The sequence below is a fragment of the Dethiosulfatibacter aminovorans DSM 17477 genome (assembly GCF_900142005.1).
Lineage (GTDB): Bacteria > Bacillota > Clostridia > Tissierellales > Dethiosulfatibacteraceae > Dethiosulfatibacter > Dethiosulfatibacter aminovorans.
Genome location: NZ_FQZL01000008.1, coordinates 115,343 through 173,013 on the forward strand (window position 1 = coordinate 115,343; position 57,671 = coordinate 173,013).

The 57,671-nt window shown below is 41.4% G+C and carries 45 protein-coding genes and 1 tRNA gene (1 of these 46 cut by a window edge); 40 read left to right on the top strand and 6 right to left on the bottom strand.

The genetic code is table 11. The features are described from left to right. The first annotated feature begins 320 nt into the window (after nucleotides 1-320). The 7 genes from uvrB (at nucleotide 321) to BUB05_RS06895 (ending at nucleotide 14,084) form a co-directional block, all read left to right on the top strand. Nucleotides 321-2,321, top strand: a complete 2,001-nt coding sequence (gene uvrB / locus BUB05_RS06865) for an excinuclease ABC subunit UvrB (RefSeq protein ID WP_073048853.1) — start codon at nucleotides 321-323, stop codon at nucleotides 2,319-2,321. Between the two features lie 108 nt (nucleotides 2,322-2,429). Next, nucleotides 2,430-5,243: an excinuclease ABC subunit UvrA gene (uvrA, locus tag BUB05_RS06870; protein ID WP_073048854.1), complete on the top strand. Its 2,814-nt coding sequence runs from the start codon at nucleotides 2,430-2,432 to the stop codon at nucleotides 5,241-5,243. A 51-nt stretch (nucleotides 5,244-5,294) separates the two neighbouring features. Continuing rightward, nucleotides 5,295-6,215, top strand: coding sequence for a GGDEF domain-containing protein (locus BUB05_RS06875; RefSeq protein ID WP_073048855.1), 921 nt, complete (start codon nucleotides 5,295-5,297; stop codon nucleotides 6,213-6,215). Between the two features lie 148 nt (nucleotides 6,216-6,363). Then, on the top strand, nucleotides 6,364-8,220 hold the full coding sequence (uvrC, locus tag BUB05_RS06880) for an excinuclease ABC subunit UvrC (protein WP_073048856.1): 1,857 nt from the start codon (nucleotides 6,364-6,366) through the stop codon (nucleotides 8,218-8,220). Then, nucleotides 8,217-9,140, top strand: a complete 924-nt coding sequence (hprK, locus tag BUB05_RS06885) for an HPr(Ser) kinase/phosphatase (RefSeq protein WP_073048857.1) — start codon at nucleotides 8,217-8,219, stop codon at nucleotides 9,138-9,140. Before uvrC ends, hprK begins: the two co-directional genes overlap by 4 nt. Before the next feature lie 514 nt (nucleotides 9,141-9,654). After that, nucleotides 9,655-13,194 (top strand): pyruvate:ferredoxin (flavodoxin) oxidoreductase, encoded by a 3,540-nt coding sequence (nifJ, locus tag BUB05_RS06890; protein ID WP_073048858.1) that lies wholly within the window; start codon nucleotides 9,655-9,657, stop codon nucleotides 13,192-13,194. Between the two features lie 131 nt (nucleotides 13,195-13,325). After that, a complete protein-coding gene (locus tag BUB05_RS06895) occupies nucleotides 13,326-14,084 on the top strand; it encodes an IclR family transcriptional regulator (RefSeq protein WP_073048859.1) in 759 nt (252 codons plus the stop codon). A gap of 61 nt (nucleotides 14,085-14,145) precedes the next feature. Here BUB05_RS06895 and ndk read toward each other — a convergent pair whose 3' ends face one another. From ndk to BUB05_RS06910, 3 genes are all read right to left on the bottom strand, one after another. Next, nucleotides 14,146-14,547: a nucleoside-diphosphate kinase gene (ndk, locus tag BUB05_RS06900; RefSeq protein WP_073048860.1), complete on the bottom strand. Its 402-nt coding sequence runs from the start codon at nucleotides 14,545-14,547 to the stop codon at nucleotides 14,146-14,148. Between the two features lie 197 nt (nucleotides 14,548-14,744). Further along, nucleotides 14,745-16,151 carry a M28 family metallopeptidase gene (locus BUB05_RS06905; RefSeq protein ID WP_073048861.1) on the bottom strand — a complete coding sequence of 469 codons (1,407 nt, stop codon included), beginning with the start codon at nucleotides 16,149-16,151 and terminating at the stop codon, nucleotides 14,745-14,747. A 108-nt stretch (nucleotides 16,152-16,259) separates the two neighbouring features. After that, a tRNA-Arg gene (locus tag BUB05_RS06910) sits at nucleotides 16,260-16,336 on the bottom strand. Nucleotides 16,337-16,496: 160 nt separating this feature from the next. Here BUB05_RS06910 and BUB05_RS06915 point away from each other — a divergent pair. The 16 genes from BUB05_RS06915 (at nucleotide 16,497) to BUB05_RS06990 (ending at nucleotide 36,928) form a co-directional block, all read left to right on the top strand. Beyond that, nucleotides 16,497-17,714 (top strand): S41 family peptidase, encoded by a 1,218-nt coding sequence (locus BUB05_RS06915; protein WP_073048862.1) that lies wholly within the window; start codon nucleotides 16,497-16,499, stop codon nucleotides 17,712-17,714. Between the two features lie 186 nt (nucleotides 17,715-17,900). Continuing rightward, complete coding sequence (locus tag BUB05_RS06920) at nucleotides 17,901-18,359, top strand: CtsR family transcriptional regulator (RefSeq protein WP_073048863.1); 459 nt, start codon at nucleotides 17,901-17,903, stop codon at nucleotides 18,357-18,359. Nucleotides 18,360-18,371: 12 nt separating this feature from the next. Beyond that, the gene (locus BUB05_RS06925) at nucleotides 18,372-18,854 is read left to right on the top strand and encodes a UvrB/UvrC motif-containing protein (protein WP_073048864.1); all 483 of its coding nucleotides are present in this window, start codon (nucleotides 18,372-18,374) and stop codon (nucleotides 18,852-18,854) included. Between the two features lies 1 nt (nucleotide 18,855). Beyond that, on the top strand, nucleotides 18,856-19,860 hold the full coding sequence (locus BUB05_RS06930) for a protein arginine kinase (protein ID WP_073048865.1): 1,005 nt from the start codon (nucleotides 18,856-18,858) through the stop codon (nucleotides 19,858-19,860). Nucleotides 19,861-19,867: 7 nt separating this feature from the next. Then, on the top strand, nucleotides 19,868-22,336 hold the full coding sequence (locus BUB05_RS06935) for an ATP-dependent Clp protease ATP-binding subunit (protein ID WP_073048866.1): 2,469 nt from the start codon (nucleotides 19,868-19,870) through the stop codon (nucleotides 22,334-22,336). A 198-nt stretch (nucleotides 22,337-22,534) separates the two neighbouring features. After that, nucleotides 22,535-24,580: a sigma 54-interacting transcriptional regulator gene (locus BUB05_RS06940; protein WP_073048867.1), complete on the top strand. Its 2,046-nt coding sequence runs from the start codon at nucleotides 22,535-22,537 to the stop codon at nucleotides 24,578-24,580. A gap of 273 nt (nucleotides 24,581-24,853) precedes the next feature. Beyond that, the gene (locus tag BUB05_RS06945; RefSeq protein ID WP_073048868.1) at nucleotides 24,854-26,560 is read left to right on the top strand and encodes an ABC transporter substrate-binding protein; all 1,707 of its coding nucleotides are present in this window, start codon (nucleotides 24,854-24,856) and stop codon (nucleotides 26,558-26,560) included. 83 nt (nucleotides 26,561-26,643) lie between these two features. After that, entirely contained in the window at nucleotides 26,644-27,621 is a 978-nt protein-coding gene (locus BUB05_RS06950) for an ABC transporter permease (RefSeq protein WP_073048869.1), read from the top strand. 11 nt (nucleotides 27,622-27,632) lie between these two features. Then, nucleotides 27,633-28,484 (top strand): ABC transporter permease, encoded by an 852-nt coding sequence (locus BUB05_RS06955; protein ID WP_073048870.1) that lies wholly within the window; start codon nucleotides 27,633-27,635, stop codon nucleotides 28,482-28,484. Nucleotides 28,485-28,487: 3 nt separating this feature from the next. Then, nucleotides 28,488-29,492 (top strand): ABC transporter ATP-binding protein, encoded by a 1,005-nt coding sequence (locus BUB05_RS06960; RefSeq protein ID WP_073048871.1) that lies wholly within the window; start codon nucleotides 28,488-28,490, stop codon nucleotides 29,490-29,492. Between the two features lie 15 nt (nucleotides 29,493-29,507). Beyond that, the gene (locus tag BUB05_RS06965; RefSeq protein ID WP_073048872.1) at nucleotides 29,508-30,512 is read left to right on the top strand and encodes an ABC transporter ATP-binding protein; all 1,005 of its coding nucleotides are present in this window, start codon (nucleotides 29,508-29,510) and stop codon (nucleotides 30,510-30,512) included. A 14-nt stretch (nucleotides 30,513-30,526) separates the two neighbouring features. Further along, the gene (locus BUB05_RS06970; protein WP_073048873.1) at nucleotides 30,527-31,282 is read left to right on the top strand and encodes a creatininase family protein; all 756 of its coding nucleotides are present in this window, start codon (nucleotides 30,527-30,529) and stop codon (nucleotides 31,280-31,282) included. Nucleotides 31,283-31,319: 37 nt separating this feature from the next. After that, nucleotides 31,320-32,957, top strand: a complete 1,638-nt coding sequence (ggt, locus tag BUB05_RS06975) for a gamma-glutamyltransferase (RefSeq protein ID WP_073048874.1) — start codon at nucleotides 31,320-31,322, stop codon at nucleotides 32,955-32,957. A gap of 20 nt (nucleotides 32,958-32,977) precedes the next feature. After that, on the top strand, nucleotides 32,978-34,582 hold the full coding sequence (gene ggt, locus BUB05_RS06980) for a gamma-glutamyltransferase (protein ID WP_175548525.1): 1,605 nt from the start codon (nucleotides 32,978-32,980) through the stop codon (nucleotides 34,580-34,582). 12 nt (nucleotides 34,583-34,594) lie between these two features. Next, complete coding sequence (gene alr, locus BUB05_RS06985; protein ID WP_245819777.1) at nucleotides 34,595-35,749, top strand: alanine racemase; 1,155 nt, start codon at nucleotides 34,595-34,597, stop codon at nucleotides 35,747-35,749. Nucleotides 35,750-35,752: 3 nt separating this feature from the next. Next, complete coding sequence (locus BUB05_RS06990; protein WP_073048877.1) at nucleotides 35,753-36,928, top strand: M20 metallopeptidase family protein; 1,176 nt, start codon at nucleotides 35,753-35,755, stop codon at nucleotides 36,926-36,928. Nucleotides 36,929-37,154: 226 nt separating this feature from the next. On the opposite strand, the gene BUB05_RS06995 is transcribed toward BUB05_RS06990, so the two are convergent. The 3 genes from BUB05_RS06995 to BUB05_RS07005 form a co-directional block, all read right to left on the bottom strand. Next, a complete protein-coding gene (locus BUB05_RS06995) occupies nucleotides 37,155-38,888 on the bottom strand; it encodes an ABC transporter ATP-binding protein (protein WP_245819779.1) in 1,734 nt (577 codons plus the stop codon). A gap of 114 nt (nucleotides 38,889-39,002) precedes the next feature. Next, a complete protein-coding gene (locus BUB05_RS07000; protein ID WP_073048878.1) occupies nucleotides 39,003-39,770 on the bottom strand; it encodes a type III pantothenate kinase in 768 nt (255 codons plus the stop codon). A gap of 13 nt (nucleotides 39,771-39,783) precedes the next feature. Next, complete coding sequence (locus BUB05_RS07005) at nucleotides 39,784-40,365, bottom strand: ECF transporter S component (protein WP_073048879.1); 582 nt, start codon at nucleotides 40,363-40,365, stop codon at nucleotides 39,784-39,786. A 265-nt stretch (nucleotides 40,366-40,630) separates the two neighbouring features. On the opposite strand from BUB05_RS07005, the gene BUB05_RS07010 reads away from it, so the two are divergent. From BUB05_RS07010 to BUB05_RS07090, 17 genes are all read left to right on the top strand, one after another. Continuing rightward, nucleotides 40,631-42,271: a hypothetical protein gene (locus tag BUB05_RS07010; RefSeq protein ID WP_073048880.1), complete on the top strand. Its 1,641-nt coding sequence runs from the start codon at nucleotides 40,631-40,633 to the stop codon at nucleotides 42,269-42,271. 215 nt (nucleotides 42,272-42,486) lie between these two features. After that, nucleotides 42,487-42,714, top strand: a complete 228-nt coding sequence (locus BUB05_RS07015; protein ID WP_073048881.1) for a putative Se/S carrier protein — start codon at nucleotides 42,487-42,489, stop codon at nucleotides 42,712-42,714. A gap of 105 nt (nucleotides 42,715-42,819) precedes the next feature. Then, nucleotides 42,820-43,839, top strand: a complete 1,020-nt coding sequence (locus BUB05_RS07020) for a branched-chain amino acid aminotransferase (protein WP_073048882.1) — start codon at nucleotides 42,820-42,822, stop codon at nucleotides 43,837-43,839. Nucleotides 43,840-43,935: 96 nt separating this feature from the next. After that, nucleotides 43,936-44,703 (top strand): sulfite exporter TauE/SafE family protein, encoded by a 768-nt coding sequence (locus BUB05_RS07025; protein WP_073048883.1) that lies wholly within the window; start codon nucleotides 43,936-43,938, stop codon nucleotides 44,701-44,703. 247 nt (nucleotides 44,704-44,950) lie between these two features. Beyond that, a complete protein-coding gene (locus BUB05_RS07030; protein WP_073048884.1) occupies nucleotides 44,951-45,250 on the top strand; it encodes an ArsR/SmtB family transcription factor in 300 nt (99 codons plus the stop codon). 9 nt (nucleotides 45,251-45,259) lie between these two features. Continuing rightward, entirely contained in the window at nucleotides 45,260-46,228 is a 969-nt protein-coding gene (locus tag BUB05_RS07035; RefSeq protein WP_073048885.1) for a permease, read from the top strand. Nucleotides 46,229-46,630: 402 nt separating this feature from the next. After that, entirely contained in the window at nucleotides 46,631-46,873 is a 243-nt protein-coding gene (locus BUB05_RS07040) for a thioredoxin family protein (RefSeq protein WP_073048886.1), read from the top strand. Nucleotides 46,874-47,025: 152 nt separating this feature from the next. Beyond that, on the top strand, nucleotides 47,026-48,129 hold the full coding sequence (locus BUB05_RS07045; protein ID WP_073048887.1) for a metallophosphoesterase family protein: 1,104 nt from the start codon (nucleotides 47,026-47,028) through the stop codon (nucleotides 48,127-48,129). Then, nucleotides 48,119-50,833 carry an ATP-binding protein gene (locus BUB05_RS07050; RefSeq protein WP_073048888.1) on the top strand — a complete coding sequence of 905 codons (2,715 nt, stop codon included), beginning with the start codon at nucleotides 48,119-48,121 and terminating at the stop codon, nucleotides 50,831-50,833. The genes BUB05_RS07045 and BUB05_RS07050 overlap by 11 nt, the downstream gene beginning before the upstream one ends. An 11-nt stretch (nucleotides 50,834-50,844) precedes the next feature. Then, nucleotides 50,845-51,543 (top strand): metallophosphoesterase, encoded by a 699-nt coding sequence (locus BUB05_RS07055; RefSeq protein WP_073048889.1) that lies wholly within the window; start codon nucleotides 50,845-50,847, stop codon nucleotides 51,541-51,543. A 3-nt stretch (nucleotides 51,544-51,546) separates the two neighbouring features. Continuing rightward, nucleotides 51,547-52,092, top strand: coding sequence for a class IV adenylate cyclase (locus BUB05_RS07060; RefSeq protein WP_073048890.1), 546 nt, complete (start codon nucleotides 51,547-51,549; stop codon nucleotides 52,090-52,092). A 313-nt stretch (nucleotides 52,093-52,405) separates the two neighbouring features. Then, nucleotides 52,406-53,635, top strand: a complete 1,230-nt coding sequence (gene tyrS, locus BUB05_RS07065) for a tyrosine--tRNA ligase (RefSeq protein ID WP_073048891.1) — start codon at nucleotides 52,406-52,408, stop codon at nucleotides 53,633-53,635. A gap of 11 nt (nucleotides 53,636-53,646) precedes the next feature. Then, nucleotides 53,647-54,789: a THUMP domain-containing class I SAM-dependent RNA methyltransferase gene (locus BUB05_RS07070; protein WP_073048892.1), complete on the top strand. Its 1,143-nt coding sequence runs from the start codon at nucleotides 53,647-53,649 to the stop codon at nucleotides 54,787-54,789. A 150-nt stretch (nucleotides 54,790-54,939) separates the two neighbouring features. Further along, the gene (locus tag BUB05_RS07075) at nucleotides 54,940-55,287 is read left to right on the top strand and encodes a cupin domain-containing protein (protein ID WP_073048893.1); all 348 of its coding nucleotides are present in this window, start codon (nucleotides 54,940-54,942) and stop codon (nucleotides 55,285-55,287) included. Continuing rightward, complete coding sequence (locus tag BUB05_RS07080) at nucleotides 55,288-56,352, top strand: 4Fe-4S dicluster domain-containing protein (protein ID WP_073048894.1); 1,065 nt, start codon at nucleotides 55,288-55,290, stop codon at nucleotides 56,350-56,352. 151 nt (nucleotides 56,353-56,503) lie between these two features. Beyond that, nucleotides 56,504-57,463, top strand: a complete 960-nt coding sequence (locus tag BUB05_RS07085; protein ID WP_073048895.1) for a PP2C family protein-serine/threonine phosphatase — start codon at nucleotides 56,504-56,506, stop codon at nucleotides 57,461-57,463. A 20-nt stretch (nucleotides 57,464-57,483) separates the two neighbouring features. Continuing rightward, nucleotides 57,484-57,671, top strand: partial view of an LCP family protein gene (locus BUB05_RS07090; RefSeq protein WP_073048896.1) — the start only. The gene runs 772 nt beyond the window's last position; only the first 188 of its 960 coding nucleotides appear in the window; the start codon lies at nucleotides 57,484-57,486; its stop codon lies beyond the right edge, outside the window.

Genomic DNA, 57,671 nt, shown 5'->3' on the forward strand with positions numbered 1-57,671 from the left:
AATTGTAATACTTGTTTGGTGATTTGTAAAACGGGCTAATGACAGTAATGAAGTGAGGGTTTTTACTTAATATTAACTTTAATTATTGTTGTATCGGTGATAGGCTTGACTTATGGATGAATTGCAAGTAGAATAGAAACACACCCGAACAAAAGTTCGGCAGACTCTTTGGTGGATGACTGCACCATAATGCTTGATATTATTTGGATGACAGTCTGCAATAGAGTATAATAATAAGTAATCAAGTTATATCATTTTTTGATATCGAGACTGACTTGAATTAAATGAAGAAGCTATTATGTTGAATCAAGAGGTAGTTTATGGAAAAAACAGGAACATTTAAAATAAAATCCGAGTACAAGCCCACGGGAGACCAGCCCCAGGCTGTTGAGAAGCTGGCAAATGGAATAATGGGAAACAAGAAGTTCCAGACACTTCTGGGAGTTACGGGATCAGGAAAGACCTTCACCATGGCAAACATCATAGAGAAGGTCCAAAGACCAACCCTTGTAATAGCTCACAACAAGACTCTTGCGGCACAGCTGTGCTCCGAGTTGAAGGAATACTTCCCCGACAATGCAGTGGAGTACTTCGTAAGCTACTACGACTACTATCAGCCGGAAGCCTATGTACCTTCATCGGACACATATATAGAAAAGGATTCGTCAGTCAATGATGAAATAGACAAGCTGAGGCACTCGGCTACTGCGGCCCTGTTTGAAAGAAGGGATGTAATAATAGTAGCCTCAGTATCATGCATATATGGACTTGGCAGTCCCGTTGACTATGAAGATCTCGTCATATCCCTGAGGCCTGGAATGGTAAGGGACAGGGATGATATAATCACCAAGCTTATTGAGATACAGTACAAGAGAAACGATATAAACTTCACCCGTGGGACTTTCAGGGTCAGGGGTGACGTACTTGAAATATTCCCCGCATCTTCTTCAGAGGAGGCTGTGAGGATTGAGTTTTTCGGCGACGAGGTTGAAAGGATAACGGAAGTGAATTCCGTAACAGGGGAGATTCTCGGCAGAAGGAAGCATATCTCCATCTATCCTGCATCCCACTACGCAACTACTGAGGAAAACATACAGAGAGCCGTAGGGAGCATAGGAGAGGAGCTGGTTGTGAGGCTGAAGGAATTCAGGGACGAGAACAAGCTTGTGGAAGCCCAGCGCCTTGAACAGAGGACAAAATACGACATAGAGATGCTCAGGGAAATGGGATTCTGCAGCGGAATAGAAAACTATTCAAGACATATAAACAATCTTCCTCCTGGAACCAGGCCGTACACACTTATAGACTATTTTCCAGATGACTTCCTTATGATAATAGACGAGTCACATGTCACGGTACCCCAGGTAAGGGGAATGTTCAACGGTGACAGGGCCAGAAAGCAGACTTTGGTGGATTTTGGTTTCAGGCTGCCGTCGGCACTCGACAACAGGCCCCTGCAGTTTTCCGAGTTTGAGAACAAGATAAACACTGTCGTGTTCGTCAGTGCCACTCCCGGACCTTACGAGTACGAACATTCCGAAAATACCGCCGAACAGATTATAAGGCCTACGGGACTCATAGATCCTGAAATAACTGTCAAGCCTGTTGATGGTCAAATAGACGACCTGATAAATGAAATAAGAAAAACAGTGGAGAAGGACCAGAGGGTTCTTGTAACAACCCTTACCAAGAGGATGTCGGAAGACCTTACCTTCTATTTCAAGGATGTGGGCATTAATGTAAGGTATCTCCACTCCGACATAGATACCATCGAGCGGATGGAGATTCTAAGGGATCTGAGACTCGGTAAGTTTGACGTACTCATAGGTATAAACCTCCTAAGGGAGGGTCTTGACCTGCCTGAGGTTTCTCTTGTTGCCATTCTCGACGCGGACAAGGAGGGTCTCTTCAGGTCGGAGACCTCACTGATACAGACCATAGGAAGGGCAGCAAGGAATATTGACGGCCGTGTCATAATGTACGCCGACAGCATTACGCGGTCCATGGACAGGGCCATATCCGAGACCAACAGAAGAAGAAGAATACAGGAGGAGTACAATAAAGAGCACGGTATAACTCCCCAGTCAATAGTTAAAAATGTAAGAGAAGTAATAGAGGCAACTACGGCAGCCGAGGAGGAAGAGGAATATATCGTTGACGGCAAGCCTGTTGAGATACACAGCGAGAAGGACCTTCTGAAGCTTATAGACAAGCTCAACGAGGAAATGATGGAAGCGGCCAGGAACCTCGAATTCGAAAAAGCCGCAACAATCAGGGACGAAATCAAGAAGATGAAGAAACTGAGCAAAATAATGATGTAAAATTAGTGTAGCTTCATTAGATTTGATGTAGGTGATTTTGCATCGTAACATTAATTTAGAACATAATAAGTATAATTAAATATAAAATAAGTAGAAAAACGAGGAAATATGGAAAACAAAATTGTAGTTAAAGGTGCCAAAGAGCACAACCTTAAAAACATAGATGTGGAGATTCCACGAGACAAGATGATAGTATTCACGGGACTAAGCGGATCGGGAAAGTCTTCTCTTGCATTTGACACCATATATGCAGAGGGTCAGAGAAGATATGTGGAGAGTCTGTCTTCCTATGCCAGGCAGTTTCTGGGGCAGATGGAAAAGCCGGATGTTGAGTATATTGAAGGACTTTCTCCAGCCATATCCATCGACCAGAAGACGACAAACAGAAATCCAAGGTCGACTGTGGGCACTGTAACGGAAATCCACGACTACCTTAGACTTCTTTATGCTAGGGTTGGAGTGCCTCATTGTCCCAACTGCGGAAGGGAAGTGTCATCCCAGTCAATAGACCAGATAATTGATGCTGTCATGGAATATCCGGAAAGGACAAGAATTCAGATAATGGCTCCAGTTGTAAGAGGACAGAAGGGCACCCATGCCAAGCTTCTTGCAGCCATGAAAAAGGAAGGCTATGTAAGGGTAAGGATAGACGGAGAAGCACATGAGCTGGAAGATGAAATAAAACTGGACAAGAACATCAAGCACGATATAGAAATAGTCATAGACAGGATAATCATCAAGGAAGGTATAGGAAAGAGACTGACGGACTCCGTGGAAAGCGCACTTGAGCTGGCGGAAGGGCTGGTCTATGTAGATGTGATAGACGGCGAGGGCATGCTCTACAGTACGGAGTTTGCATGCACACACTGCAACATGAACATAGGGGAAATAACACCAAGGATATTTTCCTTCAACAGCCCCTTCGGAATGTGCAATGCATGCAACGGCCTCGGAGTGAACAAGGAGATAAGTGTTGACCTTGTACTTCCCAACATGGACCTTTCAATACCTGAAAGGGCAGTTGCCCCTTTTGGAGCGGACAAGAACGGCTACTATTTTCAGATATTCAAGGCAATTGCGGACCACCACGGATTTGACATAGACAAGCCATTGAAGGAAGCGCCCAAGGAGTTCATAGATGAGCTGCTTTATGGAACGGGCAGAAGGAAGATAACAGTAGATTTTGAAAGCAAGTTCAATGGAAGAAGGGTTTTTACAAAAGAGTTCGAAGGTGTTGTGAACAATCTTGAAAGAAGATATTCGGAAACAAGGTCCCACGACATGAGAGAATGGATTGAAAGCTATATGGTTGAGAAGCCATGCCATGTCTGTGAAGGGGCAAGGCTGAATCCAAACGCCTTGGCGGTCACCATTGATGGAGTGAACATACACGAGCTTTCATCAATGGCCATAGGAAAGATACTGGATTTTCTTTCAAAACTTAAGCTTGACGACAGAAGGGCATTCATAGCGGAGCAGATACTGAAGGAAATAAATGAAAGGCTTGGTTTTCTGGTCAATGTCGGACTTGATTACCTTACCCTGAGCAGAAATGCAGGAACGTTGTCGGGAGGCGAATCCCAGCGTATAAGACTTGCTACCCAGATTGGATCGAGTCTGGTTGGAGTGCTTTACGTACTTGACGAGCCAAGCATAGGTCTTCACCAGAGGGACAACGGCAGGCTAATAGAAACATTGAGGGGACTTACGGATATAGGAAACACACTTATAATCGTGGAACATGACGAGGAAACAATACATGCTGCGGACCATGTGCTTGACATAGGACCAGGAGCTGGAATACACGGCGGTGAAATAGTGGCCCAGGGTACTGTTGAGGAAATAATAAGCAACAAGGAATCGATTACGGGACAGTACCTGAGCGGGGAGAAAAAAATCGAGGTTCCTTCCTCCAGAAGGAAGGGCAATGGCAGCAGCATAACGGTAAAGGGGGCCGCCCAGAACAACCTGAAGGACATAGATGCGGAAATACCGCTTGGAACCTTTACATGCATAACAGGAGTTTCTGGTTCAGGAAAGAGTTCCCTCATTAACGAGATACTTTACAAGGGAATATACAGGAAGTTCCACAAGAGCAGGGTAGTTCCCGGAAAGCATGACGAAATACTGGGAATTGAAAACATAGACAAGATAATAAATATAGACCAGTCACCAATCGGAAGAACTCCAAGGTCCAATCCGGCAACCTATACCAAGGTATTCGACCAGATCAGGGATCTTTTCGCCATGACTCTTGAAGCCAAGACAAGAGGGTATAAGAAGGGGAGGTTCTCCTTCAATGTCAAGGGTGGAAGATGTGAGTCCTGCAAGGGAGATGGAATCATAAAGATAGAGATGCACTTCCTTCCCGATGTCTATGTCCCCTGCGAAGTCTGCAAGGGTAAAAGGTACAACAGGGAAACGCTGGAGGTCAAGTACAAGGGCAAGAACATAAACGAGGTCCTTGATATGTCAGTTGAGGAAGCGCTGGAGTTTTTCGACAGCATACCAGGCATAATGAACAAGCTTAAGACCATGAATGATGTAGGGCTCGGATACATAAAGCTTGGGCAGCCGTCTACACAACTGTCCGGTGGAGAGGCTCAGAGAATCAAGCTGGCGTCGGAATTGAGCAAGAGGAGTACCGGCAAGACATTGTATATTCTTGACGAACCTACTACAGGACTTCACATGGCTGATGTTCACAAGCTTATACAGGTTCTCAACAGGCTTGTTGAAAGCGGCAATACGGTGGTTGTAATAGAGCACAACCTTGATGTGATCAAGACTGCAGACTATATTCTTGATCTTGGGCCTGAAGGTGGAGACAAGGGAGGGCTTATAATCGCCAGGGGAACTCCTGAGGAGCTGGTCAAGGTGAAAGGTTCATATACGGGGGAATACCTCAAAAAAATCTTATAATTGTTGAATATTGAATACCAAAGTTGTATAATTTTATCAGTGGGTGATAGGATGGATAATACAGAATTGTTGAGTCTTCCACAGGCCGTAATAGATGTGCTGCCTGTAGGCATAGTGCAATGCGGCCTTGTTTTGGATGATGATTCAAATATAAAAGACATAAGAATATTAAAAGCCAACAAAGGCATAAAGGAAATTACAGGATACAACAACTATGAGCTTTACAACAAGACAATGAAGGAGCTTTTTCCTTCAATAAGTGAATCCGTATACGACTGGATTAAAATACTTGGTGAAGCTGCACTTTATGTTGGAAAAAAACATATTGAACAGTACATGAACATGTTTGATAAGTATCTTAGCATTGATGTAGTAAGCATAGAGAAGAACAGCTTCTATTTGGTGATGGATGATATTACGGACAAGAAGGAATTCAACAGGAATATTCTTGAAAAGGACAGCGAAATCAACTATATCAACGAAGAACTTAGAAAGAAGGCAAATCTTGACAATATGACACTTGCATACAATTACCAGTTCATAATGAAGCTTCTTAAGGAAGAGGCTGCTGCCGCAAATGAGGGAATAAAAAAATTCACTGTCGCCCTTTTGGATATTGACGGATTTACTGAAATAAACAGGAATCACGGGATTGAAATTGGAGACAGGGTTCTTGAGGAAACATCGGAAGCCTTGAAGAACAGTATGAGGAAAATCGACTCTCTTGCAAGAACAGGAGGGGATGAGTTCCTTCTGCTCCTTACAAATGTAGATATAAACATAGCAAAGATAGTCATAGAAAGGATGAGAACCCAGCTTGATCTGGATGTTCGAGCCATTGAAGGTGAAAATATAACACTAAGCGGAGCCGTTCTTGAATATGAAGGCGGAGGCTGTGAAGCATTTTACCACAAGCTGAGGGACAAGCTGGCAAAGGCAAAATCCCTTGGATACAACACAATCATTTTTTAAGGCGCGTGGAAAGTTTACTTTAAACAAAACACCAATGCTTCAAGGCGTTTTGATATTTCAACTTTCCTAAGCTGCGAGAATTAGCTGCAAAAGTTAGTACTAAAGCTCCATATAAATCATATGGAGCTTTTTCTTACCGGGAGAAAGAATGTTTGATATAAAGGAAGAGCTTAAGAAGATTCCTGACAATCCTGGAATCTACCTTATGAAGGACAAGAAGGATGAAGTAATATACATTGGGAAGGCAAAGAACCTGAAGAAGAGGGTTAAGCAGTATTTTCAGTCGAGGAACCATGCGGGCAAGATACAGCAGATGATATCCAATATTGATTCCTTCGAATATATTATTACGGATTCCGAACTTGAAGCATTGATGCTTGAAGCCAATTTCATAAAGAAATACAGGCCCAAATACAATACCATGCTTATGGATGACAAGCAATATCCATATATAAAGGTTACAGTCAGCGAAAAATTTCCAAGGGTCATGAAGGTAAGACAGATTAAAAAGGACGGAAGCAAGTATTTCGGACCCTATACCAGTGCCTACGCCGTCAAGCAGACCATAGAAAGCATAAGGAATATATTCAAGATAAGAAACTGCAGTCTTAAGATAGTGACGGGGAAGGAAAATTCGAGACCATGCCTGAACTACTATATAGACAGGTGCAAGGGACCCTGTATAGGCAAGGTTGACAGTGACGAGTACAGGAAAGGAATCGATGAAGTTCTACAGCTGCTTAATGGAAGGGAAGACAGACTTATAGATATTCTTGAAGAAAGGATGCTGGAGGCTTCTGAAAATCTGCAGTTTGAACATGCTGCAGAATACAGGGACAGGATAGCAGCTATAAGAAATCTCACCGACAAGCAGAAGATTACCAATACCAACCTTAAGGACATGGATGTCATAGGGCTGGCCATTGGAGAAAGTGATGCCATAGTCCAGATATTCTTCATAAGAGGAGGAAAAGTAGTCGGAAAGGAAGACTATCTTATGACAAGAAACCTGGAGGACGATGCTTCGGACCTTGTATCCTCTTTTGTCAAACAGTACTATTCGGGTACTGTATACATTCCGAAGGAAATATATATTGAAACTGAAATTACGGACCAGGACCTTGTATCCCAATGGCTTGGAGAAAAAAGAGGAAACAAGGTGGAGCTTAAGATTCCTGTAAAGGGTGAGAAAAGCATGCTCATGAAGATGGTCAAGAAGAATGCTGAAGAAAAGCTTCAAAAGGATATAGAGAAGATAAAGGTAAGAAGGAAAGAAAACCATGACGCCCTTGAGGAGCTTTCGGAACTTATTGGACTGGAGCATATTCCATTGAGGGTTGAGGGTTACGACATATCCAACATACAGGGCGTGGAAAATGTTGGCTCCATGGTTGTGCTGGAGGAAGGCGAGTTCAAGAAGAGCAGCTACAGAAGATTCAGAATCAAGGAAGTAATGGGTCAGGATGACTATGGCTCCATGGAAGAGATGCTTGAGAGAAGAATTAACAGGGGTTTAAGGGAGAGCAGCCTGACAGAGGAAAAGAAAGGCTTTGGAAAGTTGCCGGACCTTATACTGGTAGACGGAGGCAAGGGTCATGTCAATATAGCAGAGGAAGTGCTGAAGGATCATGGTCTAAGGATTCCAGTTGCTGGGATGGTAAAAGACGACAAGCATGCCACCAGGGGACTTATTTATGAGAACAAGGAAATAATGCTGTTAAGAAACACCAAACTCTATCGTCTCATAAGCTCCATGCAGAATGAGGTTCACAGGTTTGCAATAAGCTACCACAGAAATCTTCGAAAGAAGAACACCTTCAAAACTGTTTTGGACAATATAGAAGGAATTGGTGAAAAGAGGAAGCTTGAACTCATTAAGCATTTTGGCTCCGTAGAAGGAGTAAAGAAGGCATCTCTTGATGAACTTGAGAATGCACCTCGGATGAACAGCAAGGCGGCAAAAAATGTATTTGAATTCTTTAACAAGGAAGGTAATGTCAAATGAAATTGATTTCAATCAGGGAAATTGTGGAGGGTCTGGACCTGGAAGTGATATTTATGCCGGAGGGCAGGGAAGCCCATGTGCAAAATGCGGACCTTATCAGGCCGGGACTGCAGCTGGCCGGGTATTTTGACATGTTCAGCTACGAAAGGATACAGGTAATTGGAAAGACGGAATCGAATTATATCAGCACCCTAAGCGGTGGAATAAAGATCAACAGGCTCAATAAGATTTTTGCCTACCCCATACCAGCGGTAATAGTGGGAAATGGGATGGAGGTTGATCCCACCATGGTTTATTGTGCAAAGAAACATGGAAGAGCTCTTCTTAGGAGCCCTGAAAGAACCACCAAGCTTATCAGGGACCTTGGAATCTTTATAGAGGACAAGCTTGCCCCCGAAAAAACCATACACGGAGTCTTAATGGAGGTGTATGGAGTGGGTGTACTCATCAGAGGACAAAGCGGCATAGGGAAAAGTGAGACGGCCCTTGAACTCATCAAGAAGGGACACCGACTTATAGCGGATGATGCCGTAATAATGAGAATGATAGACAACAGCATAGAATGCACATCTCCTCCCCTTACCAGGCACCTTCTTGAAATAAGGGGAGTTGGGATAATCGACATCAAATACATGTACGGAGTAGGATCTGTAAAGATAAAGCAGAAGCTTGGACTCATCCTTGACCTTGAGGAATGGGACCAGAAGCAGATTTATGACAGGCTTGGCTTCGACAGTGAATACGAGAATATTTTCGGAGTTGACATTCCAAAATCGAGAATTCCGGTAAGAATAGGAAGAAATACATCCATGATAGTGGAGGTTGCAGCCATGAATCTGAGACAGAAGCTCCTGGGATACTCAATAGAAGAGGAATACAACAAAAGATTTATGGACAATATAAACAGCGGTAATATGTAAGAGTTATCCGAAATAAATTATTTAAGTAGTTTTGTGTCGGAAATCATAAATTGTCCTTGAAAATATATGGATTGTATTTTAAAAGTGAACATAGTACTTCTTGAAATAGACATATGACATAGGGATTGAATCCATGAAAACAGCAAATGTTGAAAAAGAGGTTGCTTTGAAAGTGGATTTGTGTTCCTTGCATGACACATATATGACTGGGAAAATCGTTTCAATGCCTAATTAATTTAAAACGCGATTTTCGGTTTTAAATAAATAAAACATCAAAAAAACTTAATTTTTCTTTCAAAAAACAATTTTAACCAATGGAAGTTAGGAAAACATATTGCAGGGAAAAAACTTTTGACTTGCTAAAATAGGTTTTTTTATGCCTGGCTAAATAAATAAAGGAGGAAAATGCGAAAAACATTATGTTTCCCTATTGACGATTGGAACTGCACATATTATACTTAATTGTAACTGTTCTGCATATTGTATACAAGATAACCAAGGAGGTTAGTTTTAAATGGCAAAATCAATGAGAAGTATGGATGGAAATACGGCAGCAGCTTATGTTTCCTATGCTTTCACAGACGTAGCGGCTATCTACCCAATAACTCCGTCATCACCAATGGCTGAGCACGTAGATGAGTGGGCTGCAAAAGGTCAGAAAAACATTTTTGGCCAAGAAGTAAAGGTGACTGAATTACAGTCAGAGGGTGGAGCTTCAGGAGCCGTTCACGGTTCGCTGGCTACAGGAGCCCTAACAACAACATTTACAGCATCACAGGGATTATTGCTTATGATTCCAAACATGTACAAGATAGCTGGTGAATTACTGCCGGGTGTTTTCCATGTTAGTGCAAGAGCTGTAGCAAGTCATGCATTGTCAATATTCGGAGACCACTCTGATGTTATGGCTGCAAGACAAACAGGATTTGCAATGCTGGCATCAGGAAGTGTTCAGGAAGTTATGGACCTTGCAGGTGTTGCGCATCTTACTGCAATCAAGTCAAGAGTACCTTTTGTACATTTCTTTGACGGATTCAGAACTTCACACGAAATTCAAAAAATAGAAGTAATTGATTACAGTGAATTTGAAAAGCTTGTTGACTTTGAAGCTGTTCAGGCATTCAGAGACAGAGCATTGAACCCAGAGCATCCTGTAACTAGAGGTACTGCTCAAAACCCTGACATCTTCTTCCAGGCGAAAGAAGCTTCAAACAGCTTCTACGACAATCTTCCGGAAACTGTAGCAGCTTACATGGAAGACATAAGCAAGGTGACAGGAAGAACTTACAAGCCGTTCAACTACTATGGAGCGCCAGATGCCGACAAAGTAATAATTGCAATGGGATCTGTAACAGAAACAATTGAAGAGACAATTGACTACCTTGTAGATCAGGGAGAAAAAGTCGGTGTTGTTAAAGTACACCTTTACAGACCTTTCTCAGAAAAATATTTCTTCGATGTACTTCCTGAGACAGTTAAGAAAATTGCTGTTCTTGATAGAACTAAAGAGCCTGGTTCACTTGGCGAGCCTCTTTACCTTGACATCAAGTCAATGTTCTATGACAAGGAAGAAAAACCATTAATAGTTGGTGGAATATACGGACTTGGATCAAAGGATACACTTCCTTCTCACATAAAATCCGTATTTGACAATCTTGCTGCTGACGAACCTAAAGACAGATTCACAGTTGGTATAGTTGATGATGTAACATTCAGGTCTCTTCCAATTGGAGAGTCTATAAGTGTTGCTTCAAAAGGAACTATAAGCTGTAAGTTCTGGGGACTTGGTTCAGACGGTACAGTTGGAGCAAATAAAAATGCAATAAAGATAATCGGTGACAATACTGACAAGTATGCACAAGGTTATTTCTCATATGACTCTAAAAAATCTGGTGGTGTAACTGCATCTCACTTGAGATTCGGTGACAATCCAATAAGATCGACATACCTTATCAACAAGGCTGATTTCATTTCTTGTGCACAGCAGTCTTACGTTGACAAGTATGACCTTCTTAAAGGCATCAAAAAAGGTGGAACTTTCCTTCTCAACACTCTTTGGAATGCTGAAGAGCTGGAAGCAAATCTTCCGGGAGAACTTAAGAAGGCCATCGCCGACAATGATGTTCAGTTCTATACAATAAACGCAACTAAGATTGCTGCTGAAATCGGTCTTGGAAACAGGACAAACATGGTAATGCAGTCTGCATTCTTCAAGCTTGCAGAAGTTATACCTGTTGATGAAGCTGTTGGATACCTCAACAAGGCTATCGAGAAATCATACGGTAAAAAAGGTGAGAAGGTAGTCAACATGAACGTTGAGGCTGTTAAGCAGGGTATATCCGGACTTGTAAAAGTTGAAGTTCCTGCTTCATGGGCATCTGCTGAAGCTACTGCTGCAGTTGTGGACACAAACAAGCCTGAGTTCATCAAGGAAATACTTGAGCCTGTAAATGCGCAAGAAGGAGACTCTATTCCTGTAAGCAAGTTTGTAGGAAGAGAAGACGGTACATTCCCTCAGGGAACTGCTGCTTACGAGAAGAGAGGTATAGCTGTAAACGTGCCTGAATGGCAGGTTGCAGACTGTATCCAGTGTAACCAGTGTGCATTTGTTTGTCCTCACGCTGCTATCAGACCTTTCCTTCTAAACGAAGAAGAAAAAGCCAACGCACCTGAAACTTTCGAAACAAAGAAAGCAATGGGTAAAGGCTTCGAAGGACTTGAGTACAGAATACAGGTATCTGCACTTGACTGTACAGGATGTGGAAACTGTGTTGACATCTGTCCTTCAAAGAACAAGGCAATCGTAATGAAGCCAATCGGAACTCAAACTGAGAAAGAAGTTCCAAACTGGGATTACGCTATAGAAAATGTAACAGTTAAAGATGATCTTATGGACAAGAAATCTGTTAAGGGAAGCCAGTTCGCATTCCCATACCTTGAGTTCTCAGGAGCTTGTGCAGGATGTGGAGAGACTCCGTATGCAAAAGCAGTAACTCAACTTTACGGAGACAGAATGATCATCGCAAACGCTACAGGATGTTCTTCAATCTGGGGTGGATCTGCTCCTTCTACAGTTTATACTACAGATGCAAAGGGCAAAGGTCCTGCATGGGCAAACTCACTGTTTGAAGACAATGCCGAGTACGGATACGGAATGGCAATGGGCGTCAAGCAAATGAGAGAAAACATCAAGGTGAACATGGAAGCTCTTATAGCCAAGGATGAATTCAGTGCTGAAATCAAGGAAGCATTCAAGGCTTGGATTGACACAATGAATGATGGAGAAGCTTCTAAAGAAGCATCTGCAACAGTTCTTGACCTTCTTACTAAGCTTTCACCATGTGAAGACTGCAAGAAAGAGGTTCAAAATATCCTCGACAGAAAAGATTACCTGATCAAGAAATCCGTATGGATACTTGGTGGAGACGGATGGTCATACGATATAGGTTACGGCGGACTTGACCACGTGCTTGCAAGTGGAGAAGATGTGAACGTACTTGTATTCGATACAGAGGTTTACTCAAACACTGGTGGACAGTCTTCAAAGGCTACACCAACAGCTGCAACTGCCAAGTTTGCTGCAGCAGGAAAGAATGTTAAGAAGAAAGACCTTGGTATGATCGCTGCAACGTACGGTTACGTATATGTAGCTCAGGTTGCAATGGGAGCAAACAAGAACCAGTTCATGAAGGCATTGGTTGAAGCAGAAAGCTACAACGGACCATCATTGATCATGGCTTACGCTCCATGTGTAAACCACGGAATAAAAGCTGGTATGGGCAAGACTCAGACCAAAGAGAAAGATGCTGTTGAAGCAGGATACTGGCACCTGTACAGGTTCAATCCTCTTCTTAGAGAAGAAGGAAAGAATCCTTTCGTTCTTGATTCTAAAGAGCCTACTGCATCATTCAGAGAATTCCTTGAAAGCGAAGTAAGATACACTTCACTTCAAATGCAGTTCCCTGACATAGCTGAAGAACTTTTTGCCAAGGCTGAAGCTGACGCAAAGGAAAGATACGAAAGCTACAGGAGAATGGCGGAAATGCAGTACTAGGAAATAAATGGAAATCCCGGCCGAGGCCGGGATTTTTTATTGTTAAATCCTTTGACTTGATTTGTAGAGTCTACTGTGTTATTATATACGTACCATAATATGGAATAATTCGTTATAATATAGGAGAGGATATGGGTAAGGAAGGAAATACAATTCAGTCTGTAGACAGAGCTATAGAAATATTGAGAAGCTTTGAACATAATGAGGAGCTGGGCGTCACAGAAATAAGCAAGCTTACAAATCTTCATAAGAGCACCGCTTTCAACCTTATTTCAACACTTGAGAAGGCAGGGCTTTTGTCCAAGGATGCAAATTCGGGAAGGTACAGGCTGGGAATGGAACTTTTCAGATTGGGAACAATGGTGAATTCCAATATTAGAAAAATCTGCGAGCCATATCTGCAGATGCTTGTAGATGAATTTTCAGAGACTGTAAACCTTGTTGCCAGGAATGACCTTCTAGTTATATATCTGGACAAGAAGGACAGCCCTCATTCAATGAGAATCAGTACAGAAGAAGGAACCAGGTTGCCCATGTATATTACTGCTGTTGGAAAGGCAATGATGTCAACATTGTCCGATGATGAAATTAAGAATATATTGAAAAATGTGAGGCTTGTGAAGTTTACGGAAAACACTCTGACGGACAGGGAGGCTATAAGGCTTCAGATACAGTCTGCAAGAGACAGTGGTTATGCAGAAGATCTGCAGGAATATGAAAATGGACTTACATGTGTAGGTGCGCCTATCAGGGATCATACAGGAAGAGCCAACTATGCAATAAGTGTTTCGGGGCCTAACTCGAGAATGACCAAGGAAGTCAGGAAGAAAATAGGTGACAGACTGGTTGAGCTGACGGCTCAAATATCAAAAAAACTGGGATATTTTTAAGCAAAACTAAAACAGGAGGCTCAGCCTCCTGTTTTTAAGTTTTAATGATTTTAGTCTAATGTTATTGCTGGAACCATATGCTGATTTCTCTTTCCGCTTCTTCATTTGATGCTGAAGAATGGACTGCATTCATGGTCAATCCTGTGCCGTATGTCTTTCTTATGGTTCCTTCCTCGGCTTCAAAGGGATTGGTGCTTCCGTTTATCCTTCTGATTTCCTTAATGGCATTATTGCCGGAAAGAACCATGGCTACCACTCTATCGCTTCTCATGAATTCAATCAACTCTCCGTAAAAATCCTTGCCCTTGTGTTCCTCGTAATGTCTGGATAACAACAGTTCGTCTGGAATGAGTATTTTTATCTGTTCAATCTGGAAATCGTTCTTTTCGTAGATTGAGATAATATTTCCAACATTCTTGCTCTTAACAGCATCGGGCTTAATCAATACAAGTGATCTTTCCAAACTTTTCTACCTCTCTTATTATGAAGTTAATGGCAGTAACAGTCCAAGAACTATGGCGATAACCACAGCCAGGGACATGAATTTTTTGAATTTACTTGAATATAACATTATGTATTCTCCATTCTGTAATTCCCACAAAATACATAATATTCCTTTTTGGGGGATTTGTCAAATTTTGAAAACTGTTCTCAATTGTGCTAGTAAGCTGTTTCTAGTATGAATTCCGCAAGAAATACTGCAATCTCCGCAGTCCTGTTCACATCCATGTTATCCAGGGTGTCTCCGGGATAGTGTATTCCGTCCATATCCTCATGGATAAGTGTCACTGAAGGTATTCCCTTCATCTCAAATGGAAGGTTGTCGCTTGCTCCTTCGTTGGAGTACTGTGTTTCCATGCCCAGATCGTCGGCAAAGTCCGCCAGCTCATCCTGCAGTTTTTCCGAATGAGGATACGAAGAGAGAAGGGTAAGAGGCAATGCTTCTTTGGATCCAACCATGTCCATGTTTATGACTGTTGTATTATCGCTTGTGAAATTCGAATTTCTTGCAAGATAAGTGGAGCCGTAGAGGTTTTCCTCCTCTCCGTTGAAAAGAACGAAGTACAGGTTTATATCAGGCTCCTGGTCAATGCTGCTGAAGTATCTTGCCAGCTCCATTACTGTTGCAGTACCTGAAGCGTTGTCCAGCGCTCCCGGATTGTAGGTGCCATTGAGATTGTCTCCAACATGGTCCATATGTGCGCTGATGACAAGGTTTGTCGATGTTTTTTTACCTGGTATCATTGCCGCTATATTTGAAGCATTTGAACTCCTTGCCTCATAATCCGATTCCATATGAATTTTGAAATTTTTGTCCTTTGAATCCGACAGGTCCTTGAATATATCCTGTTCAACCAGGTAAAACATGAAGCCGTTGGGATTGTCTCCAGTATACCTGTATAGTGAAGAATATCTTATGAGATGTCCATAGACATAGTCCTGATATTCCGTTTCTTCCAGTACCAAACCTTCTGTTCCCGTGTTTTTGCAGAAGGAATATATTTCATCACTTTCAATGATGCCGCGTATTTCGGAAGATATGAGAAGAGCCTTTCCTGAAAGGTCTTTCTGCCTGTCTTTAAAGAAGGAAGCATCATCAGCAATTACCATTTCCAGTACCTTTTCATTCTTGAGGCTGACTCCATCCATTACGGCATTTGTAAAGTCATCAAGGAATTCATATTCCTTAGCTGTTGAGCCGTATTCATCCAATAGTGACAGTTTGGGTGTGGAATTCATCAAGAATACAGTCTGGGTGTAGTCCTGTCTGTAGTTTGATGCAAAATCGGCACTTTCAATTCCCGTTGATGCAAAATAATCTGCAATATAATCTACGGCAAGGTTGTTCCCTGTCGTTCCTGTAAGCCTGCCCGCGTATTTTTCGGAGGAAAGCTCGCTTATTGTATGTTCTATATTTGCTGTTGAGATATCATTTGAAGGGTTTGTATCTTTTGATGTGATTGTACTTGATGGTGTGTCTGACTGAGGGATATCAGCAGGCTCGGTGCAGCCTGTAAGTGCAAGTATCAATGCAATGAACAGGCAGATTGATAAATGTTTATTCATAAGATCACTCCATATCCATATATATAAATTCTAACATATATATGATACAGAAGTATGTACATAAAATTAAATTTTTGCAACAAGAAGGCAGTTGCACTGCATAAAAAATGGTGCTCCCAGTAGGACTCGAACCCACAACACCCGGTTCCGAAGACCGGTGCTCTATCCAGTTGAGCTATAGGAGCACGCAACATATCTATTATAAGTATTTTGTATCATTAAATCAAGTATATTTTGAAATGGAATTAATACAAATTTAAGTATTACTGTGGTATAATGTTGGAAGCACAAAAAAACAGCTCCGCAGCGCTGACAAATAATTACAGTTTAAAGAAGGAGAAACTAATGATATCAAAAACTAAAGCTTTTTTCACGGTGCTTGTTGCCGTTGTTATAACCATAGTGGTCACTACTGCTGCAAACAACTATTTTGCGATAAAAAACTATGACAAGGTTATAATTACCGATGACAAATATATTGAATATGAAACAATGAAGGACAAGTACAACAAGATGGAATACATAGAAGGTTTTGTGGAGGAAAACTTCTTGTATGACATTGAGGAAGGGGAGCTTTACGAGGGTGCGCTTAAGGGAATGCTTGACATACTTGATGACCCATATTCTGAATATATGACTGAGGATGAATTCAACGATCTCATAGAGCAGACTTCTGGAGAATACAGCGGCATAGGTGTCTATGTATCCGTTACGGAGGACAACAGGATTGTCATAGTTGCACCTATTGAGGATACACCTGCAGATCAGGCAGGACTCAAGACAGGGGACTACATATCCAAGGTCAATGGAGTTAAGTATGCAGGAGACGAGCTTTCAGATGCAGTGGACGTCATGAAGGGCAAGCCTGGTACTGATGTCGACATAACCATTACAAGGGAAGGCGACGATGGCGTTGAATTTGATTTTGACGTTACAATAACCAGGGACAACATAAAGATAAAGACAATCAAGTACGACATGCTTGAAGATGACATAGGATATATAAGGATAACAACCTTTGACCAGCAGACGGATGCAGACTTCAAGGATGCCTTGAATGATCTGGAATCCCAGGGGATTACCGGTCTTATAGTTGATTTGAGATACAATCCTGGAGGACTTATTACAAGTGTTTCTGAAATTGCAGACGAACTTCTTGGAGAAACCATCATAACCTATACACAGACAAAATATGGAGAAAGGGAATACTACTATTCCGACAAGGACAAGATAGATGTTCCTCTGGCGGTTCTTATCAACGAGGGAAGCGCAAGTGCTTCGGAAATATTGTCGGGAGCAGTGAAGGATACGGGTTCGGGAGTTCTCATAGGAACAAAAACCTTTGGGAAGGGTATCGTACAGAGGATAATACCCCTGGCCGATGGAGCGGGTCTCAAGCTTACGGTTTCCGAATATTTCACGCCAAATGACATAAACATACATGGAGTGGGAATAGAGCCGGACGTCTACCTTGAAATGGATGACGACGTACTGTACGGACCTGAATACATTGATGAAGACATACAGCTTCAAAGAGCAGTAGAAATAATAAACATGCAGTAAAGATAAAACAGTGTCCGCCGGAACCAGGAAGGGTTTGCGGCGGATTTTGTATAGCTGCTATCTTGAATAAAAAATTAGCACTTGATTTTTGTTTTTCAGGTGCTATAATAAAATTATAAAGGTCAAAGAAAGTCAAAGTCAAAGACAGACAAAGTCGAATTTTATCTTGAAAATGGAGGTGGTTTGATGGCGAGTTTGAGTGATGTAATCGAGGAATATATAATTGGCATCATGGCCCATGCGGACAAGGACAGCATAGATATCCAGAGAAATATCCTTGCCCAGAGATTCCAGTGCGCTCCTTCTCAGATCAACTATGTACTTACGACTAGATTCAGCAACGACAGAGGATATGTGGTTGAAAGCAGAAGAGGTGGAGGAGGATATGTAAGGATATACAAGATGAACGTGGACGGCAATGACCACATAGAAAAGATCATCAGGGACTCCATAGGAGACAGCCTTACAAAGACGAGAGCTGAAAGTATAATCAACAGCCTCATTGACAACAATATTATAAATGAAAGAGAAAAGCATATAATGACCAGGGCTCTTAGCGACAGATCCTTGAAGAAGATTTTTCACGGTGACAGAAATACAATAAGGGCCGACCTGCTCAAGGAAATGCTTTTGATTCTGGTTTAGGGAGGTCATGTGATGTTATGCGATGAATGCGGAAAAAACAATGCCACCGTACATCTGACGAAGATTGTAAACGGAAAAAGAAGCGAGGCTCATTTGTGCCAGCAGTGTGCAAGAAAGTATACCAATTTGAATACGAACTTTTCAATACAGAATATAATGTCGGGATTTTTGACTGATGTTCACGGGATTGAAAAAAGCAAACCACTTGTTTGCGAAAATTGCGGATTGACTTATGAAGAGTTCAAAAGAACGGGGAAGTTCGGATGCAGCAGGTGCTACAGTGCTTTTGAGAAGGAGGTTGCGCCGTTTGTAAGGAATATTCACAGTCACGACAGCCATGTGGGAAAAATCCCATTGAAGGCAGGCAAGGAGTTGAAAAGTAAAAAGGAACTTGAAGACCTTAAGTTCAAACTGAGAGAAGCTGTTGAAAACGAAGAGTATGAGAAGGCGGCGGAATACAGGGATAAAATAAAAAAAATGGCAGAGGGTGATTAGGATGGTATCTTGGTTGAAGAATTCGGGTAAGGACAGAGATGTTGTGGTAAGCAGCAGGGTAAGACTGGCGAGGAACTTGTCCAACTATAATTTCCCCACAAAGATGACGAGTGTTGATATGGATGAAGTCTATAAAGATGTGGTGGCCGCCTTGGGAAATGGTGGTTTCACTTCCTTCAGAATTAGTGACATACCATATCTTGAAAAGATCATGCTTGTTGAAAAGCATGTGATCAGTCCGGCTCTCATCGAAAAAAACGAAAGCGGATTTTCCATGACGGAGGATGAAACAGCAACGGTCATGATAAATGAAGAGGACCATATAAGGATTCAAGTTCTGGATTCGGGTCTTTCCCTTGAAAATACATGGAAAAGAGCGGACGAACTGGATAATCTCCTGGAAGAAAAGGTGGAATATGCATATGATGAAAAAGTAGGTTATCTTACTGCGTGTCCCACTAATCTGGGAACAGGAATGAGAGCATCCGTTATGATACATCTTCCTGCACTGGAGTTGACGAGGCAGGTGAATAAGGTTCTATCGCCTGTAGCGCAGTTTGGATTGGCTGTTAGGGGAGTATATGGTGAAGGAACCAAGGCTATGGGATCACTTTATCAGATATCAAACCAGATTACCATGGGAGACAGGGAAGAAACCATAATAAGGAAGATAGAAAATATTGCAGGACAGATTTCCGAAAAGGAAAGGATGGCCAGGAAATATCTTCTTGAAAACGACAGAACAAATTATGAAGACAGAATATTCAGGGCTTATGGAATTTTGAAGAATGCAAGGAAGATTTCCCATGAAGAAGCTGCAAAACTGCTTTCCTATGTGAAACTGGGAATAGATGCTGAAATAATCAAGAATAACGATATAAACGAACTAGACAAGCTGTTCATAGAAATTCAGCCTGCAAGCATACAGTTCATAGAAAGAAAAGAAATGGATACAAATGAAAGGGATATCAAAAGAGCAGAAATACTTAGAGATGAAATAAAATAATGAGGTGATGATTATGTTAGGAAAGGAATTTAGCGAATTGACAAAACGGGCTGTAGAAGAAGCGCAGAAGAAAGCTCAGGAATTCAAGCATAATGTATTGGGCTCGGAACACCTTCTTTTGGGGCTGGTGATTGAACAAAGCGGAGTTGCGGGAAGGGTTCTTCGGAAAAATGGTCTGACTGCTCAAAATGTTGAGAATAGCATTTTGAACATAGTAGGGAAGGGCAACAGTGAACCTTCATACTTGTCATTGAGCCCCAGAACAAAAAACATCATTGAAGTAGCAGGAAAGTATTCTGTTAAGTATGGATTCAACTATATAGAAACAGAGCATATGCTTCTTGGAATACTTGCTGAAGGCGAGGGTGTGGCATCTATAATTCTCAAGGAATTCAAGATGACTCCTGAAAAGATCAGAAACGATATTCACGGTGAACTCAATGACAAGAGAAAGAATGGTACGGAAAAGTCACCGGTGAAAAACAAGAAAAGCCACAATTTAAAAACTCTTGAGAAGTACGGCAAGGATTTGAATGAGCAGGCCAGAATGGGCAAGTTGGACCCTGTAATTGGCAGAAAGGAAGAAATACAGAGGATTATACAGGTGCTGAGCAGGAGAACAAAGAATAATCCGGTACTCATAGGAGAGCCTGGTGTAGGTAAGACTGCCATAGCAGAAGGATTGGCCCAGCAGATAGAAGAAGGTACGGTGCCCGAGATACTGAAAGACAAGATAGTTGTAACCCTTGACCTTGCCAGCATGGTAGCCGGATCGAAGTACAGGGGTGAATTTGAAGAAAGGCTCAAGAAGGTAATGGATGAAATAAAGGAAGACGGACAAGTGATAATGTTCCTTGACGAGCTTCATACTGTAATAGGAGCAGGTGGAGCCGAGGGAGCCATAGATGCTTCCAATATTTTGAAACCTGCCCTTTCAAGAGGTGAAATCCAGGCTATCGGTGCGACAACAATTGACGAGTACAAGAAACATATCGAAAAGGATGCTGCCCTTGAAAGAAGATTTCAGCCTGTAATGGTTGAAGAGCCAACAATAGAGGAAACCATTGAAATAATCAAGGGTCTGAGAGATAAGTATGAAGCCCATCACAAGGTCACCATAACAGATGAAGCAATAGATGCTGCTACAAAACTGTCCCACAGATACATTTCAGACAGGTTCCTGCCCGACAAGGCCATTGACCTTATTGATGAATCGTGCTCAAGGGTGAGGATTGAATCTGTTACTGCACCTCCTGATTTCAATGAACTTGAGAGAAATATTGAAAAGGTGACCCAGGAAAAACAGACTGCCATCAAATTGCAGAAATTTGAAGAGGCTGCAGAACTCAGAGACAAGGAAAAATTCCTAACAACCGAACTTGAGGACAAGAGGAAGAACTGGAGAAAGAAAAGCTATAAGGACTCTGCCCATATCGGATATGACGACATTGCTGATATCGTGTCTCAATGGACGGGAATACCTGTTAAAAAGATGAACGCCGATGAATCGGAGAAACTTCTCAACATGGAAAAGATACTTCATGAAAGAGTGGTAGGACAGAATCAGGCTGTTGAAGCCGTTTCGAAAGCCATAAGAAGGGCAAGAGTAGGACTCAAGGATCCGTCCAAACCTATTGGTTCGTTCATATTCCTGGGACCTACAGGAGTAGGAAAGACAGAGCTTTCGAAGGCTCTTGCAGATGCCATGTTTGGAGACGAGGATGCCATAATAAGGATAGACATGTCCGAATACATGGAGAAACATTCCGTATCCAAGCTTATAGGTTCACCACCGGGATATGTAGGTTTCGACGAGGGTGGACAATTGACTGAAAAGGTAAGGAGAAAGCCATATTCCGTAATACTCTTTGACGAGATTGAAAAGGCCCATCCTGATGTGTTCAATATCCTTCTTCAGTTGCTTGACGATGGAAGGATGACGGATTCCAAGGGAAGGACCGTAAACTTCAAGAATACGGTAATAATACTTACATCAAATGTTGGTGCAAGTACAATCAAGAAGCAGAAGACACTTGGATTTGCAACCGGTGGGGAGGAGAACCAGGAGAAAAGCGATTATCTGAAAATGAAGGAAAATGTTACTGAACAGCTGAAAAAAACTTTCAGACCTGAATTCCTTAACAGACTTGATGAAATAATCGTGTTCCATTCATTGAACAAGGAAAATATCAAGGAAATAGTTACTCTCATGGTAGGAAGCCTTCAAAAAAGACTGGATGAGCTTGGAATAAAAATAGAAGTCAGTGAAGAAGCCAGGGACTTCCTTGCAGATACAGGATATGATCCTGTGTTTGGTGCAAGACCTTTGCAGAGAACAATAAGGAAGATGATTGAGGACTCCCTGTCTGAAGCGTTGCTCAAGGGAGACATAAGCAAGAATGATACAATCCTTGTAAATGTCAAGGATGGAAAACTTGACTTTACAAGAAAAAATGAAGAACCCGCCTTAGGCTGATCATCATCTCTAGGACGTGCCCGTACCGTTTAGGTGCGGGTGCGTCCGTTTTTATTGCTGTGGATGGTGATGCGAAGCTGACTCTATCAAGTTTAGGTATTTGATTTTTGAGTTGTGTGCATTTATACTGTTGTTAGGTTAATTATAAATGAATGGTTGGATTGTTTGTGTTTTGACTATATAAAGGAAGGGTAATTCATGAAAAAACTTATGGTTGTTTCGAGGGCTGACAAGATTGGTAAATACTATTGCGATGAGCTGAGAGATTTTTTTGAGGATAGAATTCAGATAGACTATATCGTAGATGATGATCCTGAAATAAGCAAAATAAGCAGTTATGAAATGATACTAATCACCACAAACTCCATAATAAAAAAGATTATCCACCTGGTGGACGAAAATAGTAAGATTCTCAGGGTTCTTAAAAACATGGATCCCGAAGGAGTGGAAAGGCTTAACAGGATACCATATGGAGCTGAGGCTCTTGTTGTCAATGTAGGACCTAAGATGGCTTCCGAGAGTATATATCTAATCTATGCTTGTGGGAGACATGATCTTGAGCTTTACCCGTATTATCCTGGAATAGATGGGTACAAGAAACTTGAATATATAATAACCCAGGGTGAACCGGACATAGTTCCTGATTATGGTGGAGAAGTTATAGATATACTGAATACGACAATAGACAACAAGATTTTTCTTGAAATAATATCCTTTTTCAACCTGGACAGGAAGGAACTTCTTGACAAACTAATGGAAAGGAATTCATACAGGGATGACGAAGGTGACGGAATTTCATTTGTTATAAATGAGAGATATATGCTTGAAAATATAATAAATGTGTTGTTTGAAAACCTCAACGAGGGTGTGTTGATATACAACGATATGGGTATTGTGACCAGCAGCAGTTCAAGTGCTCAGTCCATACTTAATAAGGCAACGCACAATATCTCCGGAAGGAAAATCACTGATCTCATACCTGTAGGAGACTATGATGTCATGGGAAATGATGCAATGGAGACTGTGGTTAAAATAGGGGATATTCCTGTAATCTGTAATATAATGCCTAAGATGACTCTTGGAAGCAATGATTACGGGCTGGTCATACTAAAGAAATATACGGATACTGAAATGAAGATGCACATGTACAAGAAGGAGCTAATGGACAAGGGGCACAGGTCAAAATACGATATTGACGACATAGTTGGTTCCAGTGCTGAAATGAAAAAACAGAAGGATATAGCTGTTAGAATGGCAAAAAGTGATTCTACGGTACTTATAATAGGAGAAAGCGGAACTGGTAAGGAGCTTTTTGCGCATGTAATCCACAATAATTCAAGAAGGCGCAAGGAACAGTTTGTTGCTGTCAATTGTTCCGCCATACCTGAATCCCTTCTTGAAAGTGAACTTTTCGGATATAGCGATGGAGCTTTTACGGGAGCTAAAAAAGGAGGAAAGAAAGGTCTTTTTGAAATTGCCAATGGAGGGACTCTTTTTCTGGATGAAATCGGGGAGATGCCACTTCATCTTCAGAACAGGCTTTTGAGGGTTCTTCAGGAAAAGGAGATAATGAGAGTTGGAAGCAATTCCATCATAAAGATAGATGTAAGGATAATAGCAGCTACCAATGTAGATCTCATGAAGCAGGCCAGGGCCGGGAAATTCAGGAAGGATCTGTTTTACAGGATCAGTGTTCTTCCTCTGGTTGTGCCTCCGCTACGCAAGAGAGGCAATGACGTTCTTGAAATATTTGACAGGATAGCCTCCGAAAAAGGTGATAAAATTGAATTGTCGGAAGAAGTGAAAAAGTTTTTTGTTGAATATTCTTGGGAAGGTAATGTAAGGGAAGTGAGGAATTGTGTGGAATACTTAATAAACCTGGGCAAGGATATAGTGAAATTGGATGACTTGCCTGAAAGCATGAAGCTTGCATCTCTTCTTGATGGAAATGAAATGGGACTGCAAGATGATGTTGTCGGTGAAGTGACGGAGGGGGCAAACATTCGTGAAAACGTGGATATAGATATGGAAATTCTGAAGATTCTTTACGAGAAAAACAGCAGGAATATGAAGATTGGCAGAAAGCAGCTTTCTGAAGAATTAAGGAGAGTGGGCATATTTCTAGGTGAGCAGGAAGTGAGGAATAAATTGTTGCTTCTTCAGAAAAAAGGATTTGTTGCAATTGGAAAAGGAAGAGGTGGCACCAAGATCACCGCTGCTGGAGTAGGAAAACTTAATCAGTAAAACTGTATCAACTGTATTAATTGTACGTTAAATACAATTAATACAGTTGATTTTTGTTTGATGCAAATTATTTCAGATAATAGTCACACTTCAAATACAAAAATAAATCTTTTTAATTTATTGATTTGCCTTTTTATGTAGGGAACTGAAAGGGTTACAGGGTTAAACCGAATAAAGGATAGGAAAAAATCAATTTAAAGAGCTACTTTTGGCATGAGGTTTGCACTATAAAATATCAGATAAAAATATTTAACAAAAGAGAGGAGAGTTTAAATGAAAAAATTCAGTAGGATTATTGCATTGCTCACAGTGCTGGTTATGATGTTGGGGTTGGCTGTAGGATGCGGCCCTAAAAAAGAACCTGAGGCACTTGTAGAGAATACTGAAGTAACTGAAAACCTGGACCCTGCCGACAAGGTTCCTGCAATCAACTTCTGGATTCAGTCTCAGACAAAAGACCCATTGAGATATGAATCTGCGCTTATGATGGCGGAAGAATGGAAGAAACTTGGATTTGAAATTGAACTTGAAACAAGAGAGTGGGCTACTATGTCTGCCGAGGGAATGAAGGCCCACGAGCATGACATGTTCATTTGCAAGTGGGGTGGAAAGCCTGAGAGAGTCGACCCGTATCATTGGCTGTACTCAATGCATCATTCAGTCAATGCTTCTGAAGGTGGATATAATGTAGCGGGATATATCAATCCTGATTATGATGCACTTGCTGATGAATTTGCAACAAATCTTGACCTTGATGCCAGAAAGGCTGCAGCTTTTGAAATGCAGTCCATTCTTGCAAGTGACGTTCCACAGCCTCCAATGTTCAAGCTTCAGCTTAAGAATGCCTACAACAAGGCGAAATTCACAAACATCACACCGGGCGTGGGCCTTGGAGTGTACAGCTTCTGGAACTTCATGAACATCACTCCTTTGACTGAGGACAAGATACTTACCCTGGGGCAGACTACGGATATTCAGCTTCTGAATCCTTTGGCAACAAAGACGGGTCAGGACATCTACATGCTTAAGAACATTTACGATCCTCTTGTGAGACTTGATGTTGATGGCAACGTGGTTAAATGGCTTGCGGAGGATATCAATGAAATCGATGGAACCCATATCGAAGTTACAATAAGAGACGACTTCAAGTTCCATGATGGAGAACCTCTTACGGTTGAAGATGTCAAGTTTACATTCGATTTTGCGAAAGAAGTGAATTCGCCTACATATGCATCACATGTAAGAATCATAGAGTCTGTTGAAATAACAGGAGAAAATACAGTTCTGTTTACACTAACAGACACATATGCACCTTTCCTTTCAAACACATTGTCGCAGTGTCTGATACTCCCTGAGCATATCTGGAGTCAGGTATATGAGGAAAAGGGAGCGGAGGGTGCACTTACGTGGGAGAACTCTAATCCTATAGGGTCAGGTCCATTCGTATTCGAATACTGGCGACCTAACGAGGAATTTTCGCTTACAACAAACAAGGATTATTTCATGCAGCCTAAGATAGACGGTATCCTTAGAATACCTTTTTCACAACAACTTGGTCTTGTACAGGCTCTTATAACTGAAGAAATAGACCTTACTTCAAACAATATGAAGCCAATAGACATTGAAGAAGTTGAAAAGAATGAAAATGTTGAAATAATTGAGCTGGTAGACGAAGGTAGCTATATTCTTCACTTGAACCTTAGAAAGGAGCCGTTTGATGATGTGACAATAAGAAGGGCACTTACTTTGGGAATACCTAGACAAAAAATCATATCGGTTGTATTTGATGGTGGAGCGTTGAAGACTTTCTCTATGGTACCTGAGAGCAACACATTCTGGTACAATCCTGACGTAGAAAAACTTGACTACGATCTTGAAGCCGCAAGACAGGAGCTTAAGGATGCAGGATTCAGATGGGACGGAGAAGGAAAACTTTACTATCCAGAGAACTATACACCTCAAATGCTGTATTCTGAATAATATCAAACTATAACATTGACCGGCAGGATGGCCATTCTGCCGGTCGGTTTCAAACAAAACATTTGAAGTAGATTGGAGAAAATATGAGATTATCAAAGTATATTTTAAAAAGACTTGTATTAGCGTTTCTTACGCTGATGATACTTGTATCAATAGTATTTTTCATGTTCAGGGTAATACCCGGAGACCCTGTCAGTATGTTCATAGATTCGGGACTTGATCAGGAATCACAGGAACTCATGCTTAAACTTTACGGATTGGACAAGTCTCTTCCAGAGCAATACTTCATATACATGAAGGGATTATTCCAGGGGGACCTTGGAAATTCATTCACATATGGAAAACCTGTACTTGATGTAATAGGAGAACGATTCCTTAACACTATTGTACTGACTACCACATCGCTGATAATTGCATATTCCATTGCAATATCAGTAGGGAGTTTCCTCGCTTGGCACAGAAATTCAAGGATAGATATCATAGGCACAATACTTGCGCTCGTTGTAAGATGCGCACCGGTTTTCTGGACAGGAATGATTCTTCTGTCAATATTTGCATTCAATCTTGGATGGTTGCCTCTTGGAGGAATGGTTACAAGCGGAACAAACTTTACAAGCTTCTTCGACAAGGTGTTCAGCATTGACTTTCTGAAGCACCTTATCCTTCCTGCCACTGCATCAGCTCTTTACTCCATGGCAACACCCACCCTCATGATGAGAACATCAATGCTTGAGGTAGTGAAAGAAGACTATATAGAGCTTGCATATGCAAAAGGAATACCTGACAAGAAAGTTAGAAGGAAGCATGCGATGAGAACGGCGCTTCTTCCCGTAGTTACAATGTTTGCTGTTGCAGCAGGACTGGCAATAGGCGGGTCTGTACTTACAGAGACGGTTTTCAGATGGCCTGGAATGGGAAGAGAAATAGTACTGGCAGTAGGTTCGAGAGACTATCCGATGGCCCAGGGGGCATTCCTCTTCATAGGATTTGCGACAATAATGTTCAATCTTCTTGCGGACATACTTTATGCATACCTTGACCCAAGGGTTTCATTGGACTAGGAGGAATATAAATGAAAAATTTAGTGAAGCTTTTCAGAAAAAACAAAACGGGAGTAGCGGGACTTATAATTTTCGTATTTTTCATACTCGTTGCAATATTTGCGAACCAGATCGCTCCCTATGACCCCATGGAAATACAGTTCTTCCAGGATGGTAATGTAAAAAGACTGCTGCCGCCATCATCGGAGCATCTCCTTGGTACAACATACATGGGAAGAGATGTATTCTCACAGATGGTAATAGGATCAAGAGTAGCTGTTCTCGTTGGAGTAATATCCGCAATATGTGTTGCCTTTATAGGGACTAATATAGGATTGATTGCAGGATATTTCGGCGGCAAGGTAGACAGGGTACTCATGGGTATAGTCGATGTAATGTACGGACTTCCATTCCTTCCCTTTGCTCTGATTCTGGTATCTGTTCTGGGGCCTGGAGTACAGAATGTAATACTAGCCATTGTCCTCATAACATGGCGTAACTCTTCAAGGGTTATCCGTTCTCAGGTGTTGTCACTGAAAAACAGAACATTCATAGAAGCTGCAAAGCTCAGTGGAGCAAGCGACAGGAGAATACTCTACAAGCATATTGCTCCCAATGTTATACCTATTTCATTGATATACGTATCAACATCAATGGCTGCAGCAATTATGACAGAATCAAGCATCAGCTTCCTTGGCCTGGGAGACCCAATACAGGTAAGCTGGGGACGCATACTTTTTACATGTTACTCTTCACAGGCCATGTTCAAGGCGCCGTGGTGGATTCTTCCTCCTGGTATAGCAATAACACTACTTGTACTTTCCGGATACCTTATGGGAAGAGCCTTCGAAGAAATTGCAAATCCGAAACTAAGGGAGAGATAAGAAATGGCACTATTAGATTTGAAAAATTTATCAATAGAATACAAGCTTTCAGATGGGAAGTTGAAAGCCGTAGACGATGTGTCCCTGACAATTGACAATGGAGACATACTTGGTCTTGTTGGAGAAAGTGGATGCGGTAAAAGTACCCTTATAAAGGGAATAATCAACCTTCTGCCTTCAAATGGAAAGGTAACGGAAGGAGAGGTTGTTTTCAACGACGAGGTTCTTAACAAGCTGTCTGTTGAAGACATGAGAAAGAAGAGATGGAAGGAAATATCTCTCATAACACAAAGTGCAATGAATTCCCTGAATCCCGTTTACAAGGTAGGGAAGCAGATAATAGAGCCCATGATTGAGCATGATAAAACACCTAAAGATGAAGCAATGAAGAAGGCCGAGCAGCTTTTTGAACTTGTAGGTCTTGAAAAGGGAAGGCTACAGGACTATCCTCATCAGTACAGCGGTGGAATGAAGCAGAGAGCCATAATAGCAATGTCTCTTGCCCTTGATCCGAAGCTTATAATTGCAGATGAGCCAACAACTGCCCTTGACGTTATAGTACAGTCTCAGATTCTTGAAAGGATCAACATGCTCCTAAATCAGTACGACGGGTCAATGATTCTGGTTACCCACGACATATCTGTTGTTGCACAGACCTGTACAAAGGTTGCGGTAATGTATGGTGGAAAGATCATAGAATACGGTGATGTAAATCAGGTTCTAAAGAGGCCTAACCATCCATATACAATGGGTCTTAAGAATGCATTTCCGTCACTGGTTGGAGATAAGAAGGAATTGATTTCCATAGAAGGAACTCCTCCTGACTTGTCCAAGGAAATTATAGGGTGCAGATTTGCAGAAAGATGTCCTTTCGTTCAGGGAAAATGCAGAAAAGGTGAAATCAAGAAGACTTCAGTTAAAAATGGATATTTCTACTGTGCAAGGGCTGAAGAAAGGGACGAGTTGATGAAGCAGGCAGATATTCCAAGCACATGGGAATCTAATTAATAGGAGAAATGCTTTATGGATAATAATGTCAGAGTGATAGAAACTAAAAATCTGAGAAAAGAATTCAACGTCAAGGTCAAAAGGGATGACAGCAAGGTTAAGGAAGTTGCAACTCTTAAGGCTGTTGACGGGATAAATATATATGTCAATCAAGGAGAGACTCTTGGTGTTGTTGGAGAAAGCGGATGTGGTAAGACTACAACTGCAAAGCTCCTTTTGGGACTCCATACTCCTACTGGAGGAAAAATACTTTTAGGTGATAACGACATTTCACATCTTACAAAGAAGGAAATGAAACATTTCAGAAGAAGGGCACAGATGATTTTTCAGGATCCCTATGAGTCTTTGAATCCAAGATTCAAGATCAAGGATACAATAATGGAGCCGCTGGAAATTCACGGCATAGGCATCAACAAGGAAGAACGATACCAGATGGCAAAGAAGATTTTGGAAGAATCGGGACTTAAGCCTGCAGACCAGTTCATGGAAAGATTTCCTCATGAAATGAGTGGTGGACAAAGACAGAGGGTTGCCATAGCAAGAGCTCTTGTATTGAGCCCCGACTTCATAATTGCAGACGAACCTGTATCAATGCTTGACGTTTCAATAAGGGCGGGAATACTTAAGCTTTTGAGAAACATGATAACAACAAGAAACCTTGCGGGAATAATAATATCACACGATATTTCACTTATAAGGTATATAAGTGACAGGACTGCAGTAATGTATCTTGGAAAGGTTGTTGAGCAGGGAAATACTGAGGAGATAATCGAAAAAAGATATCATCCATATACTGAAGCGCTTCTGGAAGCGGCTCCTAATCCGGATCCAGAACTAAAATTCAGTTTGAAGAAAATAACCGGAGAAGCACCTAACCCGGTTGATTTACCTACCGGATGTAGATTCCATCCGAGATGTCCAAAATGCATGGACATATGCAAGAGAATGGAGCCTAGAGAAGTGGATATGGGGAATGGACATAGGGTGCTTTGTCACCTTTACAGTGAAGACGGTGAATAAAAGGAGGCGGTGAAATGAGTAAGGCTTTACTTCTGGAACATATGACATGGCCGGAACTGGATGAGATAAAGGACAAGATTGAGCTTGTAATAGTACCTCTTGGCTCAACAGAGCAGCATGGTCCCAATACCACCTTCGCTACGGATACGTTGAGGGCGAGGGCGGTTGCTGAAATTGTAGGTGAAAGATATGGAGAAAGGGTTCTTATAGGTCCTACACTTCCGATTGGACTTTCATATCATCATATGATGTTTCCTGGAACAATTACATACTCCCTTGAAACATATATTAAGATGATTAGGGATATATGCTATAGTCTCAACAGACACGGTTTCAAGAAGGTGCTTTTCGTGTCGGGACATGGTGGAAACAAGAGACCTGTACAGGAATATGCTACTGAGGCAAAGAGGGAATTCGATATGGATATCTTCATTATAGGAACTGGAGGAAGTCTTGTAAGGGAACTCAGCAAAGCTCATGGGTTTACGGAATTCAAGGGACATGCCTGCGAGGTTGAAACTTCGCAGATGATGCTTCTGGCACCTGATGATGTTAGATATGACAAGCTTGAAGAAGCCAAGTGGAGACCTGAGTCCAAATACAGGGAAAAGGGTCATGCATACGACGGAGGAATCTTCTGGGACTACAGAGAAGTTACTGAAAACGGATGTCTGGGAGATGCGAGGCTTGCCAATCTTGAATTTGGAAAGGAAATGAATGAGATGGTCATTAGCAAGATTTGTGAATTCATAGACCATATAATAATATAACCGCAGAAATTATCATACAGTGATAAGAGGTGGAAAGATGGGAAAAACAGATACCTTTAAACTTAAGGATGAAAATGGAAAACCAATATATGACAACAGGGGAGATTCGGGAGCAAACGGTATGGTTGCAGCTGCAAAATTCGAAGCTACCCAAATAGGAATAGACATTATAAAGAAAGGTGGAAATGCAGTCGATGCGGCAGTCGCTGTAGGATTTGCCCTGGGAGTATGTGAACCAAATGCTTCGGGAATAGGCGGCGGCGGATTCATGAATATAAGAATGGGAAAGAGCGGCGAGATTGTTTTCCTTGACTTCAGGGAAGTTGCACCGAAAGAAGCAAGACCCTCCATGTGGAAAATCAATGAGGAGGGCAAGGTTGCAAACAACGAGAAGTCGGAAGGCGGCAAGGCTGTAGGAGTTCCGGGGGAAGTTGCAGGACTTGTATATGCCTGTGAAAACTACGGAACAATGTCCCTTGAAGAACTTGTTAAGCCAGCAATCAAGCTGGCCGAAGAGGGTGTGGATGTAAGCGACGCCCTTGATGACGATATCAAGACATGCAGCATAAAGCTTGAGAAATTTGAAGAAGAAGGCAATGCCTTCACAAAATATGATTACAACAAAAAGCATCTGAAGAATCCTGCTCTTGCAAATACTCTTAGAAAGATTGCAGAGGAAGGACAAGATGGCTTCTACAAGGGTGAAATAGCTGAGAAGCTTGTGAACTCCGTCGTGAAACACGGAGGAAAAATGAAACTATCAGATTTGGAAAACTACAGGGTAAACAAGATAGAACCTGTAGTCGGCACATACAGGGGATATACGGTGATTTCATCACCTCTTCCAAGCTCGGGAGGAACTCATGTGCTGCAGATACTGAACATACTTGAAAATTTCGACATGTCTTCATTTGAGGTGAATTCAGTCGAGTACATACATTTGATGTCAGAGGTATTCAAGATGTGTTTTGCCGACAGGGCGAAATACATGGGTGATCCAACCTTCGTAAAGGTGCCTGTAACGGGACTGACATCCAAGGAATATGCAAAGAAGCTTGCCGACAAGATTGAACTCATGTCAAAGAGCTATGAATATGATCATCCTTTCGACTATGAACCCAAGGATACCACCCACTACTCCATAGCCGACAAGGAAGGAAATATGGTATCCGTCACTAAATCCATAAGCGCATTCTTTGGTTCGGGAGTGATCCCTGAGGACACAGGCATCATGCTCAATTGCCAGATGAGATGTTTTTCCCATATTGAAGGGAATGCAAACACTGTAGGACCCAACAAAAAGCCTTTGAGTTCCATGAGCCCTACAATCATACTGAAGGACAACAAGCCCTTTGCAGTAGTTGGCTCTCCCGGGGGAAACAGGATAATAACGGCTGTTGCACAGGTTATATCAAAACTAATAGACCATGACATGAGCATTAAGGATGCCATTAACTCACCGAGGATTACAGATGAATCCAATGAGATAGTGATGTATGAAGGAAGAATTTCCAAAGAGGTAATCGAAGCCCTTGAAATAAGAGGACACAAGACACAGAAGTTCGGAGACTATGACAGGAAGTTCGGCGGTGTCCAGGGAATAAGATATATGGAAGACGGCATTATGGAAGGTGCAGGAGATCCGAGAAGAGACGGAGTTGCCATAGGATATTAATGATGATACGGGTGAATAATATGAGCATGGAAATGAAAAGAAGAAGTACGGGAAAAAAAGCAATGGTGTCAAGCGGCAAGGAACAGGCTACTGCCATTGGAATAGGCATCCTTGAGAAGGGTGGAAATGCAATAGATGCAGCCGTGGCAGTGGGATTTGCCATTGGCGTTGCAGAACCTGCAACATCAGGACTTGGCGGCGGCGGATTTATGACTATCAAGTCGGCTGATTTAGACGATGCGGTATTTTTGGATTTCAGGGAATTCGCACCTGAAAATGCCACTCCCGACATGTGGAACCTTGATGAAAAAGGCAAGGTTGTTAACAAGGAAAATGCCATAGGAGCAAAATCCGTAAGCGTTCCGGGAGAACTTGCAGGAATGGTCTATGCCCTTGAAAAGTATGGAACTATGACCCTTGAAGAGGTTCTGGAGCCTTCCATAAAACTTGCGGAGGAAGGAGTCCTTGTAACCGACATGACTGTGGGCATGCTTGAAACATATTCAAAGTATCTGAAAGACTGTCCTGAAGCAAAAAAGATTTATCTCAATGGCGACAAGGGTTTTAAGGCTGGAGATGTGTTGAAAAATCAGGACCTTGCCAATACCATGAAGAAGATATCAAAAGAAGGCATGGACATCTTCTACAAGGGAGAAATCGCCGAAGCGATTGTGGATACTGTGGAAAAGAACGGTGGAGTGTTGACAAGAAAAGACATGAATGACTATTATGTGGAGCTTAAGGAACCTGTTGTTGGAACATACAGGGGATATACCATAATATCATCTCCACCACCAAGTTCAGGAGGAACTCATATTATTGAAACACTTAACATATTGGAAAATTTCGATATTGGAAGCTATGAGGTGAATTCTTCGCAATATCTCCACCTCATGTCAGAGGCCTTCAAGCTGTCATATGAAGACAGGGCCAAGTATATGGCTGATACAAACTTTGTTGATGTACCTCTGAAGGGACTGAGATCAAAGGAATATGCCAGGAAGCTTGCAGAAAAGATAGATCTGGACCAGGCTAGGAATTCATCAAGCTACGACCCCTGGACATACGAACATGACGAGACCACCCACTATTCCATAGGTGATGACGAAGGAAACCTTGTTTCCGTGACAAAGACAGTGAACCATTTCTTCGGAGCCTGTATGGTGGCAGAAGGGACAGGAATACTTCTAAATGATACAATGGCTGATTTCGCAACGAGAAAATATGATGTGAATTCCGTCGACAGGAGAAAGAAACCCCTTAGCACAATGTCTCCAACCATGATTTTCAAGGACGGCAAACCATTTGCTGTGTTGGGATCACCGGGTGGTGCCAGAATAATAAATGCCGTGGTACAAGTTATATCCAAGCTCATAGACCACAATATGGATATACAGGATGCCATTGCTTCTCCTAGGATGCACCAGAATACTTCCGACATCCTCTACTATGAAGACAGGATGGATGCAGGTGAAATTGAAAAGCTTGGAAATATGGGACATGAGCTTTTCAAGAGGCTGCCCTACGACAAGAAGATGGGCGGAGTCCATGGAATTAAATATGAAGATGGAGAAATAGTAGGAGGTGCCGATCCAAGAAGGGACGGAACTTCCCAGGGAATATAGCTGGAGGTTGGAATGGAGTTGTTGAGAGATACTTATGTCGTGATAAATCTTGACAGGATGAAGGAAAATATGAAACTCATAAGAGACTATGTAGGAAAGGATGTAGCCATTGCAGCCGTTGTGAAAGGCAACGGATACGGTCATGGAGCCCTGGACATAGCGGAGACTATAATGGAAAACGGAGGAGACTATCTTGCCGTTGCGACACTTACAGAAGCATTGGAGCTGAGAAAGCGGTTCAAGGAGTATGGAATATTCATAATGGGATACACCCCCGATGAATATCTTCGCCATTCTGTGGATAATGACTTCATACAGTGTATTTTTTCTAAGAGACAGGCTGAAATTCTTGCGGAACTTGGAAGTGAAAGCAATAAGAGACCTATTGTACACATAAAATACGATACTGGATTCAACAGGCTGGGATACAGGGACTGTCAGGAAAGCATTGATGAAATAATTGAAATAACAAAAATGGAAAATCTGGATGTACAGGGTATTTTCTCACATTTTGCTTTGGCAGGGGATCCTGCCAACAGGAAGCAGTTCAATGATTTCATGAATGCAGTGGAAAAGATTGAAGAGACAGGGTTCAAGTTCAGGTACAAGCATATCTGTGACAGTATTTCTGCAATTGACTACCCTGAATTCAATTTGGACATGATAAGGCCTGGTGCAATCATATACGGGCTCAAGTCTTTCAGGAAAAATGACATAGACATAAAGCAGGTGCTGACCTTCAAGACCAAGGTATACCATGTAAAGGAAATAAAGAAGGGTGAAGGAGTATCCTATAACTTCAAATGGAAGGCTGAAAGGGACAGTGTCATAGCTACACTGCCTGTGGGATATTCAGATGGCTATCCAAGAAACATGACAGAGGAAGGTATGGTCACCTTGCGGGGAGAAAGAGCCCCAATTGTTGGCGTTGCCTGCATGGACCAGTGTATGATAGATGTAACAGACATACCGGGAATTCAGGTAGGGGATGAAGTAGTACTATATGGTGACGGCAGCAACAACACCCTGTCCATAGAAGAGGCTTCCAAGCTTGGGAAGACAAACAAGAACGAACTCATAGCAAGAATAACAAGAAGGACACCCAGGGTATATATAAAGGACGACAGGGTTTACAAGATATTGAATTATCTTACTGAGGAGATATAGATTATGGATATTAGAAAAACAGTGGACGAAATGTTTCACCAGCTGGTTGAAATTAGAAGGGATTTCCATAAGTATCCCGAGCTTAGCGGCAAGGAATTCAGGACAGGTGACAAGATATGCGAATACCTTGACAGCTGGGGAATAGAATATGAAAGAGGCATTGCAAAGACGGGCATAGTAGGAATCATAAGAGGAAAGAAGGGTCAGGGCAAGACCATAGGTGTAAGGGCCGACATAGACGCATTGCCCATTGATGAAGTGGCCGATTACGACTACTGTTCGGTCAATGAGGGCGTAATGCATGCCTGCGGCCATGATGTACATACTACAGTCCTCCTGGGCATGGGAAAGATACTCAAGGACATGGATGATGAGATTGAAGGAAATGTGAAGCTTTTCTTCCAGCCTGCAGAAGAGGCCATAGGCGGAGCCGAAAGGATGATCATGGAAGGTTGTCTTGAGAACCCCAAGGTGGACCATGCCATTGGTCTCCATGTAATGCCTAATGTTCCTGTTGGAATGGTGGAGCTTAAATACGGCAAAATGAATGCAAATTCCGGAAGTGTTAATATAACAATCAACGGAAAGTCCGGGCATGCTGCATATCCTGAGAAGTCAATTGATGCAATAGTGATTGCAGGACAGGTTATCACAAGCCTCCAGACTCTTGTCAGTAGAAACACATCTCCGTTGACATCAGTGGTTCTTACTTTCGGTAAGATTTCAGGAGGAACAAAGTCCAATATAATAACTGATAAGGTTGTGCTTAATGGAACCCTTAGAGCCCTTGATACAAAATCAAGGGAAGACGCCAAGAAAAGGATAAAGGCCATAGCGGAAGGTGTTGCGGCAGGAATGGGAGGCAGTGCTGATGTTGTATTTAATGATGGTTATATAGCATTGATTAATGACGATGAAGTATTGGTCAAGATTGATGAAACTGCAAAGAGACTCCTTGGCGAGGAAAAGATAATGTACAAGGAGTTTCCAAGTATGGGAGGAGAAGATTTCTCTTACTTTACAGATGCAATTCCATCGGCATTCTACCATCTGGGTGGAGGGAATGTTGATAAGGGAATTGTGGAGCCTCTTCACAACAAGAATTTCAGAGTTGACGAGGAATGTTTGAGGATAGGAGTGTTGATGCAGGTTGAATCTGTGTTGGAGCTTTTGAAGTAAGTTTATATGTCTGCAGGGTTTTGTAATTATCTCCATACTATAAATTCAACTATACAATCAATAAGCAACAATTAACATGTTTCAGTCTCCCCCTTAGGAACCCTGCAGATTTATATATAGCAATATTATAGGCACCTTTCCCTGAAAGGTGCCTGGTTGGAAAAACAAAACATCAGCTGACACATTGAAATATTAGCTGATGTTTTGTTTTTCATGCAGTGAAACCCTATATGAATCCCTTGAACTGGGATTTATATAGGTCTGCATAAATGCCGCCTGATTTCAGAAGCAGGTCGTGGGTTCCCTGTTCCTGGATTCCGCTGTCGTTGATCACTATGATCTCGTCGGCGTTTTTTATTGTTGACAGCCTGTGTGCTATTACAAGTACCGTTCTACCTTTTGACAGCCTTTCGAGGGATTCCTGGATTACAATTTCGGTTGCATTGTCAAGGGCAGAAGTTGCCTCGTCAAGGATGAGGATTGGTGGATTCTTGAGAAACACCCTTGCAATTGAAAGTCTTTGCTTCTGGCCTCCTGACAGCTTAACGCCTCTTTCTCCTATAAAGGTGTCGTATCCTTCGGGAAGGGAGGTAATGAATTCGTGAATGCTGGCGTTCTTTGCAGCCTCTATCATTTCATCGTCTGTAGCGTCAAGGTTTCCATAGATTATGTTTTCTCTTATTGTTCCGGTGAAAAGGAACACATTCTGTTGCACAAGTCCTATTTGGTTTCTCAATGATTTTATTGAAAAACCCTTTATGTTTTCACCGTCGATTTTTATTTCACCGCCTGTGACATCATAAAATCTCGGTATGAGATGGCAAAGAGTGGTCTTTCCCCCTCCCGAGGGACCGACAAGGGCAACTGTCTTCCCTGCATCTATTTTGATGTTGACATCCTTCAGCACCTTGTTTTCCTCGTTGTCCTCATAGGAAAATGATACGTTTTCAATTGATATGTCTCCCTTGACGTCGGACAGTATTTTTGGATTTTCTATGTTCTTAATTTTTGGCTCTATTTTCATGATTTCAGAGAACCTTTCGAATCCCGACATTCCGTTCTGGTATTGTTCGGCGAAGTTTGTGAGCTTTTTGAGAGGTTCCAGGAAGAAACTGATATAGAGTATGAAAGCCAGCAGGTCTCCGTAGCTTATCCTGTCGAGGAAAACAAAGTATCCTCCGAAAGCTATGGTAACAAGTGTCAACAGGTTCATGAACAGATAGATGGTTGAATAGAATTCCGCCATTGTCTTGAAGGCGTCCGTACGTGATAGTCTGAAGGTCATGTTTCCGTGCTGGAATTTCTCCTCTTCGAATTCCTCGTTTGCAAAGGCTTTGGAAACCCTGATGCCTGAAAGGCTGTTTTCTATCTGTGAATTGACAACTGCAATCTTTTCCTTTACAGTTCTGAATTTCGTCCTCATCCTCAAGCTCTTCCATACGGCAAATATGAAGATGAAGGGAACGAAGAAGAATATTATGAGAGTAAGCCTCCACTCTATGTTCATAAGTATGATGAATGATCCGAATATCATTATCATGGAGATGAAAAGGTCCTCGGGACCGTGATGTGCAAGCTCGGTTATGAGGTTAAGGTCGTTGACAAGTCTTGACATGAGCTTTCCCGTCCTGCTGCTGTCGAAGAAACTCATGTCCATGGTGTGAAGATGACCAAAGAGATCTCTTCTCATGTCGTATTCCATTCGGACTCCTACAACATGGCCCCAGTAGAAGACAACGTAGTTGAAAAGTGCTCTGACCACATATAGAACAAGCATTGCAACAGCAGTTACGGCAAGGGCATGAAGATTTTTGTCCGGTATGTATATGTTGAGGATGTTTCTTGAAAGTATGGGGAATACAAGATCCAGACCTGCAATTCCAAGGGCGCAGAACATGTCGAGCATGAACAGCTTCATATGCGGTTTGTAGTATGATGAAAACTTTCTTATCAGATTCATAAGACCTCCTTGATACTAAATATTATCTAAATATAAAAGAGAGCATCAGCTCTCTTTCGGTATGTCTGTGTTTTTGATGCAGATTATTGCTGCCTAGCCGTTTTGTTCAGGCATCTAGATGTTTTTTTCGTAGATGTACTTGAGTCCTTTTATTGTAAGCATCATGTCGTATTCATCTATTACGTCGGTTTCGGGGAATATTATGCTTCCAAGACCTCCCGTTGCCACAACCTTCATGTTTGGATTGTTCAGTTCTTCCTTGATCTTGTTAACTATGTATTCCACCTGGCCAATATATCCGTATACCAGTCCTGCCTGCATGCTGGTGATTGTATTTCTCGCAAGTATTGACTTTGGCTTTTTTATTGCTATGTTTGGCAACTGTGCCGCCCTGCTCCACAAGGCATCTGCACTTATTTGTATTCCAGGGGAGGTAACGGCTGCGATAAATTCACACTTGTCGCTTACTACGTCATAAGTTGTAGCTGTTCCAAAGTCTATTACAATAACAGGTCCGCCATACTGTTCGAAGGCTGCGACGGCGTCAACTATACGGTCAGCACCGACCTCCTTGGGATTTTCAGCCTTTATTGCAAGTCCTGTCTTCGTTCCGGGGCCGACAACTATTGGAGCTATGCCGAAGTATTTTTCCAGTGCCCTGTTGAATGAATGCATGATGTTTGGAACGACTGAAGCCACTATGATGTTTACCAGCTCCCTTGTGTCCACTCCGTTCAATTCGAGAATGCTCTTCACAACCATTCCAAATTCATCTGAAGTCCTCGGTGTCTTGGTTGTTATCCTCCATGGTCCGTGGAGGGTATCCTTCTCCCATACTCCAAGTGTAATGTTTGTATTTCCTATATCTACTGCTAAAAACATAATCGCTCCTTATTTATCTGTTTATTTTTTTGTAGGCAAGTACTACGGGAAGTGTCAGTATTGCTGCAATTAGTGCTTCAGTAACAGCGCTGGTGGTTATAATTGAAATCAGCAATGTCTTGAATGGAACTCCTACAAGTTCAACTATATCCTTTACAAACACAAGGTAAAGTGCTGTCATTACCAGTGCTGTATTTGTTATTGCTCCTGATGCTCCCGCCAGCAGTATTGAAATTCTTTCCCCATTTACAGATTTTCCAAGTGCTGCATTCAGGAGACGGTATACAATATATGGAACAACTCCCACGAATATTCTCGGCAGTACTGAAACAAGAGGATTGATGAAGAACACATCAAAGGGTGAAAGTGGTGCCAGTACAGACCTTAGAAGTGTTGTTAATCCTGCACAGAATCCCATCAGTGCTCCTGCCTTGGGTCCCATGACTATGCTTGTAACTATGGTAGGTATGAACATGAACCATGCCATTGATGCTGAAGCAGTGGGTATTGCCGTGATTGCCACGAATGCGATTGTCAAAGCCAGCATAACTCCTAAAAAAGTGAGTTTGCGCGTGTTTCCGAGTATTTCTTTCATATTATGATTCCTCCATGTTCTCGTTCTCATATTAGATACAAGACAAATTAATTACATTATAGCACAAGAAAGAATTATTACAAGATATATACAGAATGATTAAAGAATTTTAATTTTTTGACTCTCCATATGATGATATAATTTAGATATGGAGTTATGTTGAACGCATAATGCCAATGGTTCAAGGGATTATGCATTTTAACTTCTTAAGCTGCAAGAAAGGAGGGTATACTGAATAGTTGGATTTTCAGTATGCGATGTAAATATGAAAAATCGAAAGCTGCCTTATTTTACAATTATGGCTATCCTTTTGACAGTGATGCTGTTTGTTGGCTACAATGCCATCGTTCATATAAATATACAGAAAATGAGCTACAGCGAAAATTGGGGAGGCCACACATCCATAGGTCAGTCAGGCATGAATGTAGAACCTGTTGCAGGCAGATATGGACAAAATGCACTTGTTTTGACTTTTGATAATGGAGGAGGAATACTGTACAGTGAACTGGATTCCAGAGGAAACATAATCAGTGAAGGAAGAGAGGACACGGACTTTTTCAACAGGAATACAAGCGAAAACATATTTGTGGGTGATGGAAAAATTCTTTTCATAAGAGACAGTAATCTCTACATGTCCGAATTTAAGGGAGAAGAGGGTTTTGGAGACGAGGAACTTATACTTGAAAACTGCAGTCACCTGTCCATAGTGGATGGCATGAACCTTACGGTATTTAACGATGAATGGATAACCAGTCTTAAGATTGAAGACGGAACGATATCCATTGGAAGGAAGGTTGAAAACAAATGGAATCTGGAAACTGCCTATATAATTGAGGAAGGGAATCTGAGCTTTCTTTATCTGCTGCACACTCCGAACACAAGTTCCGTGGAAGTCCTTTTCGGTTCATGTGATGATACTGAAAATTTAAGGACAGCCAAGGTCATTGACAGCACCAAGAACATGTATTACGGATACACTTCAAACGTATTGAAGGACGGAGTATTCTATACCAACACTCCTATAAAGATTGTGGGAGCACAGGGATCAGTAACCTTGTCAAACCTGCTTGTTTCAGTAGATATGGAAAGTGGAAAGATTGGATTTGCAAAAGAATTCCCGGGAAGCCCGTTCCCGGGACTATACAATATCGACTACAATGCAAATATATTAAGCATTGACGGTGAAGTATATTTCTGCGGATCCGGATACAATACGGAAAATGAGTTTACCGGCTACAATGATATCTTTCTCAGCAGGGTAAGGGATGAAGGTTCCCTGGGAGAACCGGAATACATTTCAAACACCTACCGTTTTTCCAGGAATCCTGTTTTGGTTGAATTGGAGAATTCCGAATATGTTGCAGTATGGCTTGATGTCTCAGGACTTGAATATGAACTTCAGTACAATTCAACAGAGGAAGATTACAGAGATATGAGTTCCGCCATAAGCGGTGAAGACTACAAGCGCGCCTTACAAAAAGCATCGGTAGTTCCATTTTATGCATTAAGTTTCATGTTCATAAGAAGCTTTTTCATGCTGATTGTTTTCTTTTCGGTTCTGGGTGTAATATATATGGTGATGCTCAACAGGGGATATAAAAACTGGAACAGGGGATTGAAGGTTCTAGTTGCAGTGTATATTGTCATAAATCTACTGACGTTCAATTTCAACTATATATCAGGATCAAGGATGAGTTATATGCCTGATTACCTTTATGGAGGAATTTTTTCGATAATAGTGCCCTTGGTGATCAATGGACTTTCGATCCTTGCCCTGTACATATTCCACAGGGAAAGACCGGATACGGGAGTGCTGTGGAAGTTGATTCTCCTCATAGTACTGGATTCCTTCTATGCCAATCTTCTGTACTCGCCATTCCTTATACTTGGAAAGCTTATAAACTGACAAGATGCTCAGGTTGTTGTTTGATACAAAGACATAAATGATAATTAAGCTGGAATTAGCCATTTGAATTGTGGATATTCCAGTTTTTTTATATATTTATTGTTGATAAACACATATCCCTGTATTACAATTGTTTCAGAATTCAAATAAAGGTAGCTTTGTGGAATGCGGCAATGATTTTAGTGTTTCCACAGACATTAAGGAAAGGACAAGATATGGACAAGTATTGTGTAATGACTTTCAAGTCGGTCTCATATTCGATCAAGTTTGAGAAGAGAATGAAGGAGAATGGAATGGATGTGAAACTCATTCCGGTACCTAGAAGCATCAGTGCCAGTTGTGGAATGTGCGGCAGGTTCGAATGTTCCCAGAGGGATGAGATTGAAAGAATATGCGGCGAAAACAAGATTCAGTATGAGGGAATATATGAATTCATGAAATGATATCGAAAATAATAAATCAAAGATTGTTTATAATTGAAAAACAACACGGACTGTTGTATAATCATTAATTATAATATTAAATGTTAACCAAAACGGAGGTAATATATGAGCCAAAAGTTAAACTGGGAAGAATTGGGATTCGACTATATCAAGACGGACAAGAGATATATTTCCATATGGAAGGATGGAGCCTGGGACGAAGGAAAGCTTGTTGAAGACAACCATCTTATGGTGAGTGAGTCTGCAACGGGACTTCACTACGGACAGCAATGTTTTGAAGGACTCAAGGCATACAGGACAAAGGATGGAAAGATTCAACTTTTCAGACCCGATGAAAATGCAAAGAGAATGCAGCAGACAAACAAAAAGATAATGATGCCTGAAGTGCCTGTTGAGAAGTTTGTGGATGCATGCATGCAGGTAGTCAAGGCCAATGAGGATTATGTACCTCCGTATGGAACAGGTGCATCGCTTTATATCAGACCATTCATGTTCGGTACAGGACAAACAATCGGTGTTAAGCCTGCATCCGAATATATATTCTGTGTATTCTGCATGCCTGTAGGAGCATACTTCAAGGGTGGGATGACACCTGTAAACTTTATCACTACTAAATTCGACAGAGCGGCACCCATGGGAACTGGAGCTGCAAAGGTTGGAGGAAACTATGCTGCAAGTCTTCAAGCACATCAGGAGGCTGTAGATGCCGGATTTGCAGACTGTATATATCTTGATGCTGCAACGCATACAAAGATAGAAGAGGTAGGAGCAGCAAACTTCTTTGGAATTACCAAGGATGACGTATTTGTTACACCGAAGTCTCTTTCAATACTTCCAAGCATTACAAAATACTCACTTCTATACCTTGCAGAAAACTACATGAATCTCAAGGTCGAGGAAAGGGATGTATTCATAGACAACATAGACGAGTTCAAGGAAGCAGGTGCCTGCGGTACAGCTGCTGTAATAACTCCTATAGGTGCCATAAGCCACGAGGGAGAAAAACATGTATTCTACTCTGAAACTGAAGTCGGTCCTATAACAACTGAACTTTACAATACATTGACAGGTATCCAGCTGGGGGATGTTGAAGCTCCTGAAGGGTGGATATACGTAGTAGAGTAGTCTCAAACGATTTGCTGATTTTGAAGCCTTGATGCAGTGTTGCTGTATTCAAGGCTCTTTTAAAAGACGGTTCTTCGATAAAAACAGGAGAGTGACATGGATAGTTTGATTGTAAAATATATATTTGTATACATTGCAGGAACCGTAGCAGGATTTCTAAACACACTGGGAGGAGGAGGGTCCCTCATCACCCTGCCCCTGTTGATATTCATGGGGCTTCCGTCTGCAACTGCAAACGGGACCAACAGGATAGCGTTGGTGGCACAGAATATTTCGGCTACTGCAAATTTCAGGAGAAAGGGATTCTTTTATCCCAAAATGGCCATATTGCTTGCAGTACCTGCAGTGATAGGTTCCATAATAGGTTCCAATATTGCTGTGAGTCTTGAAGATGATATATTCAACAAGGTCCTTGGCGTAGTGATGATAATGGTAATGACATTAATAATAACCAGGCCCGAGAAGAAGCTTCTGAATATGGAAGAAATCGAGGAACTTACTGGAAAGAGACAAATATATGCAATGATTGCCTTCCTCGTTGTAGGATTGTATGGAGGGTTTATCCAGGCTGGCGTAGGATTCATAATAATAGTTTCACTTACACTCATAACTGGAATGTCTCTGGTCAAGATAAACTCCTTGAAAGTTTTCATTGTAGCCATATACACCATTTCTGCTTTGTCGGTGTTTGTAATTAATGGGAATGTAAACTGGGGACTTGGAATACTGCTTGCCCTTGGAAACAGTACAGGAGCGTTCATAGGAAGCAATTTTGCCGTGCAGAAGGGAGATCGGGTCATCAGGATGGTAATAGTGGCTGCAGTTGTTGTAATGGCCGGGAAACTGTGGGGACTATGGCTATAAGGCAAGGTTATGTTGTATAGCAAATACTGATAAAGGAAATTAAATATTCAAAAGGTATTGACAAAATACTAACAAAGATGTATAAGTATATTAGAACTTTCTAATATACTTATTTTGTTATCCAAGTTAAACACTTGAGTCGGTAGTGAAATAATATTTCTAAATATAATATTATTTCGTAGCATAAGACAACATTGACTAATTGCCGGTATAAGTAAAATAAGTAAATAAATTTATGGAGAAAACAATGGATATAAAAGAATTTGAAGTGAAGTTTTTCAAGGCTCTTGCCCATCCTGTAAGGATAGATATAATAAAGCAGCTTTCGGCCGGACGTCTCTGTGTCTGCGAAATAGTGTCGGAGGAGTATTCCCAGTCGAACATGTCCCAGCATTTAAAGATATTGAGGGATGCTGGCATACTGACCGTGGAGAAGGAAGGCAACAAGATGATGTATGAGATAAAGAACATGGATATTGTGGAAATCATCAAAAAGGTTGATGAAATAATTATTGAAGACTTGAAGAGTCTTCTGGGAAACATCTAGGAGGATATTATGTTTGACTGGCTTTATATTTTAATTAAAAGGCTTGTGGAGGATGTCTTCGGGCTGAGCCTTGAAACTGGAATAGGCGACAGTGTCCACTTTTTCTTCTACGATACAATTAAGATAATAATATTATTGAGTTTCATGATATTTACAATATCATATATAAGAAGCTTCTTCTCTCCCGAGAAGACAAAGGAGTACATTTCAAGGTTCAACGGAATTTCAAAGAACATTATGGCGTCCCTCTTGGGAATAGTTACTCCCTTCTGCTCCTGTTCTTCGGTTCCGCTGTTCATAGGTTTTGTTGAAGGTGGAATACCTCTTGGAGTTACATTTTCTTTTCTCATTACGTCGCCTATAGTCAATGAGGCTGCCTTTGCCATATTGTGGGCATCTTTCGGATGGAAGGTGGCAGTGCTTTACGTAGCTATGGGGGTTGTCCTTGGTGTCGCAGGTGGGATAATTATCGACAAGATGAAACTTGAAAAATATGTAGAGGAATATGTTTATGAAATGCAGATGAACAAGCCTGATGCTGAAGAACTTACTTTCAATGACAGAATCAGTTTTGCAAAATCCAATACCCTTGAAATAGTTGGAAGGGTTTGGAAGTATGTCCTTGCAGGGATAGCGATCGGAGCATTGATACATGGATGGGCGCCGGAGGCTGCCTTGGTAAAGTATGCTGGACCTGGGAATCCGCTTGCTGTATTTGCTGCCACTGTTATAGCGGTACCTCTTTACAGCAATGCCCTTGGAACTATTCCTATAGCTGAAGCTCTTCTTATGAAGGGAGTAGGACTTGGAACGGCAATGGCATTCATGATGGCTACGACGGCTCTTTCATTCCCTGAGATGGTACTTCTGAGGAAAGTCATAAAGCCAAGGCTGATAGCCAATTTTGTTGTCATTACTTCAATAGGAATTGTGATCATAGGATATATGTTCAATGGAATAGCCCATCTGGTGGTGTAGATAGAATGATTGCAACATAAGCAACAACATGTAGATAAAAAAGAAAGTAAAAAATAATAATGAAATTTTATCTCACAATAAATTTCGTTACAATTCATGTGAAACAAAATAATATTAATAATAATGAAGTTTTATCTCACAATAAGTTTCGTAATAATTCATGCAACATTTGAAATACAATTGAAGCATTTATATTTCAAATATTGCATGAATTGACTCAACTAAATTGTGATATAAAACAAATAATAAAAAGAATAGAACTAATAAATTAAGGATGATTTAATTCACAACAAGTTTCGTACTGATTCGTTCAACGAGCCGTATCGCATTGATTCGTTGCGATACATGCGTTTCGCGAATCAACTCAACTAAAGTTGTGACTTAAAACTAGGAGGTAAAAAAATGGAATTGAAAGTTTTAGGAATGGGCTGTGCAAAGTGCAGCAAGGTGGAAAAAAACGTGAAGGAAGCTGTTAAGGATCTAGGTCTTGATGCAACAGTGGAAAAGGTGGAGGATGTGAAGGAAATAATGTCTTTCGGTGTAATGGCGACTCCGGCCCTCGTAATCGACGGAAAGGTAGCCTTTGCAGGGAAGACTGCCACTGCAAAGGAAATAAAGGGAATGCTTGAAATAGCTTCAAAATGATATTTCTGTTCCGGTTTAAGAAAGATGTTATTTATTTAGCATCTTTTTTTTAGTGCAAACATATACTATAATATTGTTTGAATTGGGAATTCTTTGTGCATTAAAATGAATAATGTGTTAGAATTATATATATTATTTATCAGGAGGTTGCAATGAGCATATCGTTTATCCATACTGCCGATTTGCATATAGGTAAAAAGTTTAATCTGAATTTTGATGTCGGCGACAGCATAAGAAGAAGAATTGACTTGTGGGATACATTCGACAAGATCATTGAGCTGTGTATAAGGAATGAGATTGATTTCCTTTTTGTGGCTGGAGATCTCACTGATGGCAAATACTGTACCATTGAAGATATAGAAAGGCTTGCATCAAAATTCAAGGAAGCAATAAATACGAAGGTTGTTGTGACTACGGGAAGCAACGACCCTTATTCTGTGAACTCTTATTACAAATATATAGACTGGCCTGATAATGTATACCTTGTTGATACCACTGACAGTGTCAAAAAGATGGTTTTTGAGGAAGAAGGTCTTTGTGTGTACTCCATAGGACTTGATATCAAGGGTGTGCAGGAAGAACGAAAAACAATAAGCTCCATTAGAACCGATGATGATATGGTCAATGTTTTTCTTGCCCATGGAGACATTGAAGGGAACGACCCCCCGGACTTGAGAATCGACGTGGAATCAATAAGGGACAAGTTCGACTATATAGCTCTTGGACACTATCACCAGTATCGTGAATATTCTGAAAGGATGATTTATCCCGGATCGCCTGAGCCCCTTGACTTCAAGGAGCAGGGACAGCATGGGGTCGTATATGGGAAAATTGACAAGGAAAATTTCGAAAAGGTGTTTCTGCCCACTGCAAAGAGTCGGTTCATATTAAAGGAACTGTACCTTCAGCCTGAGTACGAGCATCAAAAGATACTGGATATAATAAAATTCATAGGGGACTATATTTCGGTTTCAAAGGATTATTACAAGGTTATCTTGAACGGTACTGTAAATATGGAAATGGACATGGACAAGATAAAGGCGGAAGCTTCCACATATTTCCAGCATATTGAATTTGTGGATAATTTTACATATGACATAGACTATGACCTTTTGCTTGAGGAATACAAGGGCAATCTCATAGGGGATTTCATAAAACTGATCAAGGAAGAGGATGAAAACATAAACAGTCAACGGGCGCTCATGTTGGGCCTTGATGTTATGTTGAAAGAAAAGGTGGGCATCGATGATTATTAACAGACTTAATTTACTCAATTTCGGTAAATTCAAGGACAAGGAAATAGATTTCTCCAATGGGATAAATCTCATATACGGACACAACGAAGCAGGAAAAAGCACAATGCATAAATTCATAGAGGGTATGCTTTATGGGTTCCATATCAGCAACGGCAATGCTGAAAACAACTGGCTGGGCGACATGGAGAAGTTCAATCCATGGACGGAGGAAAGCTACAATGGAGAGCTTTTTTATTCACAAAACGGTGAAAAGGTGAAAATTTACAGGGATTTCTACAGCAATGATGTGAAAATCACCGATGCAAGCGGAACTCACGACCTGGGTGAAAGGTTCAAATACAGCAAAAAGCACCAGGTGATAGAACCTGGAAAGACGATATTTGGCATAAACAGAAGGATGTTTGCAAACACCTTCAGCATAAATCAGCTTGGCAGCAAAACCGATGAAAATCTCGTTGGAGATGTAAAGGAAAAGATTGAAAATCTTGCAAAATCTAAGGACGAGTCACTGAAGATAAAACATGTATTTGACGATCTTGAAGAGATGAAGGAGAAAATGGGCAATCCGGAGGATCCATCCTCCAAGGCAGGAAGGATATTGAAGAAGCTTGAAAGCCTTGAGGAGGAAATGGCTCTTAGGGAAGAGGCTGATGGAAAAACCAGCAGAAAGCTCATGCTTGTCGACGCATACAGGAAACAGCTTATAAAAAAGCAGAAGGACTATGACAATATAGAAAATATAATAGGGGAACTGGACACGGAAAATATCAAGGAATCCTATGGAACGGCATGTGAGCTGTCTGACGAGATCGAGGCTTTAAACGGGGAAATAGGAAGCAATGAAATACATGACATAAACATTGAAGACTATGAACGACTCATAAGGCTGTTCATGAAGTCCGAACAGTATGAAACAAGGGAAAAGGAACTTGCGGCAAGGGTCAAGGCTCTTGAAAGAACTGCAAAGACATTGAAGGAAGGTCTGATAATTGGGAATGAATCGGTGGATTTCGAGAAGATGAATTCCAGTTATGAGATTCTCCAGAGCAACAAGGGAATAGAAGGAAGACTTGAAAAAAAGATAAATGCAATCAATGAAGAAATAGATGTATTTGAAAACAACCGCTTCGGAGCAACCATAGAATCTTATGAAAAGTACTATGCAAATCAGAAAAAAATAAAATACTACAAGGGAATACTGGAAAGCGATATAATCGCTGTCCTTAAAAACAAGATCAAGAAGGAAAAAAGCGGTGCTGTTACAAATACCGTGTTCTCCCTGATTCTTGGCGGATTGATTGCTGTTGGGTCTCATATAGCAGCAAGATATTTCTACAATGACTTGTTTTACATTGCCCTTGTACTTCTTGTGGTACCTGCATTCAATTGCAGGGATATATTCAGGAGCCGAAGGATAATAAAGGCTGTAAAAAGTGAAATTGGAAAGATAGAGAAGGGAAATGCTGAAAAGCTTGAAGAGCAGAAGAGGCTTGAAGATGAAAACAGAAGCATCCTTGAAGAAACCGACTGCACCAGCTTGAACGACCTGAAGGCAAAATACAATATTGCAACTTCGGAAATTGGAAATATAACAGAAAAGAAAAGCACTCTAGAAACACTGGAAGAGGAGCACTCATACATAAAAAGAAAGAACGACAATCTTCAGAGTCAGCTTGTGGAACGGGTTGGAATCTTTGGTTACAACGAGCTGAGTTCAGGAATCTTTGGTGAAATAAGAAGAAGGATAGAGGAGTCCAGGGAAAAGTCCGGAAATCTTAAAGTTGCAAATCAGGAGCTGGAATCTGTGGGGGCCGAGCTTGAGACGGTAACGAAAAACAGGAAGGATAATGACGAGGTAATTGCCGGGGTACTTGAACGAAACGGTGTGGAATCTGTTGAGGAACTCAAGCATCAGATTATGGAGCAGAGATACATCCAGGACAAGGTTCTTTTAAGGAAGGCCAAGATGGAATCACTCAGGAATATTCTTGGTAAATATACCCTTGAAGAAATGAAAACCAAGATAGACAAGCTTGAACTGCTTTTTTCAAATTCGGAATATGGCAGCAAGGAAGAGATACTTGAAGCACACAGAAATGATCTGAAAGAGATAAAGGACCTTGAAGACAAGGTGAAAAATCTGGTGGAAAACATAAGCTTGAAGCAGAAGGGCCACAGGAAGCTTTCGGAGATAGCGGAAGAGATGGACTGTTACAAGAGGCAGATGAAAGAACTTGAGGAAGAGCTGGAAATAATCAATAAAACCCAGTCTGTAATAGAAAAGGCATCCCAGAACATTCAGGAAGAATTCCTTCCGAAGTTTATAAGGAAGATAAACCATTATTTCAGTCTCATAACCGACAGAAAATACAATGAAATAAGGCTGGATGAACATCTAAACCTTTCAGTAGTGGATCCTTCGAGTAATCTGGAGGTATTTATTGAAAGTCTCAGCGCCGGTACTGTGGACCAGATTTACCTGTCCCTGAGATTTGCCCTTGTAGACATAATATCACGTGATGACGATTCGCCTGTCATACTTGACGACTGCTTTACCCAGTACGATTACAAGAGGCTGGCAAGTGCCGTAGACATAATGGGAAACATGGGCAAGGAAAGGCAGATACTTCTTTTTAGTTGTCAGTCCAGAGAAAAGGATATTTTTGATGCCAAGGGGATCCCATACAACTATATAGAAATATAACTGGAGCAAAAATGAAAATATTCGGAATATCGGATCTACATCTTGATTCGAAAAAGGAAAAGCCAATGGACGTATTCGGTGAAAACTGGATAGACCATGATAAGAAAATATTCGATTCCTGGAAGGAATCGGTCAGCGAAGACGATATAGTATTATTGCCCGGGGACATATCCTGGGCAATTTCATTGAAGGATGCCCATGAAGACTTGAGCCACATAGAAGAACTTCCGGGAACAAAGATAATTACAAAGGGAAACCATGATTACTGGTGGTCCTCAATGACAAAAATGAACAATATGGGATTCAAGACCATCAAGTTTGTCCACAATAATTCTTTTGCCAGGGACGGAATTGAAATATTTGGAACCAGGGGATGGATGTCAAGGGACAGTGATGAATTCATGAACGATGATGAGGTCATATATTTGAGGGAATTGAGGAGGCTGGAAAATTCCGTTAAATCTTCGAAGTTGGATAATCCTTCATTGACTATAGCCCTTTTGCACTTTCCTCCCTTTGACTGCAGGGGAAGACTTGATGACTTCGGAGAATATGTAAGCGGCAGGAATATCGATATTTGTCTATATGGGCATCTCCATGGAAAGGATGGACACAAGTATGCAAGAGAAGGGAAATTCGGAAATACTGAATTCATTTGTGTAGCTGCCGACTACCTGAATTTTAAGGTGAAGACAATAAAAGAGGTATAAAAGATGAAGGAAATAGAAGTAAAGGTACTGAACATAGACCCTGAGGAAATTGAAAGAAAGCTTGCGGAGCTGGGTGCGAAGAAGATAAAGAACGAACATCAGGTGAATCTGATATTCGATACTCCCGGCTATAGGCTCCACAACGACTACAGGGGATATGCAAGGATAAGGATAAAAAGGAATCTTGATGATGATGCGGAAAAGATTCTTCTGACTGTAAAGAAGAATGTTTCAAGCGACGGTGCAAGGCAAAACATAGAGCACGAGGTTGAAATAGACAGCAGCGAAGAGATGGAAAAAATACTTGGAGACCTTGGCTACGAGCTCAAGCACAGGGGAGAAAAGCACAGGATATCATACAGTTATGACGACATACTCTTTGAAATAGATACCTGGGACAAGTATACCTATCCTGAACCATATCTGGAGTTGGAGGTAAAGGTTGAAAAGGATATTGAAAGGGCTGCCGAACTGCTGGAACTGAACAGGGAGAACATTACTTCCAAGTCCATCCAGCAGCTCAGAAGGGAAGCCGGGTTAGAGGATTGATAATTGTTTCTAACATCTTGACAATAAATGGATTTTGTATTAATATGTGTATAATCTATTAGGGTAATGATGGAGAAAGTAGTGTATTTGTTCTTGATTCAGAGAGCAGTCCGGCTGGTGGAAGGGCTGCAGAACAATGTCATGAATTACGGCTCCTGAACCTCTGTGGGAAACTGCAGCGCAGGTATGCGATATGTACGTAGAGGCTTTATGCGAATTAAGGTGGTACCACGACTATACTCGTCCTTGAATATTTCAAGGGCGATTTTTTGTTTATATATTTATTGAATAATTAAAAATGAGAGGTATGATTATGGAAAGAAATGTATTTGACGTATTGATGGAAAGAGGGTTCATAGAACAGTGCACCCATGAAGAGGAAATCAGGGAACTCCTAGGCAAAGAGAAGGTTACTTTTTATATCGGATTCGATCCTACTGCAGACAGTCTGCACATAGGACACTATATTCAGATCATGGTTATGACTCACATGCAGAGACACGGCCACAAACCCATAGCAATAATAGGCGGAGGGACTACAATGATCGGGGACCCAAGCGATAGAACGGGTATGAGATCATTGATGACAAAGGAGACAATAGCTGCAAATGCTGAAAAGTTCAAGCTTGTATTCAAGAAGTTCCTTGACTTCGAGGACGACAAGGCACTCATGGTAAATAATGCCGACTGGCTTTTGAACCTAAACTACGTGGACTTCTTGAGAGAGGTTGGAGTGCATTTTTCCGTAAACAGGATGCTAACTGCAGAATGCTACAAGAACAGAATGGAGAAGGGACTCACTTTCCTTGAATTCAACTACATGATAATGCAGGCATACGATTTTTATATGCTTCACAAACTTTACAACTGCAAGATGCAGTTTGGCGGAAACGACCAGTGGTCAAACATCATTGCAGGAGCAGATCTTATTAGAAGAAAGGATTCAGCAAGTGCATATGGAATGACATTCTCCCTTCTAACAACAAGTGAAGGAAAGAAAATGGGCAAGACTGAAAAAGGTGCATTGTGGCTTGATCCTGAAAAAACTTCGCCATACGATTTCTACCAGTACTGGAGAAACATAGACGATGCGGATGTGGAGAAATGTCTTGCATTGCTCACCTTCCTTCCTATGGAAGAGGTAAGAAGACTTGGCTCGTTGGAAGGCGCGGAAATAAACCATGCAAAGGAAGTCCTCGCATTTGAGATAACAAAGCTAATACACAACGAAGAAGAAGCGGTAAAAGCCCAAGAGGCAGCAAGAGCCCTGTTCTCAAGGGGAACTGATTCCGACAATATGCCTTCAAGCGACATGGAAGCATCTAAGCTTGACGAAAACCTCACAATCATAGACATTCTTAACCTTACGGGACTTATTAAGACAAACAGTGAGGGAAGAAGGCTAATACAGCAGGGCGGAGTGTCTGTCAACGATGAAAAGGTTGCGGATTACGGACAGGCAATAACTGCTGAAGACTTTAAAGACGGAAAGATGATAATTAAAAAAGGAAAGAAGAAATTCCACAGATTAAATCTAATATAAAGGAAGAATATATGTTGAAAGTTAAACTGGCTGCAGTCTGCGCGTTCGGACTTGAAGCGGTAGTGAAAAGGGAGCTCCTCCACATGGGCTATGAAGACCTCAGAGTAGACAATGGATGGATATACTTTGACGGAACCCTTGAAGATATTGTGAAAACCAATATAAATTTAAGAAGTGCTGAAAGGATACTTCTTGTAATGGGAGAATTTGAAGCCTATACCTTTACAGAACTTCATGACCATACTTTTGATCTTCCCTGGGGAGACTGGATAACAAGAGACGGCAAGTTCACTGTAAATGGAAAGTCCCTGAAATCAAAACTGTCAAGCGTGCCGGACTGCCAGTCCATAGTCAAGAAGGCAATAGTGAACAAGCTGAAGGAAGAATATGACCAGGAATGGTTCAGTGAGAAGGGTGCGGAGTTCACAGTCCAGGTATCCCTCAACAAAAACAAGGCTGTTCTGACAATAGATACTACAGGATCAAGGGAAGGGCTCTTCAAGAGAGGCTACAGGAAGAATGCCGTGGAGGCACCTCTTAAGGAAACAATGGCCGCTGCCATGATACAGCTGAGTTTCTGGGACAAGGACAGGATTCTGTACGATCCGATGTGCGGTTCTGGAACAATAGCGATAGAGGCAGCGTTAATAGGAACAAATACGGCGCCGGGATTATATAGAACCTTTGCAGCGGAAGGATGGCCCATTATTCCAGAGGACATGTGGCAGGACATAAGAGACCATTATGAAAGCCTTGTGGATGAGGATGTGGAGCTTCAGATTTATGCTTCGGATATAAACAGCGAAGCGGTGAAGGCTGCCAGGAAAAATGCTGCAAGAGCTGGAATGGAGGACCATATAAAGTTTGAATGTCTTGATGTAAAGGATGTAGTCCTTCCCGGCAAATATGGAGTAATGATAACAAATCCTCCATATGGAGACAGGATAGGTGACAAGGAAACCGTTGAAAGGGTTTCTGAAGACCTTGGCAGGATATTCGGAAGAGACAAGACATGGTCAAACTATATAATCACTCCTTTTGAAAGGTTTGAAAAGCTTTACGGAGCCAAGGCTTCAAGAAAGAGAAAGCTGTTCAACGGCAATGTTAAGGTGAATTACTATCAGTATTACGGAGAAAGAAAACCTAGGGATTGAAATGACGGAAAGCGGCGAAAGCCGCTTTTCTTTCTTGGTGGCTTTGGAAAGTTTCCTTTATTAAAAGTGCAAAATTGTGGTATAATTGATGATAAACTTGATACAGCTATCTGAAAAATCAAATCTAGAATATAACCGGGAGGAAATCTAATGATAATAGGGCACAAGGATGATATAGAGTTTGTAATAACCCAGGACCCTTCAGTAAAGGGAGTGGCAATGAAAAAAATTATCGGAGCAGAAGAAGGCTGGGATGATTATGTAATGAGGATAGTTAAGCTTGAACCAAATGGAAACAGTTTTGACCACAAGCACCCGTGGCCTCATATCAACTACTATATTAAGGGCAAGGGAATCCTTACAATGGAAGGAGAAGAATTTGAGGTGAAGGAAGGCGGATATACTTTTGTACCTGCAGGAAAGCAGCATCAATGGAGAAACGAATCCGACGAGGTTTTTGAATTCATCTGTATAGTACCAAAGGAAGGTCACCAGTAATTGGGAAGGATTGACGAACGTGACATAATGTTCGCCAGGATGAACTATGAACAGGGTACGGCACATTATGAAAACTATTATACAAGAAACGAAGACAAGAAGGAAACAGATGATGATTTAAGGGACAAAATTGTCAAAAACAGCAAAAAGACGGCCTATTACAATGAAATATATTCTCCCCTTGTAGATTCCAATTTCAGGTTTCTGTCGGACATGAGACATCTGGCGGAAGGGCCGGTATCTGAAAACAGGATTGAACTTGACAGAGGGTCGTTTTCCACCACCCTTAAGGAGCTTGCCCTTGAGTTTGGTGCGTCATCCTGCGGCATAGTCAGAATGAAGGACTACCATTTTTATACAAACAGAGGAAGGCATGCTGAGAACTACGGAGAAGAAATAGATGTCGAGAAGCACAAATACGGCATAGTTTTTACTATAGAAATGGACAAAGACAATGTAAACAGGGCGCCGAAGATTCCGTCTGCAGTGGAATCCACCCTTGGATATGCAAAGGGTGCCATGATAGGAATGATGCTCTCATACTATATAAGGGAGCTTGGATATTTTGCCAGGAACCATATGGACGGCAACTATCTGGTTGTCGCCCCTGCCGTTGCAGAAGATGCAGTGCTCGGTGAAGTTGGAAGAATAGGACTGCTTATAACCAGGGAACTTGGACCAAGAGTAAGGCTTGGCGTCGTAACCACTGATCTTGAACTTGTTGAAGATGAAAAAGTGGACTATGGGATAAGGCAGTTCTGCAGGATCTGTGGAAAATGTGCAGTAACCTGTCCGGGAAAGGCAATACCAAAAGACGACTGGAAGCCTTACCATGGCATCGATATGTGGAAAAGCAATCAGGAATCCTGTTTTGGAATATGGACAAGTCTCGGAACAGACTGCGGCGTATGCATGTCCACCTGTCCTTTAAGCCAGGATATGGACATGGAAGATAGAATCAAGATAGGGGCAACTCATGAATCAAGAGTTGAAGTTTTAAAAAAATATAATGAGAAATACGGAATAAGATATTTCATTAAAGAAAATCCGAAATGGATTAAGTAAGGGAGTGACGGGGACATGTCAATACATGAAGCAAGAACATCGGTCAATTCTGCACAATTCAGGATATTGGACAGTATGATAGACGGTGTAAGACTTATAAACAAATACATGACAGTTATACATACGAACGAATCTATAGAAAAAAAACATTATGTCCCATACCATTGGAAAAAAATGTTATGAGGGAATAGGGAAATGTAAGAAATGCAGGGAATGCGGTGCCGACAGGACCTTTGAAACAGGTGAAACCGTAAAAACCTACCAGGAAATAAACGGAAAGCACTACATGATCATAAGCTCTCCCGTTTACGACAGATACAACGGCATATCTGCAGTTGTTGAGGTTTTCAGGAATATCACCAAGGAAAAGGAACTTGAAAAATCCCTGCTGGAAAAAAATGGAAAGATGAAGGAAGATATTGAATTTGCAAAGAGGATGCAGATAAACATGCTTCCTTTGAAGGGGATATACAACGACTTGAAGATAGACTACTACTATGAGCCTTCGGAATTCTTGAGCGGAGACATGTTTGATGTATTTAAGATAAACAGGGACTGTACCGGTTTCTATATTTGTGATGTTGTCGGTCACGGTATATCAGCTTCCATGATAAGTATGTATGTGAGACAGACTGTAAGGGCAATAAGCAAGGACAGGACAGATATCAATGCGATAATGAGTGAGTTGCACAGAACTTTCCTTGCCTTGAATTTTGATGACGACAAGTATTTTTCCATATTCTATTGCATATTCAACAAAAATACCCAGACTCTTGAATATATAAATGCCGGGCACAACTGTTTTCCGCTGTTCAAGAGGGGCAATGAAATAAAAAGGGTTGAAGCAAAAGGTTATCCAATATGCAATATATTTGACAGCGTATCTTATGAAACAAATCATCTGCAAATGGAGGAAAACGATAAGATTCTCTTCTATACCGACGGAATAACGGAAATGAAGGATGAGGAAGGCAAATTCCTCCAGGAGGAAGGACTTGCTGAAATATTTGAAAAGCATGATGATATCATACCGAATATAGAGAAAGAGATAGAAAATATTGGAGGCAGGAATACAGACGACCTGGCTCTACTGGAAATAAAAGTGATTTAAACTAAATTATGAGGTGAAAGATGAAACATTTTTTTAAGGTGTTTTTCATTTCTTTGCTGTGCTTTGTTCTCATGATAGGTGCAGGTGTATACACTTATGTGAAATTCTTTAACCCTTCTGACAGGAAGGACTTCACACAGGTGGAAGATCCTATGTGGGACAAGGGAGATGGCAGCGATGCAGATGAAATGACGCCGCTTGAAATGGC

Excerpts from the sequence above, each read along its gene's own strand:
- uvrB (WP_073048853.1), top strand. The coding sequence starts at position 321 with ATGGAAAAAACAGGAACATTTAAAATAAAATCCGAGTACAAGCCCACG.
- uvrA (WP_073048854.1), top strand. The coding sequence starts at position 2,430 with ATGGAAAACAAAATTGTAGTTAAAGGTGCCAAAGAGCACAACCTTAAA.
- BUB05_RS06875 (WP_073048855.1), top strand. The coding sequence starts at position 5,295 with ATGGATAATACAGAATTGTTGAGTCTTCCACAGGCCGTAATAGATGTG.
- uvrC (WP_073048856.1), top strand. The coding sequence starts at position 6,364 with ATGTTTGATATAAAGGAAGAGCTTAAGAAGATTCCTGACAATCCTGGA.
- hprK (WP_073048857.1), top strand. The coding sequence starts at position 8,217 with ATGAAATTGATTTCAATCAGGGAAATTGTGGAGGGTCTGGACCTGGAA.
- nifJ (WP_073048858.1), top strand. The coding sequence starts at position 9,655 with ATGGCAAAATCAATGAGAAGTATGGATGGAAATACGGCAGCAGCTTAT.
- BUB05_RS06895 (WP_073048859.1), top strand. The coding sequence starts at position 13,326 with ATGGGTAAGGAAGGAAATACAATTCAGTCTGTAGACAGAGCTATAGAA.
- BUB05_RS06905 (WP_073048861.1), bottom strand. The coding sequence starts at position 16,151 with ATGAATAAACATTTATCAATCTGCCTGTTCATTGCATTGATACTTGCA.
- BUB05_RS06915 (WP_073048862.1), top strand. The coding sequence starts at position 16,497 with ATGATATCAAAAACTAAAGCTTTTTTCACGGTGCTTGTTGCCGTTGTT.
- BUB05_RS06920 (WP_073048863.1), top strand. The coding sequence starts at position 17,901 with ATGGCGAGTTTGAGTGATGTAATCGAGGAATATATAATTGGCATCATG.
- BUB05_RS06925 (WP_073048864.1), top strand. The coding sequence starts at position 18,372 with ATGTTATGCGATGAATGCGGAAAAAACAATGCCACCGTACATCTGACG.
- BUB05_RS06930 (WP_073048865.1), top strand. The coding sequence starts at position 18,856 with ATGGTATCTTGGTTGAAGAATTCGGGTAAGGACAGAGATGTTGTGGTA.
- BUB05_RS06935 (WP_073048866.1), top strand. The coding sequence starts at position 19,868 with ATGATTATGTTAGGAAAGGAATTTAGCGAATTGACAAAACGGGCTGTA.
- BUB05_RS06940 (WP_073048867.1), top strand. The coding sequence starts at position 22,535 with ATGAAAAAACTTATGGTTGTTTCGAGGGCTGACAAGATTGGTAAATAC.
- BUB05_RS06945 (WP_073048868.1), top strand. The coding sequence starts at position 24,854 with ATGAAAAAATTCAGTAGGATTATTGCATTGCTCACAGTGCTGGTTATG.
- BUB05_RS06950 (WP_073048869.1), top strand. The coding sequence starts at position 26,644 with ATGAGATTATCAAAGTATATTTTAAAAAGACTTGTATTAGCGTTTCTT.
- BUB05_RS06955 (WP_073048870.1), top strand. The coding sequence starts at position 27,633 with ATGAAAAATTTAGTGAAGCTTTTCAGAAAAAACAAAACGGGAGTAGCG.
- BUB05_RS06960 (WP_073048871.1), top strand. The coding sequence starts at position 28,488 with ATGGCACTATTAGATTTGAAAAATTTATCAATAGAATACAAGCTTTCA.
- BUB05_RS06965 (WP_073048872.1), top strand. The coding sequence starts at position 29,508 with ATGGATAATAATGTCAGAGTGATAGAAACTAAAAATCTGAGAAAAGAA.
- BUB05_RS06970 (WP_073048873.1), top strand. The coding sequence starts at position 30,527 with ATGAGTAAGGCTTTACTTCTGGAACATATGACATGGCCGGAACTGGAT.
- ggt (WP_073048874.1), top strand. The coding sequence starts at position 31,320 with ATGGGAAAAACAGATACCTTTAAACTTAAGGATGAAAATGGAAAACCA.
- ggt (WP_175548525.1), top strand. The coding sequence starts at position 32,978 with ATGAGCATGGAAATGAAAAGAAGAAGTACGGGAAAAAAAGCAATGGTG.
- alr (WP_245819777.1), top strand. The coding sequence starts at position 34,595 with ATGGAGTTGTTGAGAGATACTTATGTCGTGATAAATCTTGACAGGATG.
- BUB05_RS06990 (WP_073048877.1), top strand. The coding sequence starts at position 35,753 with ATGGATATTAGAAAAACAGTGGACGAAATGTTTCACCAGCTGGTTGAA.
- BUB05_RS06995 (WP_245819779.1), bottom strand. The coding sequence starts at position 38,888 with ATGAATCTGATAAGAAAGTTTTCATCATACTACAAACCGCATATGAAG.
- BUB05_RS07000 (WP_073048878.1), bottom strand. The coding sequence starts at position 39,770 with ATGTTTTTAGCAGTAGATATAGGAAATACAAACATTACACTTGGAGTA.
- BUB05_RS07005 (WP_073048879.1), bottom strand. The coding sequence starts at position 40,365 with ATGAAAGAAATACTCGGAAACACGCGCAAACTCACTTTTTTAGGAGTT.
- BUB05_RS07010 (WP_073048880.1), top strand. The coding sequence starts at position 40,631 with ATGAAAAATCGAAAGCTGCCTTATTTTACAATTATGGCTATCCTTTTG.
- BUB05_RS07015 (WP_073048881.1), top strand. The coding sequence starts at position 42,487 with ATGGACAAGTATTGTGTAATGACTTTCAAGTCGGTCTCATATTCGATC.
- BUB05_RS07020 (WP_073048882.1), top strand. The coding sequence starts at position 42,820 with ATGAGCCAAAAGTTAAACTGGGAAGAATTGGGATTCGACTATATCAAG.
- BUB05_RS07025 (WP_073048883.1), top strand. The coding sequence starts at position 43,936 with ATGGATAGTTTGATTGTAAAATATATATTTGTATACATTGCAGGAACC.
- BUB05_RS07030 (WP_073048884.1), top strand. The coding sequence starts at position 44,951 with ATGGATATAAAAGAATTTGAAGTGAAGTTTTTCAAGGCTCTTGCCCAT.
- BUB05_RS07035 (WP_073048885.1), top strand. The coding sequence starts at position 45,260 with ATGTTTGACTGGCTTTATATTTTAATTAAAAGGCTTGTGGAGGATGTC.
- BUB05_RS07040 (WP_073048886.1), top strand. The coding sequence starts at position 46,631 with ATGGAATTGAAAGTTTTAGGAATGGGCTGTGCAAAGTGCAGCAAGGTG.
- BUB05_RS07045 (WP_073048887.1), top strand. The coding sequence starts at position 47,026 with ATGAGCATATCGTTTATCCATACTGCCGATTTGCATATAGGTAAAAAG.
- BUB05_RS07050 (WP_073048888.1), top strand. The coding sequence starts at position 48,119 with ATGATTATTAACAGACTTAATTTACTCAATTTCGGTAAATTCAAGGAC.
- BUB05_RS07055 (WP_073048889.1), top strand. The coding sequence starts at position 50,845 with ATGAAAATATTCGGAATATCGGATCTACATCTTGATTCGAAAAAGGAA.
- BUB05_RS07060 (WP_073048890.1), top strand. The coding sequence starts at position 51,547 with ATGAAGGAAATAGAAGTAAAGGTACTGAACATAGACCCTGAGGAAATT.
- tyrS (WP_073048891.1), top strand. The coding sequence starts at position 52,406 with ATGGAAAGAAATGTATTTGACGTATTGATGGAAAGAGGGTTCATAGAA.
- BUB05_RS07070 (WP_073048892.1), top strand. The coding sequence starts at position 53,647 with ATGTTGAAAGTTAAACTGGCTGCAGTCTGCGCGTTCGGACTTGAAGCG.
- BUB05_RS07075 (WP_073048893.1), top strand. The coding sequence starts at position 54,940 with ATGATAATAGGGCACAAGGATGATATAGAGTTTGTAATAACCCAGGAC.
- BUB05_RS07085 (WP_073048895.1), top strand. The coding sequence starts at position 56,504 with ATGTCCCATACCATTGGAAAAAAATGTTATGAGGGAATAGGGAAATGT.